Annotated in this window: 55 protein-coding genes and 1 pseudogene (2 of these 56 running past the window's edge); 34 read left to right on the top strand and 22 right to left on the bottom strand. The window is 68.7% G+C overall.

Annotated features, from left to right (window positions below):
- The 9 genes from G4D83_RS16830 to G4D83_RS16790 form a co-directional block, all read right to left on the bottom strand.
- Positions 1-163 carry the beginning of an LpxL/LpxP family acyltransferase gene (locus G4D83_RS16830; protein WP_163865770.1) on the bottom strand. The gene continues 782 nt to the left of window position 1, outside the view, so the window shows 163 of its 945 coding nt (coding positions 1-163); the start codon lies at positions 161-163; its stop codon lies off the left edge, out of view.
- Entirely contained in the window at positions 160-897 is a 738-nt protein-coding gene (locus tag G4D83_RS16825; protein WP_163865769.1) for a glycosyltransferase family 2 protein, read from the bottom strand. Before G4D83_RS16825 ends, G4D83_RS16830 begins: the two co-directional genes overlap by 4 nt.
- Positions 894-2603, bottom strand: a complete 1710-nt coding sequence (locus G4D83_RS16820; protein WP_163865768.1) for an ApeI family dehydratase — start codon at positions 2601-2603, stop codon at positions 894-896. Before G4D83_RS16820 ends, G4D83_RS16825 begins: the two co-directional genes overlap by 4 nt.
- The gene (locus G4D83_RS16815; protein ID WP_163865767.1) at positions 2596-3147 is read right to left on the bottom strand and encodes a COG4648 family protein; all 552 of its coding nucleotides are present in this window, start codon (positions 3145-3147) and stop codon (positions 2596-2598) included. The genes G4D83_RS16820 and G4D83_RS16815 overlap by 8 nt, the downstream gene beginning before the upstream one ends.
- The gene (locus G4D83_RS16810; protein WP_141640876.1) at positions 3144-3401 is read right to left on the bottom strand and encodes an acyl carrier protein; all 258 of its coding nucleotides are present in this window, start codon (positions 3399-3401) and stop codon (positions 3144-3146) included. Before G4D83_RS16810 ends, G4D83_RS16815 begins: the two co-directional genes overlap by 4 nt.
- Positions 3402-3435: 34 nt before the next feature.
- Positions 3436-3696: a phosphopantetheine-binding protein gene (locus G4D83_RS16805; protein ID WP_141640877.1), complete on the bottom strand. Its 261-nt coding sequence runs from the start codon at positions 3694-3696 to the stop codon at positions 3436-3438.
- Positions 3683-4465: a lysophospholipid acyltransferase family protein gene (locus G4D83_RS16800; RefSeq protein WP_240356367.1), complete on the bottom strand. Its 783-nt coding sequence runs from the start codon at positions 4463-4465 to the stop codon at positions 3683-3685. The genes G4D83_RS16805 and G4D83_RS16800 overlap by 14 nt, the downstream gene beginning before the upstream one ends.
- Positions 4455-5186 carry a beta-ketoacyl synthase chain length factor gene (locus G4D83_RS16795; protein ID WP_163865766.1) on the bottom strand — a complete coding sequence of 244 codons (732 nt, stop codon included), beginning with the start codon at positions 5184-5186 and terminating at the stop codon, positions 4455-4457. Before G4D83_RS16795 ends, G4D83_RS16800 begins: the two co-directional genes overlap by 11 nt.
- Positions 5187-5753: 567 nt before the next feature.
- Positions 5754-6302, bottom strand: coding sequence for a response regulator (locus G4D83_RS16790; protein ID WP_240356365.1), 549 nt, complete (start codon positions 6300-6302; stop codon positions 5754-5756).
- Here G4D83_RS16790 and G4D83_RS16785 point away from each other — a divergent pair.
- Positions 6301-7605, top strand: coding sequence for a sensor histidine kinase (locus tag G4D83_RS16785; protein WP_163865764.1), 1305 nt, complete (start codon positions 6301-6303; stop codon positions 7603-7605). The genes G4D83_RS16790 and G4D83_RS16785 overlap by 2 nt on opposite strands.
- Here the strand turns inward: G4D83_RS16785 and G4D83_RS16780 are convergent.
- Positions 7517-8830, bottom strand: coding sequence for a lipoprotein N-acyltransferase Lnb domain-containing protein (locus G4D83_RS16780; protein WP_163865763.1), 1314 nt, complete (start codon positions 8828-8830; stop codon positions 7517-7519). The genes G4D83_RS16785 and G4D83_RS16780 overlap by 89 nt on opposite strands.
- A gap of 162 nt (positions 8831-8992) precedes the next feature.
- Here G4D83_RS16780 and G4D83_RS16775 point away from each other — a divergent pair, with 162 nt between their 5' ends.
- A complete protein-coding gene (locus G4D83_RS16775) occupies positions 8993-9514 on the top strand; it encodes a hypothetical protein (protein ID WP_163865762.1) in 522 nt (173 codons plus the stop codon).
- 81 nt (positions 9515-9595) lie between these two features.
- Here the strand turns inward: G4D83_RS16775 and G4D83_RS16770 are convergent, their stop codons facing one another.
- Complete coding sequence (locus tag G4D83_RS16770) at positions 9596-10312, bottom strand: hypothetical protein (RefSeq protein WP_163865761.1); 717 nt, start codon at positions 10310-10312, stop codon at positions 9596-9598.
- A 422-nt stretch (positions 10313-10734) separates the two neighbouring features.
- Here G4D83_RS16770 and G4D83_RS16765 point away from each other — a divergent pair, with 422 nt between their 5' ends.
- The 16 genes from G4D83_RS16765 to G4D83_RS16690 all read left to right on the top strand — a co-directional run bounded on the left by G4D83_RS16765 (position 10735) and on the right by G4D83_RS16690 (position 28369).
- A complete protein-coding gene (locus G4D83_RS16765) occupies positions 10735-11544 on the top strand; it encodes a hypothetical protein (RefSeq protein ID WP_163865760.1) in 810 nt (269 codons plus the stop codon).
- Positions 11545-11582: 38 nt separating this feature from the next.
- Positions 11583-12410 (top strand): hypothetical protein, encoded by an 828-nt coding sequence (locus G4D83_RS16760; RefSeq protein WP_163865759.1) that lies wholly within the window; start codon positions 11583-11585, stop codon positions 12408-12410.
- Positions 12411-12426: 16 nt separating this feature from the next.
- Positions 12427-13467, top strand: a complete 1041-nt coding sequence (locus tag G4D83_RS16755; RefSeq protein ID WP_163865758.1) for a beta-ketoacyl synthase N-terminal-like domain-containing protein — start codon at positions 12427-12429, stop codon at positions 13465-13467.
- A gap of 13 nt (positions 13468-13480) precedes the next feature.
- The gene (locus G4D83_RS16750) at positions 13481-13759 is read left to right on the top strand and encodes an acyl carrier protein (protein WP_163865757.1); all 279 of its coding nucleotides are present in this window, start codon (positions 13481-13483) and stop codon (positions 13757-13759) included.
- Positions 13756-16185 carry a virginiamycin B lyase family protein gene (locus tag G4D83_RS16745; RefSeq protein WP_163865756.1) on the top strand — a complete coding sequence of 810 codons (2430 nt, stop codon included), beginning with the start codon at positions 13756-13758 and terminating at the stop codon, positions 16183-16185. The genes G4D83_RS16750 and G4D83_RS16745 overlap by 4 nt, the downstream gene beginning before the upstream one ends.
- A 3-nt stretch (positions 16186-16188) precedes the next feature.
- Positions 16189-16692: a hypothetical protein gene (locus tag G4D83_RS16740; RefSeq protein WP_163865755.1), complete on the top strand. Its 504-nt coding sequence runs from the start codon at positions 16189-16191 to the stop codon at positions 16690-16692.
- Positions 16679-18901 carry a Vgb family protein gene (locus G4D83_RS16735; protein WP_163865754.1) on the top strand — a complete coding sequence of 741 codons (2223 nt, stop codon included), beginning with the start codon at positions 16679-16681 and terminating at the stop codon, positions 18899-18901. Before G4D83_RS16740 ends, G4D83_RS16735 begins: the two co-directional genes overlap by 14 nt.
- Before the next feature lie 7 nt (positions 18902-18908).
- Positions 18909-20006 carry an alpha/beta hydrolase family protein gene (locus G4D83_RS46835; protein ID WP_163865753.1) on the top strand — a complete coding sequence of 366 codons (1098 nt, stop codon included), beginning with the start codon at positions 18909-18911 and terminating at the stop codon, positions 20004-20006.
- Positions 19988-21856 (top strand): virginiamycin B lyase family protein, encoded by a 1869-nt coding sequence (locus G4D83_RS16725; RefSeq protein WP_163865752.1) that lies wholly within the window; start codon positions 19988-19990, stop codon positions 21854-21856. The genes G4D83_RS46835 and G4D83_RS16725 overlap by 19 nt, the downstream gene beginning before the upstream one ends.
- Positions 21853-22632: a cyclase family protein gene (locus tag G4D83_RS16720; protein ID WP_163865751.1), complete on the top strand. Its 780-nt coding sequence runs from the start codon at positions 21853-21855 to the stop codon at positions 22630-22632. The genes G4D83_RS16725 and G4D83_RS16720 overlap by 4 nt, the downstream gene beginning before the upstream one ends.
- Positions 22629-23684, top strand: a complete 1056-nt coding sequence (locus G4D83_RS16715; RefSeq protein WP_163865750.1) for a cytochrome c — start codon at positions 22629-22631, stop codon at positions 23682-23684. Before G4D83_RS16720 ends, G4D83_RS16715 begins: the two co-directional genes overlap by 4 nt.
- On the top strand, positions 23681-24919 hold the full coding sequence (locus tag G4D83_RS16710; RefSeq protein ID WP_163865749.1) for a beta-ketoacyl-[acyl-carrier-protein] synthase family protein: 1239 nt from the start codon (positions 23681-23683) through the stop codon (positions 24917-24919). Before G4D83_RS16715 ends, G4D83_RS16710 begins: the two co-directional genes overlap by 4 nt.
- 3 nt (positions 24920-24922) lie before the next feature.
- Positions 24923-26092 (top strand): multicopper oxidase family protein, encoded by a 1170-nt coding sequence (locus G4D83_RS16705; protein ID WP_163865748.1) that lies wholly within the window; start codon positions 24923-24925, stop codon positions 26090-26092.
- Between the two features lie 87 nt (positions 26093-26179).
- Positions 26180-27148: a sigma 54-interacting transcriptional regulator gene (locus G4D83_RS16700; RefSeq protein WP_163865747.1), complete on the top strand. Its 969-nt coding sequence runs from the start codon at positions 26180-26182 to the stop codon at positions 27146-27148.
- 51 nt (positions 27149-27199) lie between these two features.
- A complete protein-coding gene (locus G4D83_RS16695; protein WP_163865746.1) occupies positions 27200-27736 on the top strand; it encodes an SRPBCC family protein in 537 nt (178 codons plus the stop codon).
- Between the two features lie 18 nt (positions 27737-27754).
- On the top strand, positions 27755-28369 hold the full coding sequence (locus G4D83_RS16690) for a DUF3052 family protein (protein WP_163865745.1): 615 nt from the start codon (positions 27755-27757) through the stop codon (positions 28367-28369).
- On the opposite strand, the gene G4D83_RS16685 is transcribed toward G4D83_RS16690, so the two are convergent.
- The 3 genes and pseudogenes from G4D83_RS16685 to G4D83_RS47220 all read right to left on the bottom strand — a co-directional run.
- Positions 28347-28940, bottom strand: a complete 594-nt coding sequence (locus G4D83_RS16685; protein WP_163865744.1) for a GNAT family N-acetyltransferase — start codon at positions 28938-28940, stop codon at positions 28347-28349. The genes G4D83_RS16690 and G4D83_RS16685 overlap by 23 nt on opposite strands.
- 48 nt (positions 28941-28988) lie before the next feature.
- On the bottom strand, positions 28989-31775 hold the full coding sequence (locus G4D83_RS16680) for a serine/threonine-protein kinase (protein WP_240356364.1): 2787 nt from the start codon (positions 31773-31775) through the stop codon (positions 28989-28991).
- A gap of 18 nt (positions 31776-31793) precedes the next feature.
- A pseudogene (locus tag G4D83_RS47220) lies at positions 31794-31889 on the bottom strand (zf-HC2 domain-containing protein); the annotation flags it as partial.
- A gap of 32 nt (positions 31890-31921) precedes the next feature.
- Here G4D83_RS47220 and G4D83_RS16675 point away from each other — a divergent pair.
- Positions 31922-32623: a sigma-70 family RNA polymerase sigma factor gene (locus tag G4D83_RS16675; protein ID WP_163865742.1), complete on the top strand. Its 702-nt coding sequence runs from the start codon at positions 31922-31924 to the stop codon at positions 32621-32623.
- Between the two features lie 296 nt (positions 32624-32919).
- Here the strand turns inward: G4D83_RS16675 and G4D83_RS16670 are convergent, their stop codons facing one another.
- A complete protein-coding gene (locus G4D83_RS16670; protein WP_163865741.1) occupies positions 32920-33717 on the bottom strand; it encodes a phytanoyl-CoA dioxygenase family protein in 798 nt (265 codons plus the stop codon).
- A gap of 554 nt (positions 33718-34271) precedes the next feature.
- Here G4D83_RS16670 and G4D83_RS16665 point away from each other — a divergent pair.
- Positions 34272-38063, top strand: coding sequence for a CARDB domain-containing protein (locus tag G4D83_RS16665; protein ID WP_240356376.1), 3792 nt, complete (start codon positions 34272-34274; stop codon positions 38061-38063).
- Between the two features lie 215 nt (positions 38064-38278).
- Here the strand turns inward: G4D83_RS16665 and G4D83_RS16660 are convergent, their stop codons facing one another.
- Entirely contained in the window at positions 38279-38968 is a 690-nt protein-coding gene (locus tag G4D83_RS16660; protein ID WP_163865739.1) for a hypothetical protein, read from the bottom strand.
- A gap of 267 nt (positions 38969-39235) precedes the next feature.
- Here G4D83_RS16660 and G4D83_RS47090 point away from each other — a divergent pair, with 267 nt between their 5' ends.
- Positions 39236-40414: a DUF6600 domain-containing protein gene (locus tag G4D83_RS47090; RefSeq protein ID WP_338041921.1), complete on the top strand. Its 1179-nt coding sequence runs from the start codon at positions 39236-39238 to the stop codon at positions 40412-40414.
- Positions 40415-40502: 88 nt separating this feature from the next.
- On the opposite strand, the gene G4D83_RS45545 is transcribed toward G4D83_RS47090, so the two are convergent.
- The 5 genes from G4D83_RS45545 to G4D83_RS16635 all read right to left on the bottom strand — a co-directional run bounded on the left by G4D83_RS45545 (position 40503) and on the right by G4D83_RS16635 (position 43243).
- The gene (locus G4D83_RS45545; protein WP_205522646.1) at positions 40503-40727 is read right to left on the bottom strand and encodes a hypothetical protein; all 225 of its coding nucleotides are present in this window, start codon (positions 40725-40727) and stop codon (positions 40503-40505) included.
- Positions 40728-41017: 290 nt separating this feature from the next.
- A complete protein-coding gene (locus G4D83_RS16650) occupies positions 41018-41272 on the bottom strand; it encodes a hypothetical protein (RefSeq protein WP_163865737.1) in 255 nt (84 codons plus the stop codon).
- Positions 41273-41358: 86 nt separating this feature from the next.
- The gene (locus tag G4D83_RS16645; protein ID WP_163865736.1) at positions 41359-41691 is read right to left on the bottom strand and encodes an AgmX/PglI C-terminal domain-containing protein; all 333 of its coding nucleotides are present in this window, start codon (positions 41689-41691) and stop codon (positions 41359-41361) included.
- A 162-nt stretch (positions 41692-41853) separates the two neighbouring features.
- Positions 41854-42237 (bottom strand): VOC family protein, encoded by a 384-nt coding sequence (locus tag G4D83_RS16640; protein ID WP_163865735.1) that lies wholly within the window; start codon positions 42235-42237, stop codon positions 41854-41856.
- 121 nt (positions 42238-42358) lie between these two features.
- The gene (locus G4D83_RS16635; RefSeq protein WP_163865734.1) at positions 42359-43243 is read right to left on the bottom strand and encodes a LysR substrate-binding domain-containing protein; all 885 of its coding nucleotides are present in this window, start codon (positions 43241-43243) and stop codon (positions 42359-42361) included.
- Positions 43244-43345: 102 nt separating this feature from the next.
- Here G4D83_RS16635 and G4D83_RS16630 point away from each other — a divergent pair, with 102 nt between their 5' ends.
- From G4D83_RS16630 to G4D83_RS16570, 13 genes are all read left to right on the top strand, one after another.
- Positions 43346-44992, top strand: a complete 1647-nt coding sequence (locus G4D83_RS16630) for an acetolactate synthase large subunit (RefSeq protein ID WP_163865733.1) — start codon at positions 43346-43348, stop codon at positions 44990-44992.
- Complete coding sequence (locus tag G4D83_RS16625) at positions 44982-46430, top strand: aldehyde dehydrogenase family protein (protein WP_163865732.1); 1449 nt, start codon at positions 44982-44984, stop codon at positions 46428-46430. The genes G4D83_RS16630 and G4D83_RS16625 overlap by 11 nt, the downstream gene beginning before the upstream one ends.
- An 86-nt stretch (positions 46431-46516) precedes the next feature.
- Positions 46517-46984 (top strand): nuclear transport factor 2 family protein, encoded by a 468-nt coding sequence (locus tag G4D83_RS16620; protein ID WP_163865731.1) that lies wholly within the window; start codon positions 46517-46519, stop codon positions 46982-46984.
- Between the two features lie 191 nt (positions 46985-47175).
- The gene (locus tag G4D83_RS16615; protein WP_163865730.1) at positions 47176-48399 is read left to right on the top strand and encodes a mechanosensitive ion channel family protein; all 1224 of its coding nucleotides are present in this window, start codon (positions 47176-47178) and stop codon (positions 48397-48399) included.
- A gap of 271 nt (positions 48400-48670) precedes the next feature.
- Positions 48671-49858, top strand: a complete 1188-nt coding sequence (locus G4D83_RS16610) for a M20/M25/M40 family metallo-hydrolase (RefSeq protein ID WP_163865729.1) — start codon at positions 48671-48673, stop codon at positions 49856-49858.
- A gap of 134 nt (positions 49859-49992) precedes the next feature.
- Positions 49993-50181 carry a choice-of-anchor Q domain-containing protein gene (locus G4D83_RS16605; protein ID WP_338041923.1) on the top strand — a complete coding sequence of 63 codons (189 nt, stop codon included), beginning with the start codon at positions 49993-49995 and terminating at the stop codon, positions 50179-50181.
- Positions 50178-51152 (top strand): serine hydrolase, encoded by a 975-nt coding sequence (locus G4D83_RS16600; protein WP_240356363.1) that lies wholly within the window; start codon positions 50178-50180, stop codon positions 51150-51152. Before G4D83_RS16605 ends, G4D83_RS16600 begins: the two co-directional genes overlap by 4 nt.
- 79 nt (positions 51153-51231) lie before the next feature.
- Positions 51232-52545: a hydroxyacid-oxoacid transhydrogenase gene (locus G4D83_RS16595; protein ID WP_163865727.1), complete on the top strand. Its 1314-nt coding sequence runs from the start codon at positions 51232-51234 to the stop codon at positions 52543-52545.
- A 19-nt stretch (positions 52546-52564) separates the two neighbouring features.
- A complete protein-coding gene (locus G4D83_RS16590) occupies positions 52565-52999 on the top strand; it encodes an acyl-CoA thioesterase (RefSeq protein ID WP_163865726.1) in 435 nt (144 codons plus the stop codon).
- Positions 53000-53012: 13 nt separating this feature from the next.
- Positions 53013-53534 (top strand): hypothetical protein, encoded by a 522-nt coding sequence (locus G4D83_RS16585; RefSeq protein WP_163865725.1) that lies wholly within the window; start codon positions 53013-53015, stop codon positions 53532-53534.
- Between the two features lie 186 nt (positions 53535-53720).
- A complete protein-coding gene (locus tag G4D83_RS16580) occupies positions 53721-53999 on the top strand; it encodes a hypothetical protein (protein ID WP_163865724.1) in 279 nt (92 codons plus the stop codon).
- Between the two features lie 60 nt (positions 54000-54059).
- Positions 54060-54461, top strand: a complete 402-nt coding sequence (locus G4D83_RS16575) for a hypothetical protein (protein ID WP_240356362.1) — start codon at positions 54060-54062, stop codon at positions 54459-54461.
- A 5-nt stretch (positions 54462-54466) separates the two neighbouring features.
- A complete protein-coding gene (locus tag G4D83_RS16570; RefSeq protein WP_163865722.1) occupies positions 54467-54922 on the top strand; it encodes a hypothetical protein in 456 nt (151 codons plus the stop codon).
- Positions 54923-54963: 41 nt separating this feature from the next.
- Here G4D83_RS16570 and G4D83_RS16565 read toward each other — a convergent pair whose 3' ends face one another.
- A protein-coding gene (locus tag G4D83_RS16565; RefSeq protein WP_163865721.1) for an amidase crosses the window boundary here: on the bottom strand, positions 54964-55628 show its final stretch. The gene runs 781 nt beyond the window's last position; the window shows 665 of its 1446 coding nt (coding positions 782-1446); its start codon lies beyond the right edge, outside the window — the gene reads right to left on this strand; the stop codon is at positions 54964-54966.

Raw genomic sequence — 55628 nt, 5'->3', positions numbered from 1 at the left:
AGGCCTGACGGACGATGGGGCGGCCCAGCCAGTGCACGAAGACCACCGGGTACAGGCAGAGCCGGAACGGCCAGCGCCCCAGCAGCCGGTGGACCCAATACAACAGCCAGATGCCGAGCACGAAGGTGCTCTCGCCCATCTCCGCCCAGTGCCGCGACTTCATGCGGAGACCTTCCGCCACAAGAGCAGCGGCAGCCGCAGCAGCATCCCGAAGAAGAGCTTCGCGTGCATGCGGGAGATGCGCACGTTGTCCCAGAGCACGTCGAAGTGGGAGATGCCGTCGGTGGGGTAGCGCACCTGGGTGGGCTGGTTGAGGATGCCCACCCCGCGCCAGTACAGCCGGACGATGACCTCCACGTCGAAGTCCATCCGCCTGCCGATGCGCACCGAGTCGATGAGCGCGAGCGTGGGCGCCAGCGGATACACGCGGAAGCCACACATCGAATCGCGGATGGCCAGGGACAGCGTGTTGATCCAAACCCAGATGTGCGTGGCATAGCGGCCGTACAGCCGGCCCTTGGGCACGGACTCGTCGTAGACGGGCGTGCCGCAGATGATTTTTTCGGGGGACGCGGCCGCCAGCTCCACGAAGCGGGGGATGTCCCGCGTGTCGTGCTGGCCGTCGGCGTCAATCTGCAGCGCGTGGCTGAAGCCGGAGGCCTTCGCCGCCCGGAAGCCCGCCATCATCGCGCCGCCCTTGCCTTCGTTCTGGGGCAGGCGCACCAGCTCGATGCCCGTCTTGTCCGCCTCCGCCAGGGTGTCCAGCACCTTCGCGCAGCCCGGCTCGCTGCCGTCATCCACCAGCACGCACGGCAACCCGTGTGCGCGCACCGCGTTCACCACCGCGCCCACCGCCTCGCCGTGGTTGTAGACGGGAATCACCACGCAGACCTTCATCCGCGGACCTCACCGAGCAGGATGCGGCCGCTCCCGTGGGTGCCGGCCTCGGAGGTGAACTTGAACTGGAGGCTGCCCTTGGCCTGCGTCCAGGTGAGCTCCAGGGTGAGCTGCGTCCCGGGGACGATGAGCTGCTGGAACTTCACCGCCTCCATGCGCAGGAACTCGGGCGGCAGGGTGAACAGCTCCCGGCCCAACTGGAGGGCCCACTCAATCTGCGCCACGCCGGGCAGGATGGCCTTCTCCGGGAAGTGGCCCTTGAAGTACGGCAGGCTCGCGGGCGTCTCGATGCTCAACACGGCGCGGTCCGCCGTCTGCTCGAGCACCCGCAGGGGCGGGCGGCGGGAGTCGAAGAGGGCGACGAGCGCGGCCTCGGTGGATTTGCCCTGGGCGTTGACTGGCATCGCCTCCAGATACCGGAATCGACGCGGAAGGACACTGGGCTCGAACTGGGAAGCGAGGTGCTTTCGGATGGCCTGGTTCAGGAAGTGCTTGCCGCTGTCCGCGTGGAGGTACCGGCCAGTGGGGCCCAGCACGGCCACCACCCCCAGCGTCAGGCGGTTTCCCTCGGACAAAGGCACCACCCGCGCCTCGCGCACCAGGTCGCTCTCCAGCAGGGCCCGCTCCATCGCGCTCAGAGAGACCCGCTTCTCCTCCAATTTGAGCAACCGGTCCATGCGCCCCAAGAGCTCGAAGCCCTCCGGCAGCAGCCGGGCCCGGTCCTCGGTCTGGAGCCAGCCCCCGTCCGGCAGGTGGGCGGAGCGGACCGCCAGGGCGTCGTCCGTCAGGCGCACCTCCACGCCGGGCATCGTCCTCCAGCTCAGCGCCTCATCCCGGGCGCGCTGGCGCCAGGCGATGCCCCCGGTCTCCGAGCTGCCGTAGACCTCCACGGGCGCCTGCCCGAGCAGCTCGCGACAGGCGTGCAAGGCATCGCCTGGCAGGGGCCCTCCCGAGGAGAACACCGAGCGCAGGTTCCCCCGCACGCTCGCCCAGTCCAGAGTGTCCGGCAGCCGCTTGAGGTGGGCGGGGCTGGCGATGAGCGCCGCCGGCCCGTGCGTGAGCTCCGCGACGATGTCCTCGGGGTACGGCAGGCTCCGGGCGAGGAACGGCCGGCCCGACGTCAGCGGCCAGAGGACCCGGAACAGCAGGCCGTAGATGTGCTGGTGGGACACCGTGGCGAGCACGCGGCCAGCGCCGGTGTCGGACCCGAGCCGGGCGTCGAAGAGGTCCGCCAGCGTGGCGACCTCCCGCGTGAGCTGCCCCAGTTGCTTGGGGATGGCCGCGGGCTCTCCGCTGGAGCCAGAGGTGTAGACGACCAGCGCCTGGGCCTCGGAGGAGAGCGGCGCCCACTGCGTCCGCGGCGCGCCCTGCTGGAACTTCAGGAGCTTCGTGGAGGAGGGAATCTGGCCCGCGAAGCCGTCCACCTGGAGGCGCAGGCGCTCCCGCGTCGTGGGTTGGACCTCGGCGGGAAGGTAGACGCACCGGCCCGCGTGCCAGGCGCCGAGCAGGGCCGCGGCGAACTCGAAGGTGTCCTCGAAGTAGAGCGCGAAGCGCTGGCCCGTGTGGCCCTCGAAGGCCGCGCGCCAGCCGGAAGCCCGGGCCTCGAAGTCCGCGAAGGTGAGGACCTGCCCCTCGCGAAACGCCACCGGGAAGTCGGCGGGGCGTCCTTGCGTGAGGAGGTGTTCGATGGCGATGCGCTCAGCCATGGGCGTGACTTGCCCTCACGCGTCGGCGCACCAGCCACTCCCCGGCGAAGAGCACGCCCATCAGCCCATAGGCGATGAGCCCGTTGTACAGCGCCCACGTCGCGTCACTGGCCCACAGCGCGGTGCCCAGCGCGATGCTCCCGTTGACGACGAAGAAGCCGCACCACACCTGCGTCACCCGCCGCGTATAGGCCACGCCGGACGGAGGCAGCTCCGGCTCGCGTAGCCTGGCCAGGCGCTCGATGACGCTGGGCGGATACACGAGGCTGGTGGCGAAGACGGCGAGCAGCATGGCGTTGACGAGCACCGGATAGAGCTTGAGCGGCAGGGCGTGGTTGCCCAGCATGCTGGTGCCCGCGAGGACCAGGGCCCCCGCGGCGGTGACGAGCCAGACGCGCTCGCGGGTGGCCACGGCCCGCACGACGGCCATGCCCACCAGGGGCACCGCCATCCAGCGAGGCTCGAACCGGCCCAGGCCCCAGTACACCAGCAGCGGATACGCGAGGCTCAGCACGCCGAGCAGCGCTGGACGCAGAAACTTCACGCCGCCACGGATTCGTCGAGCAGGCTGTGCAGGGCGTCGACGACGTCCTGAATCGTCCGGACGGACTTGAAGACCTCCGGCGGAAGCCGCTTGCCCGTCACGGGCTTGAGCTTCACGAGCAGGTCCACGGCATCGATGCTGTCGATGTCCAGGTCGTCGCGGAGGCGGGCCTCGGGGGTGATCCGGGCCGGGTCGATGTCGAAGGTGTCCTGCAGGAGCGTGCGCAGGTTCTCGAAGAGCTGGGTCTTGGTCATGTGCATATCCCCCTCGAATGGGTGGTGCGGGTGCTCAGGACTTGCGATGGGCGCTCACGAAATCCGCGAGGGCGCGCACGCTGGCGAAGTGACGACGGTTTTCCTTGGAGTCGCTGGCCAGCGCAACCCCATAGGCCTTCTGAAGCGCCAGACCGAGTTCCAGGGCATCGATGGAATCGAGCCCCAGGCCCTCGACGAACAGCGGCGCGGCCGGGTCTATATCCTCCGGCTTGAGGTCCTCGAGGTTCAGCGTCTCGATGACCAGCTTCTTGATTTCCTGCTCAAGCGCCTGCATGGCGTTGTGTCTCCGTGGAGAAGTAGTCGTGCAATCTCTCGGTGAGATGGCGGGCGGCGAGGGCCTCTCCGTGGGCCTCTTCGACCAGGGACGACACTCGAATGTCGTCTTGAATCACGATGTTGAACTTCATCCGGGTGGGGGCCACGCGCCACCACGGCCGCCCCTTGGTGAGCGCCAGCGGGGCGACCTGGATGGTGACCGGGGTGATGTCGCAAGGGCCTCGCACCGCGATGTTGGCCGCCCCGCGCTGCAGCTTCATGGGGCCGGACTCGGGCGTGCGCGTGCCCTCCGGGAAGATGATGAGGTTGTTGCCCGCCTTCACGGACGCGATGCAGGCCTGTACGAGCTCCGGGCCGGAGTCATTGCAGAGGTAGCCGGTGGCCTCGATGGGGCCGCGCATGAAGGGGTTGTTCGCCAGGCTCGCCTTGACCACGCAGTCCGCGTTGGGCACCAGGGAGATGAGGAACACGACGTCGATGAGCGTCGGGTGGTTGGCCAGGATGAGCAGCCCGGGGCGCGCCAGCTTCTCCACCCCGTCGATGCGGTAGTCCAGGCACCCCAGGAAGCGCATCAGCCCCACGAAGAAGCGGAACGAGTGATGCACCGCCAGCCGCGCCAGCCGGGTGCGCCGGGGCTTGTTCCGGACCAGGAGCGACAGCAGGGGGAAGAACAGCACGCGCAGGGCGATGCCCCCCACGCCGAAGGTCGCGAAGGAGATGCCCGTGGCGATCACCCGCCAGCCGCGCTCCAGTCGCTCAGGAATCACGGTGCCACCGCCAGAGTCGGGAGCCGGTGTGGTGCTCGAAGCGCGCGTCCCCCGAGACGAGGAAGCGCAGCACGGACAGCTCCTCCGGAAGCGTGTCTCCGGGAGCCCGCTCCGGAGCGCCCGTCGAGGCGCCGCAGGTGAGCCGGTAGGTGGCGCCATCGCCGGCGGGCCGCAGGCTGCATGCCCACGCGTGCGGGAGGGACACCTGCTCGGGGAAGTGCGCGAAGGGGGCGGGGCGGGGCTCGTCATAGACGACGACGAGGACCTCCGGTGCGCCCTCGGACAGGAGCCCGCACGCCTCCACGAAGGCCGCCTCCACTGTCTCTGCCCCCGCGGCCACCGCGCTCTGCGCCGTCAGGTCGCCCCGGGCGATGGAGTAGAGCGCGCCAATGGCGTTGTGCACCGACAGGCTGAAGGAGGTGGGGGACAGCGGAGAGGCCTCGGCCAACTGCTCCAGCAACTCCACCGAGCGGCCCATGTCCCCGTACCGCGACGCGAACACCATGGGACGCGGGGGAGCATCCCCCTGGCACGTATAGGCCGCCTGCAGCGCGATGCGACCCAGCCGGTCCACCCGCCGGCGCATCATCGCCGGCATCTCGGTCAAGGGTGGGGCGCCCTCGGCCGGAAGCGGATGCGGCTGCGAGAGCCAGGAGCGCCAGGCGTCGTGTCCGACGAGCCCGGGAGCCCACGCGGCCCAATGGTGGACGGAAAAAACCATGATGGCGGGGAGAAAGGCGGAGTGCGGCGGTCCTCTACCAAAGCATCATATACGAGACAATTGCCTCCAATGGGGCATTGCCTCTAGGGACGAGACAGGGGCCTCCGCATTCATGCTACGCCGCGCTTGCTCCCGGCCGAGAGGGGTGGCGCGGCGGTCCCGCTCGCATGGCCGGTGGGGAAGAGGCCTCGTTGGACCCCTGAACACCCGGCGGTGCGGGGCCGGCGCCCGGCGTGATTCCGCTCTGGGCGCAGCCCTCAATCACAGGGGCCGCCCCGCGTCCCAGGCCTCCACGACGGAGGGTGGTGGTAGGGGGTGGGACGGGCTCTCGCGGTTTCCCCTGGTGCGCTTCCTACCCGCCCGCGGGTTCCTGGGGGCTCATTGCTTCCGCCAGGGAAGAATCGAGCGGGGGGGCCGTGGCTCGCGAGGCAACGGGAGGCGCCGCGAGGTTGCCTTGGGGGCCACGCTTGAGACGCGGTCTCGGGCGGGGGCGGGCCGTGCCCTTCTGGTACGCCGCTTGAAGATTGTGGGCGGGCGCCGTTTGTCCCAGGGCGAGGGGGAAGAAGGTCAGTCCCGGGCGTTGAGGATGTGTTGGAGGAGTTGGCGGGAGATCTGGAGCAGCTTCGCGGCGCCGCGCACGCTGCCACCGGATTTTGCGAGGGCCTCGTCCACGAAGGTGTCCCGGACCAGGCTCTCGAAGTGATGCAGCGGCACCTTGCCGGCGCTCGCCCTCAACGCGGGGCCGAGCTCGGGAGGGCGCGCCAGCGTCTGGGTCCACACGGCTTCCAGCCGCGCGAGGTCCAGCGGCTTGGGGACGAAGGCGCGCACGCCGCTGGCGGCCAGTCGGAAGGCCTGCTCGGCCGTCGCGCTGCCGCTGATGGCAATGACATACGGCAGGGGCTCCACCGCGAGCAGGTCGTCCAGGAGTGAGTCGCTGGTGCCGTCCGGCAGGCTGACGTCCAGGAGCACCGCGTCGGGAGGTTGGGTGCGAAGCACCTCGCGCGCGGCGGCGAGGGTGGTGACGTGAGTGATTCGTTCAGCGCGGGATTGCAGGACGTCTTCGAGCACGCGCGCCAGGCTGACCGAGTCCTCTATCAGCAGGAGGTGTTGGACCATGGCCATACAGGAAAGCATAACACGCAAGGTCCTCACCGACGCGTCCAACGAGGGCGAGGTGCTGGTGAGCGCGGTGCGCATCATCTTCTGCGCGCTCGTCCTGGCGCGCTTCCTGGCGCTGGGGGGCGTGGCCGCGGAGGGAGGTCTTCCGGCCGCGGTGCTGGAGCTGGCGTTGTTGCTGACCGGCATGACGCTGTCGGTCGCCGCGCTCTGGGCGGGAAGGCGCAGGCTGTTCGGTCCCCGGATGCTCGTGGCCTCCGCGCTCCTGGACGCCGTCGTCGCGCAGGGCACGCTCCTGTCCACGCTGTTGTGGCACGGTCCCAGCTACACGGGGTTGCTGCGGATGCCGGACCCCTCCGCCGTCATCGCCGTCGTGTTCATCACCGCGTTGCGATTGTCACCGCGTGTGGCCTGGCTGGGCACGGGAGCGAATCTGTTGCTGTTGGGCGGGCTCGTCGCCCTCGACTTCCGGTTCAACGCCAGCCATGTGACTTATGGCCTGTCCGAAGTCGCGCTGCTCGTCATCTTCGTCGGCAGCGCGGGCAGCGTGGCCGCGATTGCCTGTGGCGTGGCGCGGCGGATGGTCCTCAAGTCCGGCGCGGAGGGGGTGCGCATCCGGCGGGCGCGGACGAACCTGAGCGTCATCCTGCGGGAGCACCACGACGCGAGGACGCTCCTGTCGGCGGCGAGGCTTCGCGCGGACCTGCTCCTGAGAGACCCGGGCGGAGCCTCGTGCTCCCGGCACATGCAGGGCCTGGCGTCCGACCTGCGGGAGCTGTGGGAGTTCGTGGAGAGCGTGAAGTCACGGGCCCTGGGCGAGCTGGCGATGATTGACGAGGCGACCCCCGTCGAGGTCTCCAACACCTTGAGGAACGCGGCGGCGGTGGTGCAGACGCGTTACTCGCATGTGCGAATCCTCCTTGGACCCGGGGCACCCGAAGGGCAGGGGCCGCGCGTCTGGGTGGTCGGCGGCGAGCGGGGGCTTTTGCACGTGGTGACGAACCTGCTCGTCAATGCGTGTGAAGGAGATGGGCAGCGAGGCGCGGGCATCGTCCAGGTGAGCGTGGAGCCGGAGGGCGGCACGCGGAACATCCTGCTGCGGGTGAGTGACGATGGGCCGGGCTTCCGGGCGGGGCTGTTGGACGGGGCTCGGCCGACGGGAGGCACGACGAAGTCGGAGGGCTCGGGCCTGGGGATGCGGCTGGTGGGCGGGCTCATCGAGGCGAGCGGAGGGACGCTGCGTGCGTCGAATCTCCCGGAAGGTGGGGCTCGGGTCGAGGTGATGCTCCTCGCGGGAGGGTGACACGCCACCGCTTCACATGGACGAGCGCCAGGCCGACGTTCGCGACGAGCAGGACGGACATCGGCTCGCGGGTGTCCTGCTGGAACGTTGGCGACAGCTTGAGCACCACCGCCAGCAGGGAGCCGAGGGCGAGCACTCCGACACAGTGACGTGCCCACCGCTCGGAGCGCTCGTTCCCGGAAGCGATGCCCAGGCCGAGGGGAAGCAGCGCGAATGACAGGGGATGGGCCATCCACTGGTTCTCGTTGAGGCCGAAGTAGGGGTGGACGGAGCCGACCATCAGGACGAAGCCGATGGCGCCCGCCGACCCGAGCGTCGCGCCGACGAGCGCGTGGTAGAGCCCGAAGGCGATGCGGAAGGCGCGGCGGTGCGTGGCTGTGCGGGGCACCGCGAGCAGGAGCAGCGTTCCCGCCGTGAAGAGGGCGAGGAGCCCGCGTGTCAGCGAGGAAGGACCTAGCGCCAGCGGGGGAGGGCGGGTGGTGGTCAGGTGCTCGTCGCGACTGCTTCGCACGAGAGGCTTCGAGGTGCCGTGCTCGTCCGTGAAGGAGCCCTCCGCGAGCGCCTGGGCCAGCTCCACGGGAAATGCGGCCTCCTCCCACCGGGTCATCGGGGCGTCCACCGTGTCGTTCGTCCAGAGCATCAGCGCCCACTGGAACAGGGGAACCTCGCGGGTGTAGCGGCGGAGGTGCTCGCGCCAGGTCAGTGAAGCAGGGCCCGCGAGCTGGGCACTCAATGCTCCGCCCAGGGCTTCGTCGAGTGCATCCCGCAGGCGAGTCGCGCAGTTGCTCCGAAACGGGTCATACGCATATTCGCGCGTGGCGGGATTCACGTCCCGTTCGAGGCGCGCGAGGAGGCGGCGTCGCTGCTCCACGGGCAGGCCCAGCTCCTGGAGGAGGATGGAGCGGCCTCGTGCGCGATAAAGAAAGAAGGAATGCTCCACCGAGAGCCGGGCGGCCCAGTACCTGGGTCTCTCCAGGAGGTAGCGCACCCCGGAGCCGGGGCCGTAGGACGTCACGCCATAGCTGTAGAGCACGGAGGTGCCCAGCCGCGTGTCCTCCACCCAGATGGCGGTATGCCCGAAGCGCTCCTGGACGTGCGGGCCGGGACCGAAGGTCACCACCTGGATGCGCAGCGCCTCGGGCCGTGAGCCGAAGTCCTCGGCGGGAGCGGCGAGGAGCGGTGTGCTCCAGAGCAACCCGAGGAGCAGTGTCGCGAGTCTTCCCATGGGCGCGGAGGGTTCCACTTCGCTGTCATCCGGGGCAGGGCAAGAAATCTGGCAGTGGGCAGCCTCCTGGCTTCGCGGCACCTTGGCTTCGCTTCGTGAGCGAAGCGGCCCCGTTGGCCGCGCCATGCCCACGAGCTCGACCCACCCCTAGAGGAGACGACGATGAACGCTGCCCTTGTTCCGAGTGCGATGACGCCCCGCTTTGTTTCGACCCTGACGGCGCTGCTGGCCGCCGTCGTGCTGTTCCTGCTGCCTGGCATGGCGCATGCCGAGGACGGAATGCGTAGCATCACCCGGCTGCGCATCACCGTCGTCACGGGCGGAGACGACCTGCGCAATGCCAGCCATGCGGTGGCCTCGCTCAAGTACGTGGGGCTGTCCGGCAACCTGCTCACGACCAGCATCAACCTGAACAACGGCGCGAACTGGGGAAACGGGTCCACGCACACCGTGACGATGACGACGCCCACGGGCGTGCTGCTCGCCAACGTCGAGGAGTTCAGCATCCAGTTCACCTCCGGCCAGCCTGACCCCTTCGCCACGGGCGACAACTGGAACATGAACGGCATCACCGTAACGGCCATCCTCGATGACGGGACGGAAGCCGTCCTCGTCCAGCAGGCCGGAAGCCCTCTCCACCGCTTCTTTAGCGACCACGACACGCGCTGGGCCACCGCGCTCTAACGCGGCTTCTCCCTGAACGACGGCCCGAGTCCCGCGAGGGGGCTCGGGCCGCGTGCGTTTACACGAGGACTCGGGAGTCGCTCAGAAGCCTCCGCTCAAGCCCAGCATCATTCCTCCCTGAGACACCGCCACCGAAGGCAGCACGCGGCTCTCCGTTGGCTCTGGACGCGCGCTGTTGGCGGAGTGAGACAGTTCGTAGCCCACGACGGAGCCGATGAGCGAGCCCACCAGGGCACCCAAAGGGACAGCCGCATCGCCGGGTTTGACGTCTCTGAGAAGCAGCGCCGTCACGGTTCCTGCTCCCGCCCCCGCGCCGGCGCCCAGGAGTGTTCCGGTCCACGTCCCTTTTCCTCCCAGGATGCGCGCCCCCCACATGACGCCGATGGGAGCGCCCACCGCGGCGCCCACCAGGAAGCCATACACCCTTTCGCTCGTGCAGGAACCCAGTACGCCCGAGGAGGGGACTCTGCTGGGCCTGTTGTTATTGGCGTCACAGTACACGGCTCCGACCAAGACGCCCGTGAGGCCCATGGTCAAGGCTGTCAACGACATGGCTCCGAGTTCCGCCGCGATGCGTGCGCTCGTGTGGAGTGCCGCGAGCGCCTCCGACTTGACCTCCTCGGGCTCGGCTGCCGCGGGTGCGGGGTCCATCAAGTGCAGGGCCCTCCGCGGTTGTGTGCCTGGGAGGGCCTCCAAGGGAGCGTCTTCGATGGCCGCGAGCGCGCGGCCCGGTGTGAGGAACAGCAGCGAGAACAGCAGGGGCCACTTGAACAGGTGTCGGGACGTGAAGATCTTCATGTGAGCGCGCCGGTGCAAGCGATGGACCCATTCGCTGCCTTCAGGAGTTTCCATGGGATGCGCCGCGCTCATTCACGCGGAGGCTGCGTCCGTGTGCAGTTCGCTGCACAACCTTGTCCGACATGCGTAGTCAGCTCTCCGGTGCCAGGCCAAAAACATCCTAGCTCCTCGGCAGGCGCGAGAGCCGGGTCACTCCAGTGGGTTTCGCGGCAGCCGCCCACTGCATCTGGCCGGGCCGTGAAACCCCTCGGAGAAAAACATCCGACCTGGCGGGCCGCTCTGGCCTCCGTCGGTGAAGCCAACTCCCTGGAAACGCACGTGGAAGCGCGGTGACAGGCGTTGGTCCCGGGATTGCTCAGCAGTGGGCAGCGCACACAGCTCGCCAGCCCATCGCAGTCCCCATTCCGAACGGAGGGACCCCCATGAAGAACCACCGCAGTCCTGCCTGGATTCAGGCGCTGCTTGGCCTGGCCACCGTGCTGTGCATGCCCCTGGCACACGCGGATGAGCCCGTGTACGAGATGGAAGCCGCCGCACGCGCCAGCTACTTCGCCATCGACATCTACACCGTGAAGAAAGGCACCGAGGGCGCCTTCCTCACCAGCTCGCTGCGCTCGGGCCCCTATGACAGGGTGGCCACGGGCTTCGGCGGCGAGAAGGTCGTCGAAGTCCTCCCCGCCACCCGCGACGCGGACCCGCAGTACATCATCCTCGGTCGCTACTTCGACGGCGAGCTGGCCAATGTGATGACTCGTCAGCGCCAGCCGGCGACGGACCGCGCCGCCAGCGCCACCCCCACGCGCATGCAAGGGCGACTGGTGGATGTGGTCCTCAGTGACTGGGCCTGGGAGCGCAATCGCGTCAAGGGCGCTGGCACCCGGCCCGCGGCGGCCACGTTCCTCACCGCCATCCCCTACAAGGACGAGGCGAAGGTGTTTCAGCAGCACATCGCCTCGCTCAACTTCTTCAAGATTGGCTACGTCGGGCAGACGGCCAGCGTGGAGTTCTTCGCGACCGCCACGCCTGTCGAGGAGATTCGCAAGACCATCCTCGCCCGGCCTGGCATGTCTGGCACCGCCCTCATCGCCCTGGCGGATGGCTCCGGGCACGTCGCGTACACCGAGTACTACGAGCTGCCCGCCACCCTGAAGTCCACGCGCATCCAACGCACCGGCGCCGCCACGACGGGAGTCGCCACGGGCGTCGTCGTCGAGAACTACATGGCGCGCTGACGCAGTCTCCTGACCACGAACCGCAAGGAATCCCTCACATGCGAAAGCTGATTCCCCTGTTCACCCTGGCCGGGGTGCTCCTCGTGTGCGCCCAGGCCTCCGCGCAGCCCGTTGCCCAGGTCATCGTCTACGACGTCGCACCCGAGGCGAAGCAACAGTTCGTCAAGGCGCTGGAGACCACCCGCGACGCCTATCTGAAGGAGCCCGGTTTCATCAACGAGCGCGTGCTGGACAGCCTGGACCCGCTGGCCCTCAAGTACCTCACGTATGCCCGGTTCAGCACCGCGGTGGGCTCAGACAAGACGCTCCAGGCGCGCCTCGCCGCCGTGGCGCCCTACGTCCGCCGCGCGCCGGAAGTGCACATCGCATCGCTGACCGAAGCCTTCACTCCGGGGGCCATCACCAACAAACCCAAGGGGACCGAGTTCGGCGTCGGCAAGACGAACCACGTGGCCCATCTGGGCTTGTTCGTCCCGTTCCCCCAGTACTGGGAGCAGTACCGCAAGGCCCTCTACGACGTGAAGGTCGTCACGCGCGGTCGCAAGCCGGCGGGCTACTTCGGCGACGACCTGCTCGTGGAGACCACCGCGCCCTCTCCGGAGGTGCAGACGCCGTACTCGCCTCGCGCGGTGGAGGCCTCGCGCATGTCCATCAACTACGGCGAATACGAGTCATTGGAGGCGGCCGAGAACTCCTACGTCCAGCGCCACGGTCCCATCGAGGACCCCCGCATCGCCGCGCTCGCTCGCGTCTTCTACGGCTCGCTCCAGGTCCCCGCGCGCTTCTACATCTTCCGCGTCATCGCGAACTACGGGCCCACCCCCGGAGGCGCGTCCACCAAGGGCCGCTTCACCCCTCAGCGCTGAACCCAGACACGCCCCCATGAACGCTCCCGCCCCCGCGCGCCAGGAAGACGAATACCCCGTGCTCGTCCATGCCCAGGCCGTGGTGTGCGGACGTGGGGGGACGCTGGAGGAACTCCTCGCGGCGGTACGAAGCGGTCAGCGCTTCGAGCCCACGCGGGACCGTTGTGTCGACACGGCGGACCTCGCGGTGAGAGCCCACCTCTCGCCGCGAGAGTCCAAGAAGGTCGACCGGTTCTCCTTGCTGATGCTCGCCGCCGTGTCCCAGACGCTCGAGGACCATCCCCTGCGACCCTCCGAGCGCGAGGCGTGCGGGATGATTGTCGGCAACATGCTGGCGGGCTGGTCCTTCGCGGAACCCCAGCTCCGCGCACTGCACACGCTGGGCGCGGGCGCCGTCAGCCCCTACCTCGCCACGGCCTGGTTCCCCGCGGCGGCGCAGGGACACGCCACCATCTCCCTGGGCATGCGGGGCTTCGCGAAAACGCTGACCACGGACCGCTGCTCCGGAGGTCAGGCCATCGGCATGGCCTTCCATCGGCTCCGTCAGGGCGCGACGGGCTCGTTGCTGGCGGGTGGCGTCGAGTCACCCACCACGCCGTTCGTCGAGGCCGCGTTCTCTGGCGAAGGGGACCGAGTCACCTGGCTCGCGGAAGCCGCGGGCTTGTTGCTGCTCCAGCGCGGCGCGCCCGAGTCCTCCGGGGCCCGCTTCCTGGGGGCCCATGCCAGCTTCCGCTTCGTCTCCAGGCTCGGCCTGGAGCAGCGGCTGGCGGCCTTCCTGGACCGGCAACGCGGCCTTCCGCCCCTGCTCGCGGTGGTGTGCAACGCGGAGCCGTGGAGCGAGGCGGAGCAACACCTGCACACCCTGGCGGCGCGGGCGCTGGGGGAAGACGTCCCTCGCTTGAGCCCGTGCCGCACCCTGGGCGACTCGCTGGGTGCCAGCAGTGGCGTCGCCGCGGCGCTCGCCTGCGAGGTGCTCACGCCACCTTCTCCTCCTCGCTCGGTGCTCGTCCTCTCGTGGGGACACCAGTGCGTGGACCTCCTGTGGATTCACTCGTGAAGGAGCCGTGCCGATGAAGACCTCCCGCGTCACCGAGACCCTCCTCATCTCGCTGCACGCACTCGGGCACGCGCCCGGGAGCGTCAGCCTTATCACCCACCTCCAGGACGAACTCGGCATCGACTCCATCGAGACGGTGGAGCTGGCCGCCACCGTCTGCGGACGGCTGGGCCTGCCGCCGCACCTCGCCCCGGACGTGCGCAACGTCCACACCGTCGCGGAGCTGGCCGCGCGCATCGAGCCGCTGCTGGCCCGGGACTCCCACCTCGCGGTCGCCGCGGGGTCACCGTGAGCGCGTCCACTCCGGGCTCGCGCCAGGCCTTGCTCGTGGGGCTGCTCTTCGCGTTCAGCGCATGGGGCGCCCAGACACACGTCATCAACCTCTCGGATGCGCCGCCGTACATGACGCCTTTGGCGGTGCGGGCCCGCGTGGGCGACACGCTTGTCTTCAAGAACCACGGGCCGGAGATGGTCCACTCCATCACCGACGAGGCCCTCATCCTCTTCTCCGGCGACATCGCCGTGGGCGCGGAGTGGAGCTACACCTTCAAGCGCGCTGGCGAGTACCCCTACCTCTGCTTCCGCCACCACTTCATGCGCGGCAGCGTCACGGTGGAGAACGCCGACGGCTCCACGAACTTCGCGCCGGAGTACGCATACCAGTCCGCCTTCCGCGAGTTCGTCATCCCCACGCTGAAGGCCGTGCCCCGGATGATCATCCCCAGCCGCGTGGACGACTCCATGTGGTTCACCGAGGGCGGCGGAGACTTCTACGGCTTCGAGAACATCCCCGCGAACAACAAGCTGGGGCAGCTCGACGACACGGGCCGCATCGTCGAGTTCGCCACGCCCACCCCGGGAGGGGACGGCAGCACCGTGGGCGTGGACTCGCTCATCATGGATGACAAGGGAATCATCTGGTTCACCGAGCGGCTCACCAATCGCATCGGCCGGTTGGACCCGAGGGGCGGCATCCGAGAAATCCAGCTCCCCAACCCCAAGGGCGGCGCGCTCGGTGTGGACCTGGACAAGAAGGGACGCATCTGGTTCGCCGAACGCCATGACAATCACATCGGCTACCTCACGCCCGATGGGAAGCTCACGCGGATGGAGCTGCCGGCCAAGGACTCCGAGCCGCGCACCGTCTTCGTCGATCGTCGTCAGCGCGTCTGGTACACGGCGCGCACCGCGAACGAAATTGGCTATTACGAGCCAGGCCGCAAGCGCTTCGTCCGGCTGAAGATTCCCACGGAGAACGCGCGCCCCACCGGCATCGCCGAGACGAGCGACGGCACCATCTGGTTCGTGGAGATGGTGGGAAACAAGGTCGCCAAGGTGGTGGGCGACCAGATTGTCGAGTACTCGCTGCCCACGCGGTTCTCCGCGCCGTTCAAGATTGTCGCGGACGCGAAGGACCGCCTCTGGTTCACCCAGGTGTTCGGCAACTCCATCGGGATGATGGACACGCGCACCGGCAAGATTCTCGAGTACAAGATTCCCACGCCGGACAGCCGCCCCGGTGGCCTCACCGTGGACCGCAAGGGCCGCATCTGGTTCACCGAGCAGCTCGGCAACAAGATTGGGATGTTGTTGCCAGACGAGCTGGCGAAGTACCCGGATCCGGTGCCGGTGCCCATCCAGCGGCCCGCCTTCGCCGGACCAGGCAACGGACCGCCGCCTTCCGTGCAGGGACCTCCTGGCGCGGAGCCTCCGCGGGCTCCCTCCGCCGCGCCATCAGCGCCCACCGGACAGACTCCCAGCGCGCCACCGTCCGCGCCGCAGACGCGCTTCCAGATGCGTGACTTCGCGCTGCCCCAGGCGGGCAGTGGCCCCGGTAACGAGCTCATCGAGGACGCGCGCGGGCTGCTCTGGTTCAATCAGATCTACGGCAATCGCATCGCCGCGTTCGACCGGCGCACCGGGCGCTTCCAGGAGTTCGGGCTGCCCAGCGTAGCCAGCATGCCGTCCGGCATGGCCATGGACCGGGCGGGCCACTTCTGGATTGCCCAGTTCCGCACCAACGGGCTCGCGCGGTTGGACCCGCGCTCCGGCCATGTGGACGAGTACCCCATCCCCATCGACGCGGCACTGCCCTCCAGCGTCGCGGTCGACCCGAGCGACCAGGTGTGGCTGACCTTGCTGGGCGCCAACAGCATCGCCCGCTTCGACCGGGCCACCTCGCGCTTCGAGCTGTTCGACATGCCACGCGAGGGAAGCAGCCCGCTGCATCTGGTGGCGGACCGACTGGGGGGACTGTGGATCTCCGCCTCCGAGGAGAGTGGCAACTACGTGGCGCGGTTCGAACCGGGCCGTCGCGCATTTGAAGTCCACGACATGCCGACCCCGGACTGCTCACCCATTGGCGTCCTGGTGGATGAGCACGCGCTCTGGGTGGCGGAGGGGGGCGCGGGGAAGCTTGCTCGACTGGATTTGAGCTCCCGTCGCTGGGAGGAGTTCACGGTGCCCGCGAGCGACGCGGAGCCGGTGCGACTCTCGAAGGACTCCGAGGGCCGCATCTGGCTCACCGACGGAGGCGGCCTCGGGGGCGTGGGTGGCAACCGCCTGGCTGTCTTCGACCCGCGCACACGCGCCTTCGAGTTGATTCCCATGCGCACACCTGGAGCGAAGCCCCGGGGAATCCTCGCCACCGCCGACGGTGTCTGGTTCACGCAGCAGAACGCCAACCTCCTTTCCCGTCTCACCCCACGAGGTCCATGAGCCATGGAGACGTTTGAGATTGAAGTGCACATCTCCCGGGATGTGAGCACCGTGCTGGCGGCCTTCTGGCACCTGGAGGAATGGCCCGCGGTGGCGCCTCACGTCCGGAAGATAGACATCATCTACTCGGACCCCCAGGTCCAGGTCCTGTTGATGACGGTCCACAGCCGGGGGCGCACGGACACCTTCAAGACGGTGCGCATCCTCCAGGGGAACTCCATCTTCTACTATCAGCCGGAGCCGCCTTCCTTCCTGCACCGGCACTACGGCTTCTGGGAGCTGGCAAGCGAAGCGGGCGGCACCGTCATCACCAGCCGTCACATGACGGAGTTCGACGTGGAGGTGGCCCACCGCTACCTCGCGGCCACGGGCGCGCCGTCCTCCAGCGACGACGACGCGAAGCGGCAGCTCATCGACCTCATCCGCAACAACAGCCTCCAGACGATGCTCGGGCTCAAGCGTCGCATGGAGCAGCAGTCCTCCGAGGTGGCCCATGCGCTTCCGTGACTTGCTCGTGCTCCTGTTGGTCGGCGTGGGGGGCTGCACCGCTCCCGCGTCGCGGCTGTCCCTGGTCTCCGAGCCCGCGTCGGGAGCCGTCACGCCCACCGCGAAGCCCGCCATCACCACCGCCGCCGCGTCAGTGGTAGCTCCCGATGTCTACGCGGAGTCCGCCGTCACCAAGACGCAGGCGCGGCTGCACCAGCTCCGTTCCAGCGCGGACCGGGCCTTCTCGCTGTTCGAGTACACGGTGCCGACGCCGAACGCGGTGCCGCACATCATCGCCATCGACCGCGAGGACCGCGTCTGGTTCTCCGAGAGCGGTGGTCGCTTCGCGCGCAACTTCATCGACGTGCCCGCGGTGAACAAGGTGGCCCGGTTGGACCAGGGTGGCACCATCACCGAGTGGACCACTGGCACCGAGGGCTCCAGCCCCATGGGCCTCATCTTCGATGCGCACGGAGACCTGTGGGTGGCCGAGCGGCTCGCCAACCGCGTCACCCGCCGCAAGCCGGATGGTTCCGTGGTGCGCTATCCGCTGCCCACTCCTGACGCCTGGCCCACCGCCATCGTCCTCGACTCCCAGGGCAATGCCTGGGTGACGGAGACCATGGCGGACAAGATTGCCCGCATCGACGGGAAGACGGGCGCCGTCACGGAGATTCCACTGCCTGCGCGGCAGACGAAATCCACGGGCATCGCGGTGGACCCGCAGGACCGCGTCTGGGTGGCGATGCGCGACGTCAGCTCCCTGGGGCGCTACGACCCGAAGACAGGCGTCTTCGAGCAGCTCCGCCTGCCCACGCCCGAGTCCAAGCCCTGTGGCCTCGTGGTGGATGGCCAGGGCCAGGTCTGGTTCTCCATGCGCAACGCCGGGAAGATTGGCCTGTACCTCGAGGACGGCACCGTCCAGGAGTTCGCGACCGACAGCCGGCACGGCGGGCCCTTCTTCCTCGTCGCCGACAAGCGAGGCGACATCTGGTTCAGCGAGCTGTTCTCCAATCGCGTGGGCCGCTTCGACCCGAAGAAGCGCCAGTTCGAATACTTCTCCCTGCCAGGCAAGGACGGTCTACCCGCGGGCATCGCGCTCGACTCCAAGGGCAACGTCTGGTTCGCGCAGCAGGGGACCAACGTGGTGGGCGTCATCGTCCGCACGGACCTGTCCTATCTGGCGGGCGAGACAGCCGGGCCCGCGTCCACGCCGAGCATCGTCAACGCGCGCCACGAAATCGTGGAGATGGAGGTCCCCACGCCGCAGTCCGTGCCGGGCATCGTCGAGGTGGATGGCCGGGGCACCGTCTGGTTCACCCAGATGGGCGGCGGCTGGGTGAGTCCGGGCTTCCCTCCGGGCCCGGGTGGCGGCGCGGTGGGCTACTACAAGGACGGCAAGCTCCACGAGCTGAAGACCCCCACGCCCGAGTCCGGCCCCACGTCACTGGGCCTGGACCCGTGCGGCGACGATGTCTGGGTGACACTGCGCGCGGCGAACAAGATTGCCCGCATCCGCGACTTCAAAATCACCGAGTACACCATCCCCGTGCCCAAGGCGCTGCCGGTGGGCATCGCGGTGGACCTGGACCACAACGTCTGGGTGGCGCTGAGTGACGCGAACAAGCTGGCGCGCTTCTCACCCGACGGGGAGTGGCGCTTCCTGGACATGCCCCATCCCAAGGCCGAGCCGCGCACCGTCTTCGTCGACAAGCAGAACGAGGTCTGGTTCGCGCAGAAGACAGGCAATCGCATCGGCAAGCTCGACAAGGACGCGTGGACCGTGGAGACGTGGGAGTTGCCCACGCGCATGGGCTGGCCGCTGTCACTGATTGAAGACGGAGAGGGCCGCATCTGGTTCGCGGAGATGCGCAGCGACAAGCTGGGCATGTTCGACCCCAAGACTCGGAAGATCTCCGAGTACGCGCTGCCGGTGCAGTCCGCGCCCTTCAAGGTCAACTATGACCGGGCCTCCAACGCCATCTGGGTGTCGACCGTCTTCTACAACGCCATCCTCCGCTTCGACCTGGCGAAGAAGCAGGTGGTGTCCGTCTACAAGATTCCCTCCGAGGGCGCGTGGATGGGTGGCCTGTCCCGCGACAGCGAGGGCTGCCTGTGGTTCACCGAGCAGTTCGCGAACAAGCTCGGGCGCCTGTGTATCGAGGGCGTGTCCACGGTGCGGCTCGGTGACAAGGCGGTGCCCGGCGCGGTGATGGGCGCGGGAAGGTAGGCCAGTCATGGACCCGCGGCGCTTCATGTTGTTCCGCGTGGCCTTCTCCGGGCTGCCTTTCGGGGAGCTGGAGGCGGCGTGCCGACGAATGGACGCGGGCGCGGAGTGGACGCCCGCGTTCGAGCGGTCCGCCAGGGAGCTGGGCCTCCTCGCCGCGCGGGCGACGCGGGAGGGACGTCGTGGCTCCGCCGCCCAGGCCTGGCGTTGGGCGGCGAGCGGATTCCATGCGGCCTCGCTCGGGCTCCACCTGCTGGGGCCCGGACTGCCCTGGCGGCGTCCCACGCTGCGCCTGCGTCGACTGGCGCAGGGGGCCTACCGACGGGCCCTCAGGCTGGATGCGTCCATGGGGCAGTGGGTGCGAGTGCCCACGCCCCGGGGCGACGTGGGTGGCTATCTGCGACTGCCTCCGCGCGGGCCGGCGCCGCTGGTGGTGGTGTTCAACGGCCTGGACTCGCTCTGCGAGGTGGAGCTGCATGCCTTTGGAGACGCGCTGCTGTCACGAGGACTGGGCGTGTTCGCCGCGGACCTTCCCGCCGCCTTCGGACTGCGCCCCCGCGCGCCAGTCTACGCGGCGGAGGAGGTGGCTCCGGCGCTGGCCGACTGGGCGGCGCGACAGCCCGGGGTGCTGCAAGGGCGACTGGGTGCCTTTGGCGTGAGCTTCGGCGGGCACATGGTGGCCCGCGCACTGGCGGGAGACCCGCGCTTCGTCGCGGGCGTGGCGGTGTCACCGAACGCCACGCTGGACGGGCCCCTCATCGGGCTGGAGCGGATGCGCAGGATGGTGGCGCTGGCGTTCGACCTGCCGGAGGGCGCGGCGGTGGATGCGCTGGCGTCCGCGATTCGACTGGAGGGGCTGGAGCCGCCGGAGGGCGCGCTGCTGGTGATGCACATGGAGGAGGACCGGCTGTTCGGGCCGGAGCACGCGGTCGCCTTCCTGGCGTGGGGTGGCGAGCGCGTGGAGATGCGGAGCTGGCAGGCGGAGCACGTGGGCACCAGCCGCGTGCACGACTGGCTCCCGCTCGCCGCGGACTGGCTGCACGAGCGCATCCACGCCGAAGCGAACACAAAGCTCACGGGGGCAAACTCATGGGTCGCAACGAGCTGAGGCAGGGTCTGTCGACGCGGTGGGCGGTGGTGTTGCTGTGCGTGGGAGTGCTCGGCTGCGAGTCGGGGACGCGAAGCCCCGGAGCACCGGCGCCCAAGCCACCTCCCGCCGCGCCCGTGGCGTACTTCCAGGAGTTCGCGCTGGACCATCCAGGCAGTGGCCCCGCCATCGTCGCGGTGGATGACCAGGACGCCGTCTGGGTGGCCCTGGCCAAGACGGGCAAGCTGGCGCGGTACTCCAATGGCGGTCTGGAGATGTTTGCCTTTGGTCCAGAGAGCCGCCCGGTGGGCGTGGCGGTGGGCGCTCCGGGCACGCCCCACTTCGGGAGCGTCTGGGTCGCGGCGAGCTATGACAACAAGCTCATCCGCTTCGACATCGCCACGCGGCGGACGCAGGAGTTCAAGCTGGAGGGCAAGAACTCCTGGCCGTTCAACGTGGCCCTGGGGCCGGAGGGCTCCGTCTGGTTCACCCAGCGCTTCGCCGGGGCGATTGGCCGGTTGGACCCGAGCACGGGGAAGGTGAGGGACTACCCGCTGCCCAATCGCAGCTCAGGCCCTGCTGGGCTCGGCGTGGACCCGCGCAGCGGGCTCGTCTGGTTCACCGAGGGCTTCACGGACACCGTGGGCCGACTGGACCCCGCGACGGAGGAGATTCGCGAGTGGAAGCTGAGCGCGGAGAGCACCGGCGTCGTCAGCGGCCCCGCGGGGCTGGCGGTGGATGCGCAGGGTGGAGTCTGGTTCGCGAAGCTGGAGGGACGCCTGGGGCACCTCGCGCCGGGAGCGAAGGAGCCTCGTGTCATCGACGTGCCTCCGGAGGCGAGGCGTCCCGCGGGCATCGCGGTGTCGCCGTCCGGTGACGTGTGGATGCTCGCGCTGGATGGAAACCTGGCGCTGCGCTACCGGCCCTCCACGGGCTCCTTCACTTCGTTCCCGCTGCCCACGGGAGGACCCGATGAGGAGCCATCGGTGCCACCCGTGGCGCGCAGCTCGCGGCCGTTCGGCCTCGGCTTCGACAAGCAGGGCAACCTCTGGTTCTCCGAGCAGTACGCGGGGAAGCTGGGCGTGCTGGACCTGGCGCCGCCCACCGTCGTCGTGCTGTCTCCCGTCGGTGTCGTCGAGAGCGGGCGCACCATGTTGTCCACGCGCATCACCGACCGGGTCTCCGGCGTGCAGCGCGTCGAGTACGCCATCGACTCCGTCGCGGTGAAGCCCGTGCAGGGCTTCCTGGAGCTGGTGGACCTGGCCCCCGGGCCGCACAAGCTCACCGTGCGCGCGGTGGACGGCGCCGGCCAGGAGTCCTCCGTGGAGTCCTCCTTCGAGTACCGGCCTGGGCGATTGGCGCTGCTGCACGCGCTGCGCCGCCTGGAGCCCTCGGACGACGAGGGCCGCGCCGCGAAGGAGAAGCTGGTGACGGACGCGGAGCGCCTGGGCGAACAGGATGCGCGCGACGGACTGGTGCGCATCCGGGGCTCGCTCGCGGAGGTCAGCGGTCGCTTCCGTCCCTTCCCGTTGGAGTCCTATCAGCGGCTCATCGACTACCTGGCGGAGAACTCCGTGGGCAGCGTGGACGTGCGTGTGCTCGACGAGCCGCCGTACTTCGACCGCAAGGAGCTGGTCATCCGCAGTGGCGACAGCGTCCGGTGGCGGTATGACTCGCCCAACACGGGCCACACGGTGTCCACCGCCACGCACGAGCTGGTGGTGGAGGCGGCCGAGGGACGCATGTTGTCCTCGGGCGTGCTGAAGGCGGGGGAGCGCTTCACCTTCCGCTTCGAGAACCCGGGGCAGTATGTGGTGAAGGCTCCGGAGAGCCCGGGCGCGGTGCTCGCGGTGCGGGTGAGCGAGCCATGAACGTCGCCCCCCGGCTCGTGGACCTGGGTGTGCCGTTCGGCCCCAATCCCGGGGAGCGGGTGCCTGTCGCCATCGAGCGCCTGTCTCACGAGGCCGGTGGCGCGCACCTGGCGCAGCTCGTGGGCATGGACCCGTGTTGCCTCGAAGGGGGCCGTGCCTGGGCCAGCGAGCGCATCACCGCCATCACCCATTCGGGGACCCACATGGATGCGCCATTCCACTACGCGCCCACCGCGGCGGGGCGGCCCGCGCGCACCATCGACGAGATGCCGCTCGACTGGTTCTACCGCCCGGGCTGCTGCATCCCCGTGGCAGAGGGGCCTCAACGACAGCCCGTGGCGCCAGAGGAGCTGCTGGCGTGGGAGCGGCGCGTGGACCACCGGGTGGGGGAGGGCGACATCGTCCTCTTCCACACGGGTGCGGGAGCGTACTTCGGGCAGGAGGGTTACTCGGACAAGGGCCGCGGCCTGTCGGTGGAGCTGGTGCGCCTGCTCACGCATGAGCGGGGCGTGCGGGTGTTCGGCACGGATGCGTGGAGCATCGACCCGCCCTACGACGTGATGCGCGAGCGAATGGGGACGCTGGGCCCGGAGTCCGTGTGGGCCGCGCACTTCGTGGGTCGCGAGGTGGAGTTCTGTGTCCTGGAGAAGCTCTGCAACCTGGAGACGCTGCCGCCCCTCGGCTTCTGGGTGGCGTGTTTTCCCATCAAGGTCCACCGGGGCAGCGGAGGCTGGGTTCGCCCCGTGGCGTTTCTCCGGCCTGGGGTGACGCCGTGAAGCGCGTCGTGGCGCTGGTGGTGTCACTGATGGCGGCGGGTGCCCAGGCCGCGAGCCCTTCATCGGGAGGCGAGGCGGAGGGCGCGCGGCTCTTCAAGGCCCGCTGCGAGAAGTGTCACCTGGCCCGTCCACCCGGCGGTGACGACCTGCTGTCTCTGGAGGAGGTGGAAGGCCCGGACCTCTCCTTCGCGGGTTCGAGGCTTCGGCCGGAGTGGGTGGAGTCCTGGCTCACGGCGCCCGCGAGGATTCGCCCCGCGGGGTGGTTGCCCTATCGCTACGTCGTCCCGACCGAGGCGGGAGACCGCGTCGACGTGGCCCGGCTTCCCGCGCACCCCCCGTTGTCACCCGAGGAGGCGCGGAAGGCGTCGGCGTACCTCGCCACGCTGAAGCGCGAGCCCAATCCCCATCCGCTGGTGGAGCCCAATCCCTCCATCCGCGCGCAGGTTCATTTCTCCAAGCTCCTGCCTTGCGGCGGGTGTCATCAAGCGGCGCCGGGGCAGGGCGGCATGTCGGGGCCGGAGCTGTATACGTCCGGAGCCCGGCTGGATGCCGAGTGGATGGGCGCCTTCCTGTCGGAGCCTGGGTACTGGCAGCAGGGGTTGATGCCTCGCACCGATGCTCGAGCGGACCAGCTCGCCGCCATCGTCCAGTTCCTCCTGCGGCCTCGTGAGGAGGCGGCGACTCCGGCGCGGGCCACCGTGGAGGTGTTGCCTCTTGTCGCCATCGCTCCGGTGCCGAAGCCGAAGGGCCGGGCGGAGCACCTGTATCGCCTGCTGTGCTCGCAGTGCCATGGCGTGCTGGGCAATGGCCGGGGCATCAACGCGCGCTCCCTCTTCGTCGCTCCCCGCAACCATCGCTCGTCGCAGGAGATGAGCGGGCTGACTCGCGACAGCGTCATCACCGCCATCCGCTCGGGAGGCAGCGCGGTGGGCAAGTCCACGTTGATGCCGCCGTGGGGCTCGGTGCTGGGGCGCGCGGACATCGAGCTGCTCGCGGAGCATGTCCTCACCTTGAGCGGAGAGTCCGCCTCTCCGGGAGACCGTCGTCCATGAGCTCGCGCCGTCGTCGTGTCGTCATCACCGGAGTGGGTCCCGTGTCGCCCGTGGGCGTGGGGCGACAGCGCTTCTGGGAGGCGCTCCTCGCGGGCCGCTCGGGAACGCGGGCGCTCACGTCATTGCCGGGAGGCTTTCCCCTGGAGACCTTGCGCTCCCGCATGGCGGGCGTGATTCCAGACACGCTGCTGCCCGAGGACGAGCGGCGCACCACGGACCGTCGCGGACTCCTGGCCGAGCTCGCGTTGGACCTGGCGCTGCGCGACGCCGACTTGCGGAACCTGGAGGGGGCTCGCTCGGCGGTCGTCGTGGGCAACGCGGTGGGCGCGCCCATGGAGACCGAGGCCGCGTATGTCTTTCGAACACGGGGTGAGGAGAGACACGGGCCCGGAGGGTTCCTCCGGCAGCTCTCCTTCCATACCGTGGCGGACGAGCTGGCGGCCCGCTGTGGCGCCGACGGGCTGGTGCTCACGGTGTCCACCGGCTGCACCGCGGCGCTCGATGCCATCTGCACCGCGTTCGACCTGGTGCGCTCCGGCGTGGCGGAGATCGCCGTGACGGGCTCCGCCGAGGCTCCACTCACCCCCATGGTCTTCGCCTCCTTCGACGTCATCGGCGCGACGTCGCGACGCAATGACATCCCCACCGCGGCGTCACGGCCCTTCGACTCGCAGCGGGACGGCTTCGTCCTGGCCGAGGGCGCGGCGATGCTCGTGCTGGAGGACCTGGAGCGGGCGCGGGCACGGGGGGCGCGCATCCTCGCGGAGCTGGTGGGCGCCGCGTCCACGAGCAACGCGTTCCACATGACGAACCTCGCGCCGGACGGGCTGTCGCTCGCGAGGTGCATCCATCAGGCGCTCGACGATGCCCGCCTGGCTCCGGAGGCGGTGGACCACGTGAATGCCCATGGCAGCTCCACGCCGCAGAATGACTTGTGTGAGACCAACGCCGTCAAGGCGGTGCTCGGCCCGCGCGCCCGACGCATCACCGTCAACTCGCTGAAGTCGATGCTGGGCCATGCGCTGGGCGCGTCCAACGCGCTGGAGGTCGCCGCGAGCGCGCTGTCATTGCACCACCAGCGTCACTTTCCCACCATCAACCTGGTGGAGCCGGGCCCGGGGTGTGATTTGGACTACGTGCCCCAGGTCGAACGAGTCGCCTCCTGCGGCCACCTGTTGAAGCTGAGCAACGGCTTCTCCGGCATCCACTCGGCGTTGCTCATGGCGGCGCTCTGAGCCATGCGCGCGCTCGAGACAGTGGCGGTGCTGGTCTCCTTGATGGGCCTGCTGCTTCCCGGGGGACCGGGGCACGCGCAGGAAGACGCGGTGCTGGAGGAGACGCTTCCTCCTCCCTCGGCACGGGTGGACCTGCTGCTGCAGAAGGTGAAGCCCAGGCTGGAGCAGGGGCAGGCCGTCTGGGAATACGAGCTGGTGGTGAGCGAGCGCAAGCTCCGGCTGGTGGACGGCACGTACTACAAGGTCTGGTCCTTCGGCGGCAGCACGCCCGGTCCCACGTTGATCGCCAGGGAAGGGGACAGGGTCCGCATCCGCGTGGTGAACGAGACATCCAACTCACACTCGCTCCACTCCCATGGCCTGTGGGTGCCACACCGCATGGACGGTGCCCCGCACCCGCATCCTCCCGGCGCGGGCGAGCACGCTGGCCACGGCGGTGCCAAGGCCGAGGCGTTGCCCGCATGGGCCAATCCCATCCCTCCCGGTGGCAGCTACACCTATGACTACATCGCGCGCCCCGCGGGGACGCACTGGTATCACTGTCACGTCAACACGAACGAGCACCTGGACCGGGGCATGAGCGGCGCGCTCATCGTCCTGCCCCGGCTTCCCGAGCCGCGCGTGGACCAGGACATCGTCCTCCTGCTCGACGAGTGGAACCGCGACTACGCGGAGCTGGGGACGCCGGGCCATCCCAAGCAGATGGCGGGCTACGACATCTTCACGTTCAACGGCCGCTCCTACCCGGAGACAGAGTCGTTCCAGCCGCGCCTGGGCGACGTGGTGAGGCTGCGTTTCATCAATGCCGGCGCGCTGATGCACTCCATGCATCTGCATGGCCACGAGTTCCTGGTCACCCACAAGGACGGCCAGCCCCTGTCGGAGCCCGCATTGATGGACACGGTGTCGTTGGGGCCGGGGGAGCGCGTGGACGTCGTCTTCGTGGCGAACAATCCCGGGGACTGGCCCCTGCATTGTCATTCCTCGCCCCATGTCACCAATGCGGGCAAGTACCCCGGAGGGATGATGGCCCACTTCCAGGTGGGGGATGATCGCTTCCCCCGCGAAGGCGAGGGGCCCGTGAGGCCCGGCATACGTTCACTGCGCGAGGTCTGGCGGGCCTCGGCCGCGCGCGCGCTGAGGGCCGACCTGGAAAAGTCGGCACGTCCGTGATCAGATTCGAACGTTCTATCCATCAAGACTTGCTCGTGACGCCCACGGCCCCCGCCGCGCGGCGGGCCCATTGAATGGATGGCCATCATGGAAATCGTTGGCCGGAGTCTGGAGCACCAGAGGTTGCTCGCCCAGCTCGCGAGGGTGGCTCCCACCATGACGGAAGTCCTCATCACCGGACCCACGGGCGTGGGGAAGGAGCGCTACGCCCGCTACCTGCATGAACAGAGCCGACAGCACGGCGGCGGCTTCGTGGCCATCAACTGCGGCGCGCTGCCTCCGGACCTGCTGGAGAACGAGCTGTTCGGCCATGTCGCCGGAGCCTTCACCGGGGCGCACCTCAAGAGCGAGGGTTTGATTGCCAGCGCCGAGGCGGGGACGCTCTTCCTCGACGAGGTGGACTCGCTGGCCCTCGCCAGCCAGGTGAAGCTGCTGCGCTTCATCCAGGAGCGCGAGTACCGACGGCTCGGAGAGAACCGCATGCGGCGCGCGGATGTGCGCATCGTCGCCGCGACGAACGCGGACCTGCTGGAGGCCGTGAGGGACGGGCGCTTCCGCGCGGACCTGTTCTTCCGCCTGCGCGTAGTGCCCATCCGCGTGCCGCCCCTGCGCGAGCGCCCCGCGGACATCCTCCCCCTCCTGGACTCCTTCACCCACCACTACGCGGCGGCCTATGGCCTGCCGCCCGTCGAGTACTCACGAGGCGCCCTGCGCTGGTTGGAAGACTATGCGTGGCCGGGCAATGCCCGCGAGTTGGAGAACTGTGTCCGTTACCTGACGGCGCTCCAGTTGGGCCGTCCGGTGGAACCGCCGGACATCGACTTGTTGGACCCGGAGTCCTCTCATCCAGAGCTGGCCCCAAGGCTCCGGTTGGACCTGGCCTTCCAGCGCGCGAAACGCAATCTCATCGATGATTTCGAGCGGCGCTACATCACCGAGGCGCTGCGTCGCAATGGAGGCAACATCTCACGCGCCGCGCGCGCGAGTGGAAAGGCCCGCAGGGCCTTCTTCGAGCTGATGCGCAAACATGGACTGCATGGCAGTGCGATGCGCTGACAGGGTGGGAGCGGTTGACGTCTGGAGTTGGGACGACTTAGTACACTCGCCGTGAAGACGAGGAAGAGCATGTGGATAGTGGGCGCGCTGGGCTCGGTGGCGGGGCTCGCGGCGGTGGTTGTTGGCATCGGGACATTGCTGCCAAGAGACCACGTCGCCTTTCGCAGCATCATCTTGAAGCAGCCGTTGGACACCGTCTGGCCGGTCATCTCCGACATCGCGGCGTGGCCCTCTTGGAACAAGGGCCTCAAGCGGGTGGAGCGTCAGCCGGACCGTGACGGGCACGCGGTGTTCATGGTGGAGGACTCCAACGGCTCGTTGCCCTCGGAGGTGCTGGAGGAGGCACCTCCGCCGAAGGCCACGCTCGTCACCCGCATCCAGGAAGCGGGGCTGCCCTTCGGCGGGACGTGGACGTGGAAGGCGGAGCCGGTGGAGTCGGGCGTGCGGGTGTCCATCACGGAGAATGGCTCCGTGTACAACCCGTTCTTCCGCTTCATGTCGAAGTTCGTCTTTGGCCATCACCGCAACATGGACTCGTACCTGAAGGCGTTGGGGCAGCGGTTTGGCGAGGCCGTCGAGCCGGGCTGAGCGGAGCGAGGAGCGCGCATGGGGTCCGAAGTGCTGTGCAAGGTGTCCTTCCAGGGCCAGACGTCGGAGGGAAAGGCTTATCTGGAGAGCGAGAAGGTCACCTTCCGGGGGACGTTCCGGTTCGACATCCCGGTGAAGGCGGTGTCCAACGTGGAGGTCTCCCGAGGCGTGCTGAAGGTGTCCACGGCGGAGGGGCTGGCCAGCTTCTCGCTGGGGCCGGAGCTGGCGGAGAAGTGGGCGAACAAGCTGAAGAACCCTCGCGGCCTCTTGGACAAGCTGGGCGTGAAGGCGGGCCAGAAGCTGTGCGTGCTCGGGGTGAAGGACGAGGACTTCCTCGCGCAGTTGGAGCGCAAGGTGGGCGAGGTCCACACGGGCCGCGCGCCCAAGGAGTGTGACCTGCTCTTCGTCGCCGTGGACGGCCCCGAGGATTTGGATCGCCTGGGGACGCTGCAGCGGAGCATCAAGCGCGACGGGGGCATCTGGGTCATACGGCCCAAGGGCAAGGCGTCGAAGCTGGCGGATGGAGAGGTCATCGCCGCCGCCAAGGCGCAGGGCCTGTCGGTGGTGAAGGTGGCGAAGTTCTCCGAGACTCACACCGCGGAGAAGCTCGTCATCCCGCTGAGCCAGCGCTGACGGGCGCGGGCTCGCTCCAATCCCAGGCCACCACGGCCCACTCGTCCGTCGCGTCGCGGTAGGTGTGCAGCGGCTTGAAGCCCACGCGCTCATGGGCGCGCATGGAGCGCGTGTTGCGGGTGGAGACCTCGGTGACGAGCAGGTCGAAGCGCTCGCGATACAGCTCGCGGTGCTTGGCATAGAGCTGCTCGAACACGCCCTTGCCCCGGTGGGCCTTGTCGATGCAGACCTGCCCCATGACGTAGAACCGCTGCTCCGTCAGCGGACGGCCCTGGTACTCCAGCGTGTCCAGCAGGTCGAACATGGGGACGAGCAAGGGCATCAGCGCGCGGCACTCCCGAGGCATCGTCAGCGCATAGGCCACCAGCTCACCTTCGTGGCTCGCGATGATGCTGGGGGCCAGGGCGTGCATCCGCTCCAGGGCGGACACGTCATGCTCCACGGTGACGAAGCCCTGCGAGCGCATCTCATCCGTGCTGATGGCCTTGGGCAGGTTCTTTCGCTGGAGGTCGAGGATGCGCGGCAGCTCCGAGGGGCTGCGCACCGACGTCACGTCATAGGGGCTGGCCATGCCGTGGGAGGATAGTGGAGTCCTGGCGCATGTGTCTTCCCCAGCGCTTCAGTGGGAGCCGGGCGCTCCGTGGGTCGCCAGCCACTGTGAGACGGTCTTGAACTCGTTCTCACGGGACTTGAGGTCGCCCTGGTTGTAGGCCTGCGCGGCGGTGGCCAGCCGCACTGCCCGCTTGCGGTCTCCGGAGGTGCTCACCAGTGCTCGTGCGAGCGCGAAGCGCGCATCGGACTGATGGTCCCGGTCCTTCTCGGCGGTCAGCCGCTCGAAGAGGAGGACCGCTCGCTCCAGGAGGGGGAGCGCCTTCCGGGGCTGCTGGAGTCCCAGGTAGTCTTCGCCAAGGCACTTCAAATCCCTCGCCACGAAGGCGCTGTCGGGCCCGGAGGTCTTCTCCGCGATGGCGAGGGCTCGCTGGTGTGTCTTCAGCGCTTCGTCGAAGCGCCCCACGGAGGCCTGCACCTCTCCCATCTTCGACAGGGGTACGACGAGGTCCGCGTGCTCTGTCCCTTGCACCTTGTCGCGGATGCGCACGGCCTTCTCGTAGTGCTGGATGCTCTCCTCCGGGCGGCCCGCTTCCATCAGGAAGCCCCCCAGGTTGAAGTACACGCTGGCCGTCGGCTCGCTCTCCTCTCCGTAGACGCGCGCATTGATTTTCAGGGACTCACGTCCGTACTTCAGCGCGCTCTCGTGGTCGCCGAGCCGCACGCTGAAGACCGCCAGGTTGCTCAAGACGGTGGCCAGATAGGGATGCTCGGGGCCATAGGTCCTCCGATAGACGGCCTCCGCCTCGAGCAGGTAGCGCAAGCCCTCCGAGTGTCGCTGGAACTCGTAGAGGGCATGGCCCATGGTGAGCAGCGCCGTGCCCAGCTCCGGGTCGTTCCCCGTGTAGAGCTTCCGGGCCAGCTCCACCGCCCGCTCACTCGCGGCCAGGGCCTCCTCCCTTCGGCCCCGGACGCGGTGCAGGCTGGCGAGGTTCCGGAAGTACCTCGCCTCGATGCGCGCATCGCCTCCGAGACGCCTGAGCGCCGCTTCCGCATGGGCGGGGGCCATCCCGTCAGGGTCCACCTCCGGGCCCACCAGGCTGAGCAGGCGAATCATGCCCGCCCACGACTCGGCGGCCTGTCGGTCATGTCGGCTCGCGGTGGCCACCTGGATGGCCAGGTGCAACGTCTTGATGCCTTCGCGGTGGGCCAGGTTCTTTCCCTGGGACTCCGCGAGCAAATCCAACACCTCGGCCTCCAGGGGGCCGTAGCCCAGCGCGTGGGCCTCGCGGGCCACCTCGGTCGCGAGCTTGAGCGCGAGGGCCACCTGCCCGGCGGTGAGCTTCGCGCGGACCTGCGCGCGCTGCGTCCGGATGGCCTCCATGTGTTTCTGGCTCGCCTCATCGGTGGGCGGCGGCTCCGGCGCGGCGAGCGCGGAGAGGTTCGCGCAGACCGACAGGTTCTCCAGGCCGTGCACCATGCGTGACGCGTTCTGGATGACCTGTTTGTCGCCGGTCGCCAGCGTGTCCACGACGGCGCCCAAATCCTTGAGTCGCTGGTCCATGCAGATGACGCGGCGCTCGAGCAGGCGCTCCGTCTGCTGGCCCTTCACGCGCGTGGCGATGCAGGCCTCGTGGCTCTCCGCCACCCAGCTTCCCGCATAGCCATCCAGCGTGTGTTGCACCTCGCTCCAGGCACCGGCGGCATAGGGCAGGGCGCTGCCGGTGAAGACCGCGCGCACCGCGTCCTTGCGCGCGGGGTCCCAGACTCCGATGAGCGCCTGCTCACTGCCCGCGCACGGGTCTCCGGAGGTGGAGCGGTGCAGGGCCGCGCCTCCCGCCAGGAGCAACAGCCCCGCGCTCGCGGCGAAGACGGCGCGACGCCATGTCTCCCCCGGAGCGCGGGAGAGCCCGCGCAGCAGCGCCTCCATGGACTCGTGGCGTGCGTCGGGCGCGGCGGACAGGCCGCGGAGAATCACCTGATGCACCCAGGCGGGAACGTTCGAGCCTTGCGGCGGGCGCGGGCCTGGCGCGGCTCGGGGCGCGTCTGGCGCGGGCTTCGCCACCGCCTGCGTGACGAAGGGCCGCTGGCCGTAGAGCGCCTCATGGAGCGCGACGCAGAAGCTGTACTGGTCGCTGCGCGCGTCCGAGGGCTCGCCGCGCTTCTGCTCGGGAGACATATACGCCGGCGTCCCCAGCACCATGTCGGAGCGCGTGTGCCACTCCGAGCGCAGGGGCGCGGGCACGGTGGGGCCCGGCGGGGTGGGCGTGTCGTCGACGCCCTCGACGATGCGCGCCAGCCCGAAGTCGGTGATGCGCACACGGCCGTCCTTGCCGACGAGCGCGTTGTCCGGCTTGAAGTCGCGGTGGACCAGTCCCTGCGCATGGGCGGCGGCGAGGCCGCGTCCGGCCTGCATGAACAGGCTCAGCGTCTCGCGCCAGTCGCCGCGCCCCTTGCGCGAGCGGATGTGCGCGCGCAGCGTGGTGCCGTCCACCAACTCCATGGCGAGGAAGACATGCTCGCCGAAGCGGCCCGCGTCATGGATGGTGATGACGTTGGGGTGGATGACGCGCGCGGTGGCCTGGGCCTCGCGCAGCAGCCGGGCCTGCGCGCGCTCCAGGTGCGCGGGAGTCGTCGAGTCGATGCGAATCAGCTTGAGCGCGACGCGGCGGTCCAGCTCCGGGTCGTACGCCGCGTGGACGACGCCCATGCCTCCCGCGCCAATGCGCTCGAGCACGACATAGCGACCCATCAGGGCGCCTCGTTCGAGCCACGACAGCACCACGCCCGTGGGCGAGGGCGAAGGTCGGGACTCCGGGCTCGCCTCCCCGTCCTCCGCGCGAGCCGCCTCCGCCACGAGTGCTCGACAGGAGGCGCAGGAATCAAGATGCTGTTCCACCTGGCGCGTCGCTTCGGCGTCCAGTTCACCCTGTGCGAAGGCGAAGAGTCGTCGCGTCTCGAGGCATTCCATTTCGCCGGCGACGATAACCGACGGGGGCGGTCATGACGATGAATGGCGCCGACCATGAAGACGATGTGGCTTTCGCGCGAGCCTGTGCGCGCGGCGACACACAGGCTCTCGCGGAGTTCGAGGCGCGCTATACCCCGCAGCTCCGCAAGGCGCTGCTGCACCGGGGGCTGGACGTCTCGGTGGCGGACGAGGCGCTTCAGGTGCTGCGCGTGAAGCTTTTTCTCCCCAGCGGCGAGCGAGCCCCGCGCATCGTGGATTACGAGGGACAGGGCGCACTGCTGGCATGGCTGCGTGTCGCCGCGCTGCGCACCGCGCTCAACCTGATGCGGGAGCGAAAGATTTCGTTCGACTTGGATGACTCCAAGCTCGTGGAAACGAGCGTGCAGGAGGTGGACGCGGACCGGCGGTTCATCCAGGAGCACTACCGCGAGGACTTCGCGGCGGTATTCCAGGAGGCGCTCAGGGCGCTGGAGCCTCGGGCGCGCACGCTCTTGCGCCTGCATCTGGTGGAAGGATTGGGGACGGCGCAGATTGCCCGCGCGTACCAGGTGGACCGCTCCACGGTGAAGCGGTGGCTGGCCCAGGCCCGGGAGCAACTGCGCGATGATGTGCGCCAGCGTCTGGCTGCCCGCCTGGGGGAGGACTCGCAGGGGCTCAGCAGCTTGCTTCGGGTGCTGCAGAGTCAGTTGGACTTGAGCATCCGCAGCGTGATGAAGGACGCGACGCCCTCGTGATTTCTCCGGAGGATTCGGGGCGGAAGCGCTGGGAAACCAGGGGGTTGTGACGCGGGAGGAGATTCGCTCGCGAGAAATGCGCCACCTTTTCGCGGGCTGTGTCTCCAGGGAGATGCACCCCGGAGCGCGCCTTGTTTCCTCACACCCCACGCGCGGGTCCGGGGCGGGCTGAGCGTTGCGGTTGGGATTCGAGGGGAGCGTGGAGCCGACCCGCGGGGGGTCGCTCCACGCTCCCTGTTCGAACGCCGCGAGACGTGCGTCCGTGCTCTCCGAAGTCGAGTCGATGGCGGACTTCGTCAGCGCGACGGGGCTTCGCTGAGTGCGCGGCGAATCGCTTGAGTGATGGGGAAGTCGTCACCCGCGTGGCCGTCGAGCGTCATGGGCCCGGAGGGGAACAACGGCGGCTGGGCCATGAAGCGTGGCCGGGTGCCGCGGTGGGGCTGCGCGGCGTGCACGATGAAGGGATGGCACAGGTAGACGGTTCCCGCGTCACCACTGGCCAGCGCTTCAGGACAGGTGGTGGTTCCTTCGAGCTTCTGGGCGAGCTCCATGAAGCTCAGTCCCTTCGTGCCTTCCGGTGCGAGGAGCCTCGCGATGTGCCGGTGGGAGCCGATGCGGATGCGCGTGGGCGCGTCCTGCTCTCCGACGTCGGAGAACAGGAACAGCATGAGGAGCGCGCGGCCTTGTGAGGCGACATTGGCGCGCCACTCGAAGAAGGAGCCGGTGCCTCCATCTGGGGGAGGGAAGCTGGTGTCGACATGCCAGCCATCGTCACCGGGGTTCTCGGTGCTGGGGAAGCGGACGGGAAACGAGCCCAGGCTCATCCGAGGAGCCCAGCGACCAGGGCCGACGAGCTGGTCGTACGCGGCTCTCAATCGTGGGGTGTTGGCCGCTTGTCGGAAGGGCTCCTGGACATATTCGCCGAGCCGGATGACGGGACGGGTCCAGGTGGCCGGGTCATCCGGGGAGCAGCCCGTGTCGCGCCAGAGGATGTCGCGCGCGGCGTCCGCGACCTGTCCGGGAAAGGCGTCATCGAGTCGGACAAAGCCTTCCTCGATGAATCGCTGGACCTGGGCGTCGCTCAGAACAGACATGGGGGCAGGGTGGGGAGTGGTCATGGATAGCGTCGCGACGAATGAGGTTCGTTGGGCCTGACAGACTGCCAGCGGCTCAGGATTCGCTGGCGATTCGCCGTGCCGAAGTCCCGGGCGAGGTTTGGCTATGACCCACCAAGCATCTCCCGGTCAGAGCACGCGCGCGCTGGCGACTGTCGCAGAATCGACAGTCACTTGCCCCTACAGGAAGCGCCTGCCGGCTCACGAGGAAAGCCAGGGGGAGGAGGCCAAACGGGTCTCACTCGGGGTGATTCCGTGCGCTAGAAATGGGGGCTCCCATGCCCCCCTTCCAACAACTCCAACGAAATATCCCGCTGACAGTCCTCGTCCTGCTGAGCGCCCTGGGCTGCCAGCCGACCACGGACATGCCCGCCCCCGACACCGAGGCTCCAGCGGCTCCGGCCACTACGGCCAGGGCCGGGCTCGGCGGCCGCTCCGGGCCGGGGTACGCCGACCTGGACGCGTCCGATGAGGGCAGTCTGCCCTGGCCTCACGAAGTCATGGACTGGATGGAAAGGGCCAGGGACGTGGCCATGTTCGTCAAGGAGGCCAACAAGTGCAGCGACGGTGGGTTCAATGAGCCTGGCTGCTCCCACAAGGACATCATCTGGAAGGGCAGCTGCATGTTGCTCAGCTGGAGCTACAGCAACATTCTGCTCTTCGACCCGGGCCTTCCCTTCGAGAAGATCTGCAATGGTGAACCTACGTTGAAGTGCTGCAAGTACAATCCCTTGACCGAGCTGTACTGCCATTCAGCCTTCAATACGGAGAGGCCTATCAACTGCGAGGGCAACTCCTCTGCCCCATTCGCGAAATCCTATGGTCCGTGCCTTCCCCCCAGTCCCGGTGCCATGGGCTGCGTCTGCGACTACCTCCCCCAGTGCGGGAGCCCGGTTTCCCCGAACCCGGAGGCCGCCCCCTGGCATGGCAACCAGCTCGGCGTGATGCTGTCGAGCGCCGTCGAGCAGGGTGGCAACTCGCTCTTCCAGCAGGCCCCCGATGACTTCGTCGACTACGTCAGCTTTGTCGGGGCTTGCGCCCACCAGCAGGTCTTCCTGCAGTCCGCGCCCTACGCGAAGCCCGACGAGTTTCCCGCCGGCTACACGTTGAGCGACGAGTACCACGCCAATGACAACGACCCGGACGCGCGCTACCTGCGCGGGCTGGTGACGCTCGCCGTCCAGCGCGTGTTCTCCGGCATTCCAAACCTGTATGGTCGGTGGAACGCCATCGCCTCGCGGACCTGGACCGAGACGGAGAAGGCGGCGTACCTCGCCAACGTTCCGGACCCGGATGCCACGCTGGAAGCGTGCGTGGGAGAGTTCGGCGTGCGGATGCTCCAGCGCGCGGATCCGGCGCACTACCGGCTCCTCGCCGCCCCCCTTGAGGGAGAGACCCAGCCGGACTGCCGCGTGGGCTGGGTGGGCGGAGTCGCCATGTGCTCGGCGCCGTCGCTCACGGCGACGACGAGCGTGGCGGGCGCCACCGTCTCCTTGTTCCCCGGCATCACCGACCCGGACGAAAGCCACAACGCCGCGGGGAACTACGTGGTGCAGCTCGACTGGGGCGACGGGCGCGTGGAAGGTCGGCTCTACATCGTGTCCAACCCGGCAACCCACGCGTGGCCGCACACGTATGAGATCGCGGGCACGTACACGGTGACGGCCCGGGTCATCAACACATCCGGACTGGTGGGGGAAACCACCACGCAGGTGACCGTCACCGAGGGCTCCGGCGTGCCCGTGGCGCGCTCCGTCGACAGCGTCCGGTTCGACCTCGAGGCCGCCGTCACCGCCGGCAGCACGCACGGGCGTGTGCGCGTGGACGTGTCGGCCACGGACGTGCAGGGCAAGGTCCACTCGCTGGGTTATCACTGGGTGGAGCTGTCCGGCGCGTATGGAACCACTGCCACGGCACCGCTCACCGGCTGGCTGACGAACCGCGACCTGAAGGACATCCGGTCGCTGCGCCTGAAGCCGGCCCACTACGACGGCTCCGAGGTCTCGCTCCGCGAGCTGAGGCTGAAGGGAGTCACGCTCCAGTTCCACGCGTCGCCGGGCATGGCGCCGGAGACGACTTCGTACGTCCTGACGAGCCGGGATGTGAAGGTCTACGCGACCGGGGTTACGGTCCCCATCTCGCCGCGGATGGAGGTGGGCTCGGGAGCGCTGAAGCTGCCGCTCGCGGGCGCGGAGATCGCCATTGACCTCCCGGCGCCCGGCGCACCGCCCGATCCGGCGCTGAGCTACAGCTGCCGCCCCGTGTATGGAACGGACGCTCCGCTCATGCGGTCGGCCAACGGAGGCTGTGAGGACATCGGCAGCGGCCTCGTCTTCGCCGTCATCCCGAGCACGATGAACTGGAACGACGCCATGTGGGACTCGGCGCTCGCGGGAAGTCCCGCTCCCGATGCCAGTGACTACGGCCGGCTCAATGACTACCCGGGCGGCTACCCCGTCACCGAGGGGGCGGACAGCGCGCCTGCGGCCTTCTGCCATGACCTCATCCAGGGAGGCTTCAGCGACTGGCGGCTGCCCGCGGAGGATGAACTGCTCACCGTCGCGAGCGCGTCCAAGGCAGGCGCATACTTCCCCTATTCCACGGCCAATGCGTGGACCGCGACGAGCGTGACCTCCACCATCGCCGTGGTGTGCAACCTCCAGTCCGGTGCGTGTGACTACGCCTCCAAGGCCACCGGCCAGTACCTGGCCGTGTGCGTGCGCAGCGCGCCGCCCCCTCCCGAACACACCTGCCGCATCCCCGTGGATGGCGGGCAGACCTTCGTGTCCGCGAGCGGGGGGTGCATGGACACACGCCCCAGCGGCCTGGTCTGGAGCAAGGCCTCCGTGGCGTCGAAGAGCTGGAACGCCGCCGTCTGGGGCTCGGAGCTGGCGGGCAACGCGCAGCCGGATGCCGCGGATGGCGCCCGCCTGAATGACTACACCGAGGGAATGGTGCCGGACAGGCCGGACATCTCGACGGAGAACTACTGCCACGACCTGGTCGAAGGCGGCTTCAGCGACTGGCGGCTGCCTACGGACACCGAGCTGGGAGCAGTGAGTGGCAGCACCCTGGCGACGGCGTACTTCGCCTTCAAGACGTCGGAGTCCTTCTGGAGCGCGACCACCGGTTTGTTTTGGACGACCGATGCCATGGGCGTCGACCTGTCCTCGGGCGGCAACCTGTACAAAGCGAAGACGGCCCAGGGGCGCGTGGTTTGCGTGCGGGCGCCGGACACGAGCCTCGCCCCGGATCTGGCGCCCACGGCCTTCAGTGCGCCCACGGCGGCGGTGACCCGGCAGTCGCTGTCCTTCACGTGGACCGTCACTAACGGGGGCACGCAGCCCGCGCCGGCGACGTGGCGGGACGGCGTCTACCTGTCCCAGGACAGGTACTACAGCCACGACGACAAGCTGCTGTTTGAAGAGCCCCACGTCACGACGCTGGCCCCTGGCGCCAGCTACACCACCACGAAGTCCGCCGCGCTGCCCGGGGTGCCGGCCGGCGACTGGTACCTGCTCTTCCGGGCCGACAACACCGGCGTCATGGGGGAGAAGGACGACGCGAACAACGCCTGGAGCGCTGTTCCGCTCACGGTGACGAACCCCGACCTGAAGCCCACCGCCTTCACGGCGCCCACGGCCGCGGGGGGCCAGAGCATGGTGCCCTTGAGCTGGACCGTCACGAACGCGGGCGCGGGCTCCGCGATACCGGGCTGGTATGACCATGTCTACCTGTCCACGGATGCGACCTATGGGAGCGGGGACAAGGAAGTGACGAGCCAGGGGCGCAACAGCTCCCTGGCCCCGGGTGCCAGCTACACCGCGACGACGACCGCGCGCCTGCCGGGCGTTCCCGCGGGCACCTACTACCTGCTTTTGCGGAGCGACTTCTACGAGCAGCTCTACGAATCGGACGAGACGAACAACGGGTGGACCGCACTGCCCATCACCCTCACAACCAGCGAACTCGTCCCGGGCGGCCTGACGGCACCGGCCTCGGCCCGGGCAGGGACGTCCATCCCCCTGTCGTGGACTGTCACCAACAGCTCGGCGGACACCGGCGCGCCCGAGTCCACCTTTGACTTCGTGTACCTCTCCACGGACGCCACGTGCTGCTCGGGGGACACACTCCTCACGGCCTTCTATCGCACCTCGTCGCTGGCTCCGATGGCCAGCTATACGGTGTCCCAGACGGTGACGCTGCCCACGACGCTGGACGCAGGCAGCTACAACCTCATCCTGTCCGTCGACCAGTACAACGGGGTCGCCGAGACGGACGAGACGAACAATCTCGTGGTGGTCCCCTTCGCCGTCATCCCGTAGCAACGCATCTCCGAGGGCCCCGCTTCCACACGGGGCCCTCCAGGGAGGACGGGACACGCCAGTCGCGCGCGCTGGCTGTCGCTGGCCCTGGGTTCCGTGCGCGAGGCACCGGAGGCGGGTGGGAATCATTGATGGCCCCGGGCCCAAGCGCTTCGCTGGAGGCACGGCGCAGCCGGGGCAGGGTGCACCTCCCGCCCCGGCTCGTGGCTCCCTGCTCAGTTCGCGGGCGCGACGAAGTCGAACCGGATGTACTGCGTGTTCGTGCTGGAACTGTAGGCCACGCAGTTTCGCGCCACACCCGACGTGGGGATGGTGATGTTGATCTGCTGCGTGTTGGAGAACGTCACGGTGGCCGACACCGGCGAGCCGTCGCAGTAGATCTGCCCGACGGTGAAGCCGTTGACGCAGCTCAGCGAATTGAAGCTCGCCGTCCCGATGCTCGGGTTCCCGCTGGTGAAGGAGGAGTAGTACATCTCGAAGTAGCGCAGTCCTCCGGAGGAGCCCATGTCCACCACGCTCCCCGTCGGCAGGCCCGGGCAGGGATTGGGAGGGCACGTCTTCACGCATCGCGTCGCGTTGTTGGAGAAGCACGTCGAGCCGCAGTTGAGGTCACAGTACGTCCCGTTGGACGAGTACCCCGTCGGACAGCCAATGCCACACGTCGAGATGTTTCCACAGGACGGTACGGCCGAGCAGTCCGTCGCGTTGGGGGAGAAGCACGTCGCACTGCACGCGAGGTTGCAGTAATACCGCGTGGGGTACTGACCGGACGGACAGCCCAGGCCACAGATGCCCTGCTCCGACGACGCCTCGAAGGACGCCTCGTCCTCCAGCTTCGGCTCCAGGTTGCCACAGCCCACCAGAAGCGACGCCATCCACAGCACACTGCCGAGTTGCTTGAACATGGGTGCCTTTCCGCGCAAGGCGCGACAGCGCTCGTCTGACATCTTCAGTCTGAGCGCCGAAATTCGATATTAACATGAATTTCATGCTTTCCATGCCGGCGAGCCCAATGCGGCCTGGCCGCGGCGCACGCCCCGTCCTGGAGGCCATGGCGTGACGCAAGCCGACAGGCAACCAGGGCTTGTCGGCGCCGGCACGAGGCACTCCCTTCTGGAGAGAGAAGCCTCACCCTTCGAGGAGGCAGTACCTCCATCCCCGAAGGAGGAGACATGAGGTCCTGGCATCGAACCTGGCGATGGCTGCGCATGGGAGGCGTGGGCGCGAGCGCCCTCCTGGTACCTCTCGGCGGCGCGAGCGCCCAGGACGCCTACGGGCCGCAAGTCACCGCGAGCTCCACGAACTCCGTCTCGACGTTCTACGACGCGCTGTCGCCTTACGGGACATGGGTACAGCTCCCGGACGTCGGCTGGGTCTGGCGCCCCAATCCGACCATCGTCGGTTCCGACTTCGTTCCCTACGCCACCGGCGGCCAGTGGACCTACAGCGACTGGGGATGGACGTTCGAGACGAATTGGAACTGGGGCTGGGCGCCGTTCCACTATGGCCGTTGGTTCCTCAGTGCGGCCAACGACTGGGTGTGGTGGCCCGACAATGAATGGGCACCCTCCTGGGTGGACTGGCGCTGGGGGGACGGCTTCGTCGGCTGGCAGCCGCTGGGTCCTCCAGGTATCGACATCAACCTCGGCTTGTCGTGGAACTTCGTGGGGGTGAACGACTTCGTGCGTCCCCATGTGGGCCAGTTCGTGGTTCCCCGCTCGCGCGTGCCAGTGCTGCTCCGGCGGACCCAGGGAGTGGGTGAGCGCGTGCCGGCTCGTGTCGGCGAGTGGAACCGAGGCCCGGCGCCGAACAGGGTCGCGCAGACGACGGGGCGAGCCGTGCCTCGGTCGAGGATAGCGCCGCCTCCCACGGCTCATCCGCCTCGGGCGCGCAGCGGTCCGCAGACACCGAGGGGAGGGAGCTCGGCGATGCCGCGCCCACAACAGCCCCCGCCCAGGCCCGGTTCACCCCCGCATGCCGCGCCGAGGCCCGAGGCTCCTGCGCATAACGCGCCGAGGCCCGAGACTCCCACGCATAACGCGCCGAAGCCCGATGGCTACCAGCCCGCGCCACGCGCGGAGCCCGCGCCTCGCCCAGAGCCCATGCCGCACGCGGAGCCCGCGCCACGTCCAGAACCCGCGCCACATGCGGAGCCCGCGCCACGTCCAGAACCCGCGCCACATGCGGAGCCGGTTCCACACTCGGAGCCCGCGCAACGTCCAGAGCCAGTTCCACACTCGGAGCCCGCGCCACGCCCGGAGCCGGTTCCACACTCGGAGCCTGCTCCTCGCCCAGAGTCCGCTCCGCACTCATCACCCGCTCCACACTCCGAGCCACATCACGGTCGTTGAGCGTGTCTCCCGCGGCGAAAGACATGCGCTGCCGGCCCAATCGCCACGAGAAACTCCGGAGGCCGTTCGCGAGCCTCCGGAGCGCGCGTCACGGCCGCGGGCCCTGATAGGCCCCGGGGCCGTAGATGTACCGGATGGTAGGCATCACGGTGCACGCTGGGTTCCCGAAGTCCCTTGACGTTCCAATATCGCTCGCTGGCGTGCACATGCTCCCGCGCGGATGGCCCTTGCCGATGAACTCCGAGGGAGGCGGCTCCTCGGCCTCTTCTTCCTCTTCCACCTCTGCCTCGTTCAGCGCCAGCGCGTCGCTCATGGGCGGACTCTCGGCATAGAAGGGGAGGCCGTCCGGGAAGGGCTCCTCGAGGGCGGGGACTCCTATCGCCGTCTCGATGCGTTCCGCGCTCTCATCCCGTGCCGCACTGCGTCCACTGGCACATGCACTCAGGAGGGTTGCGGCGAGAACGGTGGTGAGCGCGCGGTGGTTCGGCGCGGCGACAGGGAGCATGAGCATCAGGAGCTTCGCCTCGGGGCATGGGGGCAATTCCACCGATGGGCGGGCGCCGTGTTCATTCAATTTCATCTGGCGCCCGGATGCCCCCGCTCTCAGAGCGGCTCCCAGCCATTCTCGGTGCAATACCCGACGAACTCGTCGGTGCCGAAGTAGGAGTAGGTGCCCACGAGGTGGTACTGGATGTAGCGCAGCCCGCAATCGGGATAGATGTGCCCGACCACTGTCGTGTAGGTGGCGTCGCTGTAGAGCGTCGTCACGTAAGCGGCCTCCCGATAGCTTGCGCTGGCCGGGCTGGAAGTCAGGAAGATGGACGCGACAGCGAGAGAGGTCAGAAGCTGCTTGGCCATGGGTTCCTCCACAGGTTGACTCGTTGCCTGTCGGAGTAGAGCTGACGGGAATAGACAAATCCAGGACTGACCAGGGCCGGTCAAGGTCACTGCTTTGTCGGTGACTCTGGCTTGAAGATGTAGGGATAAGTGACGACGACTTGAGGCGTCTCCGTCGGCTTGGGGAACCTCCACGTCATCATGCTGTCGACGATGCACGCCTCCAGTGCTGGATCATGGAGGGTCGTCGTCGTCGCGACCCTTGCTTCCGACACCGTGCCGTTCGTCGCGATGACGAAGCGGATGACGACCTTGCCCCCCGTCGCAGGGAGGTCGACCTGGTGATGCCGGTAGCAGGTCACGATCTGCCCGCGATTCAGATGGATGGTTCGCCGTATCGAGTCCTTGTCGAGAGGTCCCTCTGGGTCCCCTACGTTCATGAACTCCTCCATGGACGTGGCAGCATAGACACGCGGCCTCGTGGATGGAGCGTGGCAAGCGGTGCCGAGCAACAAGAGAGGGACGACGATTCGCTTCATCGTCGCGATGCTGCCATGGCCTGGCCTTCTCGGGGGCGCGACGTGCGCCCCCGGAGCCCTGTCTCAGACCTGGTTGAGCATGATGAGGTTTCCACAGGTGTCTTCGAAGATGGCTCCCATGACGGGCCCCATCTGGATGGGCTTCTGCCGGAACACCACGCCCAGCGCGCTCATGCGCTCATAGTCCTTCTGGATGTCCGAGGACATGAGCGCCGTGGCGGGAATGCCGTCGGCGACGAGCGCCTTCTGGTACGTCGCCGCCGCTGGATGCTGGTTCGGCTCCAGGACGAGCTGGGTGCCTTCGGGGTCCTCGGCGGAGACCACCGTTATCCACCGCGCCCCCCCCGCCGGGACGTTCACCTTCTCCACGAAGCCCACCTTCTCCGTGTAGAACTTGAGCGCCTTTTCCTGGTCATCGACGAACAGACTGCAGAAGGGGATTCGCATCGTTCCCTCGGGAATGGAGTGCGTCGCCACGGGACATCCGGACGACGTTCAACCGTTTCGTTGAGCATAGCGATGGCATCGTGACAGTCAACCATCTGGTTGTGCGTTGAAGTGGCTCCACTCAGTCGCCGGTTTCTTTCGCGCGAGTGTGGACCTCGGAGGCGAACAGCTCGGCGGCGGGAGCGCGGGGCGCGCCCTTGCGCCAGAGGAGGGCGGCCAGCTCCGAGCGGGGCGCGGGCGCCAGTCGCTTCACCACCAGTCGCTCCACGTCCGCGAGCCGGGGCTCGGGGAGCACCGTGACGGCCAGGCCCGCGCGGACGATGGCCAGCACCGTGGCGACCGCGTTCGATTCGAGCGCGATGCGCGGAGACAGTCGCAGCGTCGCGAAGTACGCATCCACGCGCGAGCGCACGCGCAGCCCTGGAGAGAGCAGGGCGAACGGCTCGCTCGCGAGCTGACGCGCCCCCACCGACTCCGCCGACGCGAGCGCATGCCCTCGCGACACCACGAGCGCGAGCCGGCTGTCGAACACCGGCTCGGTGTCCAGGTCCGGCGAGCGGGCCGGCGAATACCCCAGCCCCACGTCCAGCCTTCCATCCGCCAGGCGCCGCTCCAGCCGCCGCACCACCGCCTCCTCCGCGCTCAACACAAGCCCCGGGTGGCGACGCAGCACCGAGGCCAGCGCCGGCACCACGAGGCCCCGCATGCTCGGCGGATAACCCACGCGCAGCGCGCCTGTCGCCAACCCCCGCAGCGCGCCCACCGCCATCCGCCCCGCATCCACGTCCTCCAAGGCCCGCGAGGCGTAGGTGCGAAACAACTCCCCGGCCTGTGTCAGCCGCACTCCGGTCCGCGCGCGCTCGAAGAGCGGCGTGGCCAGCTCCTCCTCGAGCTGGCGGATCTGCTGCGACAGCGTGGGCTGGGAGACATGGACCCGCCGCGCGGCACGGCCGAAGTGCAGCGTGTCGGCGACGGCGGTGAAGTAGCGCAGGTGCCGGAGCTCCATGGGGCCATCATAGATGACACCTATCGACTCCATGTGAACAAACGAATGTACGAATCGACCCTGGCTCGTAGAACCTCCCTTGTCACGGAAGGAAGGACTGCGATGAAGGCCTCGGACCTGTTCGTCAAAGCACTCGAAGCGGAGGGCGTGCGCTGCGTCTTCGGACTCCCCGGAGAGGAGAACCTGGACCTGCTGGAGTCGATGCGCGCCTCCGGCCTGCGCCTGGTCGTCACCCGACATGAGCAGGCGGCCGGCTTCATGGCGGCGACGTGGGGGCGGCTGACGGGCCGCGCGGGCGTGTGCCTGGCGACGCTGGGGCCGGGCGCCACCAACCTCGTCACACCCGCCGCGTACGCGCAGCTCGGCGCCATGCCGATGGTGATGCTCACCGGGCAGAAGCCCATCAAGGCGAGCAAGCAGGGCCACTTCCAGATTGTCGACGTGGTGGGGATGATGCGCCCGCTCACCAAGCAGACGCGCACGCTCGTCTCCGCGGAGCACATCCCGTCGGCGGTGCGCGAGGCCTTCCGACGCGCCGAAGAGGAGCGGCCCGGCGCCACGCATCTGGAGTTGCCCGAGGACGTGGCGCGTGACTCCACCGAGGCCTCGCTCCTGGCCCCCAGCGCCTGGCGACGGCCCGTGGCGGACGAGAGCTCCATCGCCCAGGCCGTGGAGACCATCGCCTCCGCGAAGCGTCCCTTGTTGATGATTGGCGCGGGCGCCAACCGGAAGCTCACGTCGGAGATGCTCCGCGTCCTCGTGGACCGGGTGGGCATTCCCTTCTCCAGCACTCAAATGGGCAAGGGCGTCGTCGACGAGTCCCACCCGCTGTGGATGGGCACCGCCGCGCTGTCCGACGGCGACTTCGTCCACCGCGCGATTGAAGCCTCCGACTGCATCATCAACGTGGGCCATGACGTCATCGAGAAGCCGCCCTTCGTCATGCGCGACAGCCGCCGCGCCGTCGTTCACCTCAACTTCTCCTCGGCGGAGGTCGACCCGGTCTACTTCCCGAAGCTGGAGGTGACGGGCGACATCGCCAACGCCGTGTGGCGCATCGCCGAGGGGCTGGGCTCGCGCACGAACTGGGACTTCGCGCCGTTCGAGAAGGCTCGGGCCGGACTGGAGGCGCAGCTCGCGAAGGGCTTCGCGGATGACCGCTTCCCCATCTACCCCGCGCGGCTGGTGGCCGAGGTGCGCCGCGCGCTGCCGGATGACGGAATCGTCTGCCTGGACAACGGCATGTACAAGCTGTGGTTCGCCCGCTACTACCGCACGCGGCGGCCCAACACGCTGCTGCTCGACAACGCGCTGGCGACGATGGGCGCGGGGCTGCCGTCCGCGATTGCCGCCAAGCTCGTGAATCCTCGTCGCAAGGTGGTCGCCGTCTGCGGAGACGGTGGGTTCATGATGAACTCGCAGGAACTGGAGACGGCGGTGCGCCTGGGCCTGGACCTGGTCGTCATCGTCGTGCGCGACGATGGTTACGGAATGATTCGCTGGAAGCAGGGGGAGATGGGCCTGCCGGACTTCGGCATGGCCCTGGGCAACCCCGACTTCGTCCGCTACGCGGAGGCCTACGGCGCCAAGGGCCACCGGCCCACGAGCGCGTCGGAGTTCGGCGCCACGCTGGCGCGCAGCCTCGAGGCGGGCGGCGTGCATGTCATCGACCTGCCCATCGACTACTCGGACAACACCCGCGCGCTCGGCGTCGGGGACAAGGACATCGAGGTGCTCCATGTTGGCTGAACGCTACCCGTACTATCTGGCGAACCGGCCCCGCCAACCCAACGCGGCCCTTCCCGTCGTCGACAAGTTCTCCGGGGAGGTGGTGACGCGCGTCGCGCTCGCGGACGCCGCCGCCGTGGAGGAGGCCATCGCGTCGGCGGTGCGCGCCGCCGAGCCCATGCGCAAGCTGCCAGCCCACGCGCGTCAGGCCGTGCTGGAGCACTGCGTGCGCCGCTTCCAGGAGCGCGCGGAGGAGCTGGCCCAGGTGCTCTGCATCGAGGCGGGCAAGCCCCTGCGCGACGCCCGGGGAGAAGTCACGCGCCTCATCGAGACCTTCAAGGCCGCGGCCGAGGAGGCGGTGCGCGGTGGTGGCGAGGTGATGGACCTGGAAGTGTCGCCGCGCGCGGAGGGCTACCGGGGCTTCACCCGTCGCGTGCCGGTGGGGCCCGTGTCCCTCATCACTCCCTTCAACTTCCCGCTCAACCTCGTGGCCCACAAGGTCGCTCCCGCCATCGCCGCGGGGTGCCCCTTCATCCTCAAGCCGTCGGACCGCACGCCCGTGAGCGCGATGCTGCTCGCGGAGGTGCTCGCGGAGACGGCCCTGCCCGAAGGCGCCTTCTCCGTCATCACCCCCTCGCTCGCGGACATCGGCCCGCTCATCGAGGACGAGCGGCTCAAGCTCCTGTCGTTCACCGGCTCGGAGAAGGTGGGCTGGGACCTCAAGGCCCGCGCCGGACGCAAGAAGGTGGTGCTGGAGCTGGGCGGCAATGCGGCCTGCGTGGTGGACCGCGAGCCCGGCGCCTCGTTGGACGTCATCGCCGACCGGGTGGCGCACGGGGCCTTCTTCCAATCGGGGCAGAGCTGCATCTCCGTGCAGCGCGTGCTCGTGCACGTGTCGCACTACGACGCGCTCAAGGAGCGGCTCGTCACGCGGGCCCGGGCACTGCGCGCGGGCAATCCCCGGGACGAGGCGACGACGCTCGGTCCCATGATTGACGAGACCGCGGCACGGCGGCTCGAAGGCTGGATTCAGGGCGCGGTGGCGCGGGGGGCTCGTGTGCTCACGGGCGGTGGCCGAAAGGGCGCGATGCTGGAGGCCACGGTGGTGGAGAACGTGCCCGCCGACGAGCCGCTCTGCGCGGAGGAGGCCTTCGGGCCCGTGGTGTTGCTCCAGCCCTTCACGTCCTTCACCGAGGCCCTTCGCATGGTGAACGAGGGCCGCTACGGCTTGCAGGCCGGCCTCTTCACCAACGATTTGTCGCGCGCGATGCGGGCGTGGGACGAACTGGAGGTCGGCGGTGTGGTGGTGGGTGACGTGCCGAGCTTCCGCGTCGACACCATGCCCTACGGGGGCGTGAAGGGCTCCGGGCTGGGACGCGAGGGCGTGAAGTACGCCATCGAGGACATGACCGAGCCCAGGCTGCTCGTGCTGCGTCAGCGGGCCTCGAGCGACGACTGAGCGACGCCTGGACTTCACGGCGCAACGACGGTTCGACAGCAGGAGCCATCCCCTGTACGCCAGGGGCCTTCCCAGGAGGGCCCTCCATGCTCAAGTCGATGCTCACGCTCGTGGTTCTCGCGCTGTCCTCTCCCTCCGTCGCGGCCTCTCCGAGTGGGGAGGAGAAGGCGGTGCTGGATGGACTCCAGGCCGCATGTGAGGCCTTCCGGAAGAGTGACGGCGCCTTCCTGGAGGGCTTCCTCGCGGACGGCTTCACCCAGATGGACTCGGCGGGGAACGTGACGGACCGCGCCGCCACCCTGGCCGAGGTCCGCGCGAAGGAGCCTCGCTACGAGGTCTTCCGCAACCACGACATGAAGGTCCGCTTCTACGGCGACACCGCGGTGGTGATTGGCATCACCTCCGTCAAGGGCGTCTCCGGCGGCTCGACCTTCGAGGCGGACTTCCGCTTCACCGACACGCTCATCAAGCGGGAAGGGCGTTGGCGGATTGCCGCGAGCCACATCTCTCGGCTCCCCAAGCCCACGCCCCCCGCGCCGACGGGCAAGCCGTAGCTCGCTCGCCGTCGCGCTTCGTGCCCCGTGGGCCGTGGGGCACCCAGGCCCGGAGAAGTTGCTGGACCGAACCGGCGCATACCGCTAGTAGGTTTGACCTCAAACTTTCACCCGAGGGTGGAGGCATCCGCGAGGGCACACCGTCCGGTGCGCTCCCGCTCGCACGCGTCCCGCCACGAGAGGTCCGAGCCATGGTTCGTTCAAGCACCCTGCTGTCGTTGCTGTCCGCCGCGCCCACAGAGGCGGCGGCGGGGACCGCGCCACCGTTGCCCGTGCCGGTGCCGGAGGGCTCCTGGGGTGGATTGGAGCTGTGGCAGTGGGCGGGGTTGGGCGTGCTGGTGGCCGGGGCGTGGCTCTTGGGGCGGGGTGTGGAGTGGATGGTGCTGCGGTTGGTGGACCGGGCCACGTCCATGACGAAGTCCGGCTGGGATGACCAGCTCGCGGCGTCCGCGCGAGGGCCGGTGCGCTACCTGCTCTTCGTCGTGCTGGTGGCCTCCGGACTGTGGGCGCTGAAGCTGCCGCCGGTGGCGAAGCTCGGCGTGGAGCTGGTGGCCCGCTCGGTGGGACTGGCCGCGGTGGGCTGGTTCCTCTTGCGCTTCGTGAAGCTGGCCGCGGGCTTCGTGGAGCAGACGGTGGTGCGCGAGGAGAAGGGGGGCAACGTGGCCCGCGCGCGCGGGCTGCGCACGCAGCTGTCGGTGCTGCGGCGCGTGATTGAAGTGGCGGTGGTGCTCATCGTCGCGTCGCTGCTGCTGCTCCAGTTCGAGGCGGTGCGCAACGTGGGCGTGTCGCTGCTGGCCTCCGCGGGCATCGCCGGCCTCTTCATCGGCCTCGCGGCGCAGAAGTCCATCTCCACGCTGCTCGCCGGCATCCAGCTCTCCATCACCCAGCCCATCCGCATCGGCGACACCGTCATCGTGGAGAACGAGTGGGGGTGGGTGGAGGAAATCACGCTCACCTACGTCGTCATCAAGGTGTGGGACCTGCGCCGGCTGGTGATTCCCATGGGCCACTTCCTGGAGAAGCCCTTCCAGAACTGGAGCAAGGTGTCGCCCGAAATCCTGGGCACCGCGGAGCTGTACGTGGACTTCCGCACCGACGTGCCCTCGGTGCGCGCGGAGCTCAAGCGCGTGTTGGAGCAGGAGTCCAACGGCCTCTGGGACGGCAAGGTGCAGGGGCTGCAGGTGACGGACCTCTCCGAGCGGACCATGAAGCTGCGCGCGCTGGTGAGCGCGGCGGACTCCGGCAAGGCCTTCGACTTGCGGTGCCTGGTGCGCGAGAAGTTGATGGCCTTCCTTCGCGCCCAGCCTCACGGCCTGCCCATGGTGCGCACCGAGGCGAGCCTCGCCGAGGGTGAGTCCGCCACCGACGCCGTCCGCCCGGGCCTGGCCGCCCTGGCCGGGCATTCGGGGGGCTGAGGGCCGCCGCCCCGGTAGGGGCTCCTGTGGGTTCAGGAGGGTGACGCAACCGGACAGACTGACGCTGTTGCCCCGTGGACACTTATTTCTCGTCCCGGAGGGCGGTATCAGTTGCGGGGATTCACTGGAAAAGCGGAAAGTGCCGGTCCGTCTCCGTCGATGCGCGCGGGCTGGCATTGCGCGCGTCCTGGGGACCACACGCGGAGGCCGCGAGATGCGGCCGCCCGCGGTGATCCGCGACGCACCATCCATTCCACCGAGGAGCGCTGCCATGAAGCGGTTGATTCCGTTTGCCCTGTTATTGCTGAGCCCCACCGCGGCCTTCGCCGAAGCCGAGGACAAAGAGCTGTGGATTTCGCTGGGCTCGGATGCCCTGGCCCCCCTCTCCGAGGCCTTCGTGCGCGAAGGCTGGAAGGCCCCCGCGCCCTCGATGTCGAAGGAGGACGTGGTGGTGATTCCGGTGCGCGAGTCGCAGCTGTCGCGCATCGCCGAAATCATGCACGACCAGTTCAACCGCTGTGCGGGCTTCGTGACGTTCGAGAGCCGTGACGAGGCGGAGCAGTCGCTGGTCCCCGAGCCCCTGGTGCCCTCGCAGGAGCTCATCACCTACACCATCGACAACGCCGCCGCCGTCAACTGCATGGCCAACGCGGTGACGGAGGCGAACGTCCGCAGCACCATCAACTCGCTGGCCGCGTACACCACGCGCTACTACACGTCGACCACGGGCGTGAGCGCGGCGAACTGGCTGCGCAGCCGCTGGGCGACGCTGGCCTCCGGCCGCACGGACATCACCACGGAGCTCTTCACGCACGCCGCCTGGGCGCAGCCCTCCGTCATCCTCACCATCCGGGGCACCACGCTGCCCAACGAAGTCGTCGTGGTGGGTGGCCACCTGGACTCGACCTCCTCCGGCAGCACGGCGCCCGGCGCGGATGACAACGCCTCCGGCATCGCCTCCTTCACGGAGGTCATCCGGGCGGCGGTGGCCTGCAACTACCGGCCCCAGCGCACGGTGAAGTTCATGGGCTACGCGGCCGAGGAAGTCGGCCTGCGCGGCTCCAAGGAGATCGCCGCGTACCACAAGAACAACGGCATCAACGTGGTGGGCGTGCTCCAACTGGACATGACCAACTACCGGGGCACGTCGGCCGACGTGGGCATCGTCACCGACTACACCAACTCCGCGCAGAACACGTTCCTGCGCAACCTCATCGCCACGTACTTCAGCACGACCATCTCCCACGTGAACACCACGTGCGGCTACGCGTGCTCGGACCACGCGTCGTGGACGAACGCGGGCTTCGCGGCCTCCATCCCGCATGAGGCGGTCGTCAGCCAGGGCAATCCCTACATCCACACGACGGGTGACACCATCGCCAAGTCCGGTGGCACGGCCAATCACGCGCTCAAGTTCTCCAAGCTCGCCGCGGCCTTCGTGGCCGAGCTGGCCAAGTAGCTTCGAAGCACAAGGCCCCCGTTCCGTCGTGCCGCTCGCCTTGGAGGCACGGCGGAACGGGGGGCCGTCGTTGTCTGTCGTCGCACGTGTGAGGCGAATCGGTCCGCTCCGCCGCCAGGGCTTGTTCGGCGGAAATCAGCCGCACCGAACCCGCGTGCATCCTGTCATCGACGTCACCCGCCGTGGACGTCGGGGTGCCCCTGGCGGGCGTGGTGGCCTTCGACTACGAGGGAGTCTCCCGGCTGGGCGTCCCGTATGACCTGGGCGCCTTCGTCGCGGGCGCGGCGTCCACCTCGGGGGCCGCACTGCCTGGAGGACGATGATGCACAAGGGGTTCGCGCCGCGTGGCTGGGTGGGAGTCGTCTGGCTGTCCTGGCTCTGGCTGGGCAGTGCCCTGGCGGCGGCTCCGGCCGCTGGAAGCCTCAAGCGCGAGCCCCTCCGGGCCGTCGTCGATTCCCTGGCGGCGGAGGCCGCGCGGCTGGCGCCGGGCTCGGACGTGGCCATCGCGGTGAAGGACCTGCGCACCGGTGAGTACGCGGGTTTCTCCGACACGGTGCCGCACATCTCCGCCAGCTCGGCGAAGGTGTTCTGGGTGGCGGCGGCCTTGAAGAAGGCCGAGGAGTCGAAGGTGGCGCCGCTGGCGGAGAAGGTCTTTCGCACCTCCGACAACGAGGCCTCGGGGGCGCTCATCGACCTGGTGGGGGGGCCGGACGCCATCAACGACTACCTGCGCTCGCTGGACGTGAAGAACACCGCGCTGACGAAGTGGAACTACGGCAAGCCGCGTCGCGCGACGAACTCGCCCCAGGCGATGGGGAATGACAACTACCTCTGCGCGGCGGACGCGGTGACCTTCCTCCAGCGCTTGAGTGGCGGCGAGCTGCTGAAGCCCAAGCCCACCTCGCGCCTGCTCGCGTGGATGGAGCTGACGCCTCGCGAGGGCTGTGGCGGCTGGCTGGGGACGCTCCTGCCGGCGAAGGCGCGCGCGTCGATGAAGCACAAGGGGGGCTGGTTGCCTCCGGGGTGCTGCTCGGACGACTCGCGCTACAACGTACTCAACGAGGTGGGGCTGGTGCGGCTGCCGGACGGTGGGCACTACGCGGTGGCCATCCTCGCGGCTCGCGGTCCGGACTGGCCGCGTCAGGCGTTCTTCGTCGAGCGGGCGTCGTGTGTGCTGTATCGCACGCTCTCCGGTGAGGCCTCGCTGGACTGTGGGGAGTCGCTCGCGAAGCAGGGTGGGCCCGCGCCCGTGCTCGTCGAGGATGGCGGTACGCCCCCGGACTACGACTGTTGAGCGCGGTGGGGGCGGATGTCGCCCGTTCTTCCTCCCACCCACGCTAGATTGCGGCGGGAACCGGCGTGGGAGGACTGTCATGGGCTTTGGCTGTTGCCACTACCAGTCGGTGGGGGAGGGGTGTGACTCCGCCTTCACGATGGATGCGTCGCGCGTCACCTTCGGGCGAGGGTGTCTGGAGGAGGTGGGCGAGCGGGCCCGGGCGCTCGGCATGAAGCGCGTGGCGTTGTTCTCGGACGCGTGCGTGGCGCGGCTGCCGCACTTCGAGAAGGTGCGGGCCTCGTTGGTCGCGGCGGGACTCGACGTCGGTGTCTTCACGGAATGTCGCGTCGAGCCCACGGACCGCTCCTTCCTGGAGGCGGTGCGGTTCGCCGCGGACCTGCGCCCGGATGGCTACGTGTCTCTCGGTGGCGGCTCCGTCATCGACACGTGCAAGGCGGCGAACCTCTATGCGACGTGGCCCACCGACTTCCTGACCTATGTGAATGCCCCCGTGGGCGACGGGCGTCCCGTGCCGGGGCCGCTCAAGCCGCACATCGCCTGCCCCACGACGTCGGGGACGGGCAGCGAGGTGACGGGCATCACCATCTTCGACCTGCTCTCGTTGGGTGCGAAGACGGGCATCGCCTCGCACGCGCTGCGTCCCACCGAGGCGCTGGTGGACCCGGACTGCACCGCCACGCTGCCGGGTGAGGTGGTGGCCGCCAGCGGGCTGGACGTGCTCTCCCATGCGCTGGAGTCCTATACGGCGCGGCCGTACGTGCGGCGCCCCGCGCCTCCGCGTCCCAGCCTTCGGCCGATGAGCCAGGGGGCCAACCCGTGGAGCGACCTGGGGTGTCGTGAGGCCCTGCGGTTGATGGGGCTGTATCTGGAGCGCGGCGTGAAGGACGCGGGGGACCACGAGGCGCGCGAGCAGTTGATGTGGGCGGCGACGCTGGCGGGAATCGCCTTTGGCAACGCCGGAGTGCATGCGCCCCACGGCATGGCGTACGCGGTGGCGGGGCTGGTGCGCGAGTTCAGGCCCACGGGTTATCCCCAGGACGAGCCGCTCGTGCCCCATGGAATGGCGGTCATCCTGAATGCGCCGGCGGTGTTCCGCTACACGGCGGAGGAGAGCCCGGAGCGTCACCTGGAGGCCGCGACGTGGCTGGGCGCGGATGCTCGGGGCGCGGGGCCGAAGGACGCGGGCAAGGTGCTGGCGGACACGCTCATCCGCATCATGCGCGCGGTGGGGATGCCGAACGGCCTGGGCGGAGTTGGATACACCGAGGCGGACGTGGCGGCGCTGACGGAGGGGGCCTTCCCCCAGCAGCGGCTCTTGCAGAATGCTCCGCGAGAGATGACCCGGCCCGTGCTGGGTGGGCTGTTCCAGCAGGCGCTGGGGTACTGGTAGCCGTGGGGAGGGTGAAGCCGTGAGTGAGGTCGAGACCGCCGAGCGCTATCGCTACTTCCTGCCCATCACCACGCGGTGGATGGACAACGACGTCTACGGCCACATCAACAACGTCACGTACTACAGCTACTTCGACACGGTGGCGAACCACTTCCTCATCCACGAGGGCGGGTTGGACATCCACGGCAGCTCCGTCATCGGGCTCGTCGTGGAGTCGAAGTGTCACTACCGCGCGCCGCTCGCCTACCCGGACGCGCTGCGGGCGGGGCTGCGCGTGGACAAGCTGGGCACGCGCTCGGTGACGTATGGGATTGGCATCTTCAAGGAAGGGGAGACGGAAGCGGCGGCCCACGGGCACTTCGTGCACGTCTTCGTGGACCGACAGACGCGCAAGTCCACGGCGATTCCCGAACGACTGCGCGAGGCGCTTTCGCGGCTGACCCTGGCGACTTGAGGAGTTCTCCATCATGCCCGCTCTTCCTCCAGAGATGGTCCCCGCGCTCGTGGCCGGATTCGCCATGGTGTGCGTGCTCGTGTCGTTGGTCCTTCGCTTCCGCGACGGCTGGTCGGCCCTGGAACGTCACTACCTGTCCGAGGGCACCCAGCCGGATTCGATGCAGACCGAGGCATGGGGGCAGGTGGGCTCGATGGGGGCCAGCCAGGTCCTCGACGTGGGAGGCGACGAGCGGGGCCTCTACCTGGCGCCGGCGCTCCTGCTCGGGGGCTCGCGTGCTCCGCTGCGCATCCCCTGGTCGGAGCTTCATGAAAGGAATCGCGGGAGGGGTCCCTTCTTCATGAAGCTGGACACCTTTCGCGTGGGGCCACAGCGCATTCGGGTGAAGCTCCAGGCCTCCGTGTTGGAGGCCTACAGCGCATATCTTCCTCCGACGCATTGTCAGATGTGCTCGACCTTGGCTTTGACGCCCGGGGCGGTTCAGGCGCAGCGTGTGCTCCGCTGTTTCGGGTGCGCGAGGAGCTTTCAGGGGTGACCCTGGCGACTTAGGACCGATGCCATGCACTCACCTTTCCTCGACCTCCTGGTCAAGACGCACCCTTGGGGAGCCACGCTCCTGCTTGTCGTGGCAGGCGCGTCAGCCATGCGCGTGGCTTCGTGGGTGAGTGGTTGGCATGGCCTCGCGAGGCAGTTCCGTGCGGACGGGCCTGCCCCGAGCTCCATGCGAAACTTCACCTCGGGGAAGATCGGCTGGGTCGACTACAAGAACTGTCTTGCCGTGGGGGGCGATGAGCAAGGGCTCTACCTGGTGCCGAATCTCATCTTCCGACCCTTTCATCCGCCACTGAGGATCCCCTGGTCGGAGATTCATGACAGGGAAATCACGTCGTTCTTCTTCATGAAGAGCGACAGCTTTCGGGCCGGGGAGCACTCCACCCGGATTCAACTCCGGGCCTCCGTGACGGAGCCCCTCGACTCCTACCTGCCCCCCGTGAACTGAATGGAAGCGCTCGATATCACCTTTGACGCCAGGTCCGAATTGACAGGCGAAGTGGGGCCCGTGAAGTGTGGCCTCTGTGGCGAGGCCGCGCGGGGCCGGATGCTGAAGTCGGGTGGGATGCTGGCCCGGAGCTTCGGCTGGGATTGCCCATGCGGCGCGCTGGGCCTTCACGTGCCGCTGTATGACCTGGATGAGCTGTACAGCGATGTGCTCAAGGTCTGGGGCTTGAAACCTCGGGACCCGGAGGTCTCGCCTCCGGCTCCAGTGGGGGAGTCCGGGCTCTTGTCCGCGGTGTATGTGGATGGCCCCGCACTGCTCCGGAGCTTGTTCGCGGAGGCACGGAGTCAGGGCGCCCAGGTGGCTGCCACCGAGGTGCTGGTCCGGCTGATATTGCCTGGATTTTCTTCCCCCGCGTCCATCTGGGATGTGCTCTGGGCGCGTGCGCCTCGTCCGATGGAGTGACTTCGATGGAGGCTCAATCCCTGTTCCTGCTGGCCGCGACCTCCATTCCATTCTGGCTGGCCATTCCCCTGATAGCGGTGGGCCTGCTGGCCACGGCGCTCAACGCGTCAATGACAGGAGGCTGGTTCTGGCTCGCGCGGAGGTTCCGCACGGATGAGCCCATGCCGAGGGGCGCCATCGGCGGCGTCACGGGGAAGATGGGCTGGGTCTATTACAAGAACTCGCTCACCGTGGGCGTGGACGAGGATGGCCTCTACGTCTCGATGATTCCCGTCCGCACTCCCTTCCATCCGCCCTTGTTCATTCCCTGGTCGGAGATTCGAGAGCGAAGGCGGGAGAAGCCGCTCCTCTCCATCCTCACGAAGTTCGACAGGCTGGAGGTCGGTCCGAAGCGCACGGTGCTGCGCATCGAGAGCCTGGTCATGGATGGGCTCGGTCGATACCTGCCGCTGCCGCGCTGAGCCTCTCTCCGGCAGGAGGCTCAGCGCTGCTCAGAGATGTGTCACACGTCGCGCGCCGCGTGCACCGGAGGCCGGCGCACGGACCACGGGCGCGCCTCCTCGAGCTGTCCGGCGAGCCGGAACAAGGTGGCCTCGTCCGCGAAGCGGCTCACGAACTGGACGCCGATGGGCAGGTCCTGCGCATTCCAGTGCAACGGCACGGACATCGCCGGCTGTCCCGTCACGTTGTAGAGCGCGGTGAAGGGAATCAGGGAGAACACGAACCGGTACCACTCGCCCGCGCTCCTGGGCTTGTTGGAGTCCATCTCCCCGAGCAGGTAGGGCGGCCCCGCCGTCGTCGGCGTCAGCAGCAGGTCATGGTTCGCGTGGAACGCGCCCACCGCGCGGCTCACCTGATTGAACACCGCGAACGCCGCCTGGAGGTCCGTCGCCTTCAGCGCGCGGCCATGCTCCACCGCCGCCCACGTCGAGGCTTCCAGCGTGTCCGGGCCCACGGTGCGCCCCAAGGCCGTGCTCAGCATCTGCACCAGGAATGCGTTGGAGGAGGACCAGACCGTCACGAGGGCCTCCAGCAGGGCCTCGTTGTCATAGACAGGCTCCGCCTCGACGATGTCGTGCCCCAGCGAGGCGCACAGCTTCGCCACGTCTTCCACCGCCGCGACGCTGTCGGGACTCACGGGGACGCCGGAGGCCGCCTTCCTGGAGA

Source organism: Myxococcus eversor (assembly GCF_010894455.1).
Classification (GTDB): Bacteria; Myxococcota; Myxococcia; order Myxococcales; family Myxococcaceae; genus Myxococcus; species Myxococcus eversor.
The sequence above is the reverse complement of the archived record's forward strand: the minus strand, read 5'-3'. Positions and strand labels throughout refer to the sequence as shown.

Coding starts and splice junctions, on each gene's coding strand:
- G4D83_RS16825 (WP_163865769.1), bottom strand. CDS start 897: ATGAAGGTCTGCGTGGTGATTCCCGTCTACAACCACGGCGAGGCGGTG.
- G4D83_RS16820 (WP_163865768.1), bottom strand. CDS start 2,603: ATGGCTGAGCGCATCGCCATCGAACACCTCCTCACGCAAGGACGCCCC.
- G4D83_RS16810 (WP_141640876.1), bottom strand. CDS start 3,401: ATGACCAAGACCCAGCTCTTCGAGAACCTGCGCACGCTCCTGCAGGAC.
- G4D83_RS16805 (WP_141640877.1), bottom strand. CDS start 3,696: ATGCAGGCGCTTGAGCAGGAAATCAAGAAGCTGGTCATCGAGACGCTG.
- G4D83_RS16795 (WP_163865766.1), bottom strand. CDS start 5,186: ATGGTTTTTTCCGTCCACCATTGGGCCGCGTGGGCTCCCGGGCTCGTC.
- G4D83_RS16785 (WP_163865764.1), top strand. CDS start 6,301: ATGGCCATACAGGAAAGCATAACACGCAAGGTCCTCACCGACGCGTCC.
- G4D83_RS16790 (WP_240356365.1), bottom strand. CDS start 6,302: ATGGTCCAACACCTCCTGCTGATAGAGGACTCGGTCAGCCTGGCGCGC.
- G4D83_RS16780 (WP_163865763.1), bottom strand. CDS start 8,830: ATGGGAAGACTCGCGACACTGCTCCTCGGGTTGCTCTGGAGCACACCG.
- G4D83_RS16775 (WP_163865762.1), top strand. CDS start 8,993: ATGAACGCTGCCCTTGTTCCGAGTGCGATGACGCCCCGCTTTGTTTCG.
- G4D83_RS16770 (WP_163865761.1), bottom strand. CDS start 10,312: ATGAAGATCTTCACGTCCCGACACCTGTTCAAGTGGCCCCTGCTGTTC.
- G4D83_RS16765 (WP_163865760.1), top strand. CDS start 10,735: ATGAAGAACCACCGCAGTCCTGCCTGGATTCAGGCGCTGCTTGGCCTG.
- G4D83_RS16760 (WP_163865759.1), top strand. CDS start 11,583: ATGCGAAAGCTGATTCCCCTGTTCACCCTGGCCGGGGTGCTCCTCGTG.
- G4D83_RS16755 (WP_163865758.1), top strand. CDS start 12,427: ATGAACGCTCCCGCCCCCGCGCGCCAGGAAGACGAATACCCCGTGCTC.
- G4D83_RS16750 (WP_163865757.1), top strand. CDS start 13,481: ATGAAGACCTCCCGCGTCACCGAGACCCTCCTCATCTCGCTGCACGCA.
- G4D83_RS16740 (WP_163865755.1), top strand. CDS start 16,189: ATGGAGACGTTTGAGATTGAAGTGCACATCTCCCGGGATGTGAGCACC.
- G4D83_RS16735 (WP_163865754.1), top strand. CDS start 16,679: ATGCGCTTCCGTGACTTGCTCGTGCTCCTGTTGGTCGGCGTGGGGGGC.
- G4D83_RS46835 (WP_163865753.1), top strand. CDS start 18,909: ATGGACCCGCGGCGCTTCATGTTGTTCCGCGTGGCCTTCTCCGGGCTG.
- G4D83_RS16725 (WP_163865752.1), top strand. CDS start 19,988: ATGGGTCGCAACGAGCTGAGGCAGGGTCTGTCGACGCGGTGGGCGGTG.
- G4D83_RS16720 (WP_163865751.1), top strand. CDS start 21,853: ATGAACGTCGCCCCCCGGCTCGTGGACCTGGGTGTGCCGTTCGGCCCC.
- G4D83_RS16710 (WP_163865749.1), top strand. CDS start 23,681: ATGAGCTCGCGCCGTCGTCGTGTCGTCATCACCGGAGTGGGTCCCGTG.
- G4D83_RS16705 (WP_163865748.1), top strand. CDS start 24,923: ATGCGCGCGCTCGAGACAGTGGCGGTGCTGGTCTCCTTGATGGGCCTG.
- G4D83_RS16700 (WP_163865747.1), top strand. CDS start 26,180: ATGGAAATCGTTGGCCGGAGTCTGGAGCACCAGAGGTTGCTCGCCCAG.
- G4D83_RS16690 (WP_163865745.1), top strand. CDS start 27,755: ATGGGGTCCGAAGTGCTGTGCAAGGTGTCCTTCCAGGGCCAGACGTCG.
- G4D83_RS16685 (WP_163865744.1), bottom strand. CDS start 28,940: ATGGCCAGCCCCTATGACGTGACGTCGGTGCGCAGCCCCTCGGAGCTG.
- G4D83_RS16675 (WP_163865742.1), top strand. CDS start 31,922: ATGACGATGAATGGCGCCGACCATGAAGACGATGTGGCTTTCGCGCGA.
- G4D83_RS16670 (WP_163865741.1), bottom strand. CDS start 33,717: ATGTCTGTTCTGAGCGACGCCCAGGTCCAGCGATTCATCGAGGAAGGC.
- G4D83_RS16665 (WP_240356376.1), top strand. CDS start 34,272: ATGTTCGTCAAGGAGGCCAACAAGTGCAGCGACGGTGGGTTCAATGAG.
- G4D83_RS16660 (WP_163865739.1), bottom strand. CDS start 38,968: ATGTTCAAGCAACTCGGCAGTGTGCTGTGGATGGCGTCGCTTCTGGTG.
- G4D83_RS47090 (WP_338041921.1), top strand. CDS start 39,236: ATGAGGTCCTGGCATCGAACCTGGCGATGGCTGCGCATGGGAGGCGTG.
- G4D83_RS45545 (WP_205522646.1), bottom strand. CDS start 40,727: ATGAGCGACGCGCTGGCGCTGAACGAGGCAGAGGTGGAAGAGGAAGAA.
- G4D83_RS16650 (WP_163865737.1), bottom strand. CDS start 41,272: ATGGCCAAGCAGCTTCTGACCTCTCTCGCTGTCGCGTCCATCTTCCTG.
- G4D83_RS16645 (WP_163865736.1), bottom strand. CDS start 41,691: ATGAACGTAGGGGACCCAGAGGGACCTCTCGACAAGGACTCGATACGG.
- G4D83_RS16640 (WP_163865735.1), bottom strand. CDS start 42,237: ATGCGAATCCCCTTCTGCAGTCTGTTCGTCGATGACCAGGAAAAGGCG.
- G4D83_RS16635 (WP_163865734.1), bottom strand. CDS start 43,243: ATGGAGCTCCGGCACCTGCGCTACTTCACCGCCGTCGCCGACACGCTG.
- G4D83_RS16630 (WP_163865733.1), top strand. CDS start 43,346: ATGAAGGCCTCGGACCTGTTCGTCAAAGCACTCGAAGCGGAGGGCGTG.
- G4D83_RS16625 (WP_163865732.1), top strand. CDS start 44,982: ATGTTGGCTGAACGCTACCCGTACTATCTGGCGAACCGGCCCCGCCAA.
- G4D83_RS16620 (WP_163865731.1), top strand. CDS start 46,517: ATGCTCAAGTCGATGCTCACGCTCGTGGTTCTCGCGCTGTCCTCTCCC.
- G4D83_RS16615 (WP_163865730.1), top strand. CDS start 47,176: ATGGTTCGTTCAAGCACCCTGCTGTCGTTGCTGTCCGCCGCGCCCACA.
- G4D83_RS16610 (WP_163865729.1), top strand. CDS start 48,671: ATGAAGCGGTTGATTCCGTTTGCCCTGTTATTGCTGAGCCCCACCGCG.
- G4D83_RS16600 (WP_240356363.1), top strand. CDS start 50,178: ATGATGCACAAGGGGTTCGCGCCGCGTGGCTGGGTGGGAGTCGTCTGG.
- G4D83_RS16595 (WP_163865727.1), top strand. CDS start 51,232: ATGGGCTTTGGCTGTTGCCACTACCAGTCGGTGGGGGAGGGGTGTGAC.
- G4D83_RS16585 (WP_163865725.1), top strand. CDS start 53,013: ATGCCCGCTCTTCCTCCAGAGATGGTCCCCGCGCTCGTGGCCGGATTC.
- G4D83_RS16580 (WP_163865724.1), top strand. CDS start 53,721: ATGCGAAACTTCACCTCGGGGAAGATCGGCTGGGTCGACTACAAGAAC.
- G4D83_RS16570 (WP_163865722.1), top strand. CDS start 54,467: ATGGAGGCTCAATCCCTGTTCCTGCTGGCCGCGACCTCCATTCCATTC.